Origin of the sequence: Aquimarina pacifica, from assembly GCF_000520955.1 — a bacterium.
Classification (GTDB): Bacteria; Bacteroidota; Bacteroidia; order Flavobacteriales; family Flavobacteriaceae; genus Aquimarina; species Aquimarina pacifica.
Window position 1 is genome coordinate 1 of record NZ_JACC01000022.1, and the last position, 57,671, is coordinate 57,671.

General features: G+C 33.1%; 54 protein-coding genes and 2 tRNA genes (1 of these 56 running past the window's edge). 14 read left to right on the forward strand and 42 right to left on the reverse strand.

The window, feature by feature from the left end; all coding sequences use genetic code 11:
• Positions 1-212, forward strand: a 212-nt coding sequence (locus tag DZ60_RS0112170) for a DUF2452 domain-containing protein (RefSeq protein WP_025742346.1), incomplete at its 5' end; no start/stop codon positions are given.
• A 254-nt stretch (positions 213-466) separates the two neighbouring features.
• Here the strand turns inward: DZ60_RS0112170 and DZ60_RS0112175 are convergent.
• From DZ60_RS0112175 to DZ60_RS0112200, 6 genes are all read right to left on the reverse strand, one after another.
• Positions 467-540: transfer RNA gene (locus tag DZ60_RS0112175), tRNA-Asp, on the reverse strand.
• An 86-nt stretch (positions 541-626) separates the two neighbouring features.
• Complete coding sequence (locus DZ60_RS0112180; RefSeq protein ID WP_025742347.1) at positions 627-1,556, reverse strand: DUF58 domain-containing protein; 930 nt, start codon at positions 1,554-1,556, stop codon at positions 627-629.
• A 312-nt stretch (positions 1,557-1,868) separates the two neighbouring features.
• A complete protein-coding gene (gene trxA, locus DZ60_RS0112185) occupies positions 1,869-2,186 on the reverse strand; it encodes a thioredoxin (protein ID WP_025742348.1) in 318 nt (105 codons plus the stop codon).
• A gap of 329 nt (positions 2,187-2,515) precedes the next feature.
• On the reverse strand, positions 2,516-3,427 hold the full coding sequence (locus tag DZ60_RS0112190; RefSeq protein ID WP_025742349.1) for a geranylgeranylglycerol-phosphate geranylgeranyltransferase: 912 nt from the start codon (positions 3,425-3,427) through the stop codon (positions 2,516-2,518).
• Between the two features lie 12 nt (positions 3,428-3,439).
• A complete protein-coding gene (locus tag DZ60_RS0112195) occupies positions 3,440-4,375 on the reverse strand; it encodes a mevalonate kinase family protein (protein WP_025742350.1) in 936 nt (311 codons plus the stop codon).
• Between the two features lie 50 nt (positions 4,376-4,425).
• Complete coding sequence (locus DZ60_RS0112200; RefSeq protein WP_025742351.1) at positions 4,426-5,511, reverse strand: diphosphomevalonate/mevalonate 3,5-bisphosphate decarboxylase family protein; 1,086 nt, start codon at positions 5,509-5,511, stop codon at positions 4,426-4,428.
• Positions 5,512-5,612: 101 nt separating this feature from the next.
• Between DZ60_RS0112200 and DZ60_RS0112205 the strand changes: the two genes are divergently transcribed.
• The 3 genes from DZ60_RS0112205 (at position 5,613) to tyrS (ending at position 8,092) form a co-directional block, all read left to right on the forward strand.
• Positions 5,613-6,086, forward strand: coding sequence for a TspO/MBR family protein (locus tag DZ60_RS0112205; RefSeq protein WP_025742352.1), 474 nt, complete (start codon positions 5,613-5,615; stop codon positions 6,084-6,086).
• A gap of 49 nt (positions 6,087-6,135) precedes the next feature.
• Positions 6,136-6,684 (forward strand): TetR/AcrR family transcriptional regulator, encoded by a 549-nt coding sequence (locus tag DZ60_RS0112210; RefSeq protein ID WP_241448741.1) that lies wholly within the window; start codon positions 6,136-6,138, stop codon positions 6,682-6,684.
• Positions 6,685-6,796: 112 nt separating this feature from the next.
• Entirely contained in the window at positions 6,797-8,092 is a 1,296-nt protein-coding gene (gene tyrS, locus DZ60_RS0112215) for a tyrosine--tRNA ligase (RefSeq protein ID WP_025742354.1), read from the forward strand.
• A gap of 186 nt (positions 8,093-8,278) precedes the next feature.
• On the opposite strand, the gene DZ60_RS0112220 is transcribed toward tyrS, so the two are convergent.
• The 6 genes from DZ60_RS0112220 to DZ60_RS0112245 form a co-directional block, all read right to left on the reverse strand.
• Positions 8,279-8,722: a YHS domain-containing (seleno)protein gene (locus tag DZ60_RS0112220; protein ID WP_025742355.1), complete on the reverse strand. Its 444-nt coding sequence runs from the start codon at positions 8,720-8,722 to the stop codon at positions 8,279-8,281.
• Positions 8,723-9,060: 338 nt separating this feature from the next.
• The gene (locus tag DZ60_RS0112225) at positions 9,061-10,389 is read right to left on the reverse strand and encodes a DUF6973 domain-containing protein (protein WP_025742356.1); all 1,329 of its coding nucleotides are present in this window, start codon (positions 10,387-10,389) and stop codon (positions 9,061-9,063) included.
• Positions 10,390-10,815: 426 nt separating this feature from the next.
• Positions 10,816-11,334: a DUF350 domain-containing protein gene (locus DZ60_RS0112230; RefSeq protein WP_025742357.1), complete on the reverse strand. Its 519-nt coding sequence runs from the start codon at positions 11,332-11,334 to the stop codon at positions 10,816-10,818.
• Between the two features lie 4 nt (positions 11,335-11,338).
• Complete coding sequence (locus DZ60_RS0112235) at positions 11,339-12,358, reverse strand: hypothetical protein (protein WP_025742358.1); 1,020 nt, start codon at positions 12,356-12,358, stop codon at positions 11,339-11,341.
• Between the two features lie 2 nt (positions 12,359-12,360).
• Positions 12,361-13,341, reverse strand: coding sequence for a LuxE/PaaK family acyltransferase (locus DZ60_RS0112240; protein ID WP_025742359.1), 981 nt, complete (start codon positions 13,339-13,341; stop codon positions 12,361-12,363).
• A gap of 97 nt (positions 13,342-13,438) precedes the next feature.
• Positions 13,439-13,798 (reverse strand): T9SS type A sorting domain-containing protein, encoded by a 360-nt coding sequence (locus DZ60_RS0112245; protein ID WP_025742360.1) that lies wholly within the window; start codon positions 13,796-13,798, stop codon positions 13,439-13,441.
• A gap of 294 nt (positions 13,799-14,092) precedes the next feature.
• Between DZ60_RS0112245 and DZ60_RS0112250 the strand changes: the two genes are divergently transcribed.
• From DZ60_RS0112250 to DZ60_RS0112260, 3 genes are all read left to right on the forward strand, one after another.
• Positions 14,093-15,499, forward strand: a complete 1,407-nt coding sequence (locus DZ60_RS0112250; RefSeq protein ID WP_025742361.1) for an MATE family efflux transporter — start codon at positions 14,093-14,095, stop codon at positions 15,497-15,499.
• A 152-nt stretch (positions 15,500-15,651) separates the two neighbouring features.
• Positions 15,652-16,725 carry a helix-turn-helix domain-containing protein gene (locus DZ60_RS0112255; protein ID WP_161634398.1) on the forward strand — a complete coding sequence of 358 codons (1,074 nt, stop codon included), beginning with the start codon at positions 15,652-15,654 and terminating at the stop codon, positions 16,723-16,725.
• A gap of 398 nt (positions 16,726-17,123) precedes the next feature.
• The gene (locus DZ60_RS0112260) at positions 17,124-17,573 is read left to right on the forward strand and encodes a GlcG/HbpS family heme-binding protein (RefSeq protein WP_025742363.1); all 450 of its coding nucleotides are present in this window, start codon (positions 17,124-17,126) and stop codon (positions 17,571-17,573) included.
• Positions 17,574-17,785: 212 nt separating this feature from the next.
• On the opposite strand, the gene DZ60_RS0112265 is transcribed toward DZ60_RS0112260, so the two are convergent.
• The 4 genes from DZ60_RS0112265 to DZ60_RS0112280 form a co-directional block, all read right to left on the reverse strand.
• The gene (locus DZ60_RS0112265) at positions 17,786-19,744 is read right to left on the reverse strand and encodes a hypothetical protein (RefSeq protein WP_025742364.1); all 1,959 of its coding nucleotides are present in this window, start codon (positions 19,742-19,744) and stop codon (positions 17,786-17,788) included.
• Positions 19,745-19,761: 17 nt separating this feature from the next.
• A complete protein-coding gene (locus tag DZ60_RS0112270; RefSeq protein WP_025742365.1) occupies positions 19,762-22,536 on the reverse strand; it encodes a TonB-dependent receptor in 2,775 nt (924 codons plus the stop codon).
• A 607-nt stretch (positions 22,537-23,143) separates the two neighbouring features.
• Positions 23,144-24,487 carry a hypothetical protein gene (locus DZ60_RS0112275; RefSeq protein ID WP_025742366.1) on the reverse strand — a complete coding sequence of 448 codons (1,344 nt, stop codon included), beginning with the start codon at positions 24,485-24,487 and terminating at the stop codon, positions 23,144-23,146.
• Between the two features lie 31 nt (positions 24,488-24,518).
• Positions 24,519-27,320 (reverse strand): TonB-dependent receptor, encoded by a 2,802-nt coding sequence (locus DZ60_RS0112280; RefSeq protein WP_025742367.1) that lies wholly within the window; start codon positions 27,318-27,320, stop codon positions 24,519-24,521.
• A gap of 464 nt (positions 27,321-27,784) precedes the next feature.
• On the opposite strand from DZ60_RS0112280, the gene DZ60_RS0112285 reads away from it, so the two are divergent.
• Entirely contained in the window at positions 27,785-28,354 is a 570-nt protein-coding gene (locus tag DZ60_RS0112285) for a heavy metal-binding domain-containing protein (RefSeq protein ID WP_161634399.1), read from the forward strand.
• A gap of 37 nt (positions 28,355-28,391) precedes the next feature.
• Here the strand turns inward: DZ60_RS0112285 and DZ60_RS0112290 are convergent, their stop codons facing one another.
• The 12 genes from DZ60_RS0112290 to DZ60_RS0112345 all read right to left on the reverse strand — a co-directional run bounded on the left by DZ60_RS0112290 (position 28,392) and on the right by DZ60_RS0112345 (position 38,425).
• Positions 28,392-30,161, reverse strand: a complete 1,770-nt coding sequence (locus DZ60_RS0112290) for a MutS-related protein (RefSeq protein ID WP_025742369.1) — start codon at positions 30,159-30,161, stop codon at positions 28,392-28,394.
• 68 nt (positions 30,162-30,229) lie between these two features.
• Complete coding sequence (locus DZ60_RS0112295) at positions 30,230-30,586, reverse strand: MmcQ/YjbR family DNA-binding protein (RefSeq protein ID WP_025742370.1); 357 nt, start codon at positions 30,584-30,586, stop codon at positions 30,230-30,232.
• Entirely contained in the window at positions 30,583-30,996 is a 414-nt protein-coding gene (locus DZ60_RS0112300; protein ID WP_034229570.1) for a GNAT family N-acetyltransferase, read from the reverse strand. Before DZ60_RS0112300 ends, DZ60_RS0112295 begins: the two co-directional genes overlap by 4 nt.
• A 222-nt stretch (positions 30,997-31,218) precedes the next feature.
• Complete coding sequence (locus DZ60_RS0112305) at positions 31,219-31,836, reverse strand: DUF4230 domain-containing protein (RefSeq protein WP_025742372.1); 618 nt, start codon at positions 31,834-31,836, stop codon at positions 31,219-31,221.
• A 162-nt stretch (positions 31,837-31,998) separates the two neighbouring features.
• Complete coding sequence (locus tag DZ60_RS0112310; RefSeq protein ID WP_025742373.1) at positions 31,999-32,754, reverse strand: cyclase family protein; 756 nt, start codon at positions 32,752-32,754, stop codon at positions 31,999-32,001.
• Positions 32,751-33,551 (reverse strand): class I SAM-dependent methyltransferase, encoded by an 801-nt coding sequence (locus DZ60_RS0112315; protein WP_025742374.1) that lies wholly within the window; start codon positions 33,549-33,551, stop codon positions 32,751-32,753. The genes DZ60_RS0112310 and DZ60_RS0112315 overlap by 4 nt, the downstream gene beginning before the upstream one ends.
• An 18-nt stretch (positions 33,552-33,569) precedes the next feature.
• Positions 33,570-34,706 carry a radical SAM family heme chaperone HemW gene (gene hemW, locus DZ60_RS0112320; protein ID WP_025742375.1) on the reverse strand — a complete coding sequence of 379 codons (1,137 nt, stop codon included), beginning with the start codon at positions 34,704-34,706 and terminating at the stop codon, positions 33,570-33,572.
• Positions 34,707-34,933: 227 nt separating this feature from the next.
• Positions 34,934-35,491 carry a crossover junction endodeoxyribonuclease RuvC gene (gene ruvC, locus DZ60_RS0112325; RefSeq protein WP_025742376.1) on the reverse strand — a complete coding sequence of 186 codons (558 nt, stop codon included), beginning with the start codon at positions 35,489-35,491 and terminating at the stop codon, positions 34,934-34,936.
• Positions 35,492-35,571: 80 nt separating this feature from the next.
• Complete coding sequence (locus tag DZ60_RS0112330) at positions 35,572-36,051, reverse strand: hypothetical protein (RefSeq protein WP_025742377.1); 480 nt, start codon at positions 36,049-36,051, stop codon at positions 35,572-35,574.
• A gap of 150 nt (positions 36,052-36,201) precedes the next feature.
• Positions 36,202-37,551, reverse strand: coding sequence for a M56 family metallopeptidase (locus tag DZ60_RS24270; RefSeq protein ID WP_025742378.1), 1,350 nt, complete (start codon positions 37,549-37,551; stop codon positions 36,202-36,204).
• Between the two features lie 2 nt (positions 37,552-37,553).
• Entirely contained in the window at positions 37,554-37,913 is a 360-nt protein-coding gene (locus DZ60_RS0112340) for a BlaI/MecI/CopY family transcriptional regulator (RefSeq protein WP_025742379.1), read from the reverse strand.
• Between the two features lie 143 nt (positions 37,914-38,056).
• Positions 38,057-38,425 (reverse strand): energy transducer TonB, encoded by a 369-nt coding sequence (locus DZ60_RS0112345; RefSeq protein WP_025742380.1) that lies wholly within the window; start codon positions 38,423-38,425, stop codon positions 38,057-38,059.
• A 264-nt stretch (positions 38,426-38,689) separates the two neighbouring features.
• Here DZ60_RS0112345 and DZ60_RS0112355 point away from each other — a divergent pair, with 264 nt between their 5' ends.
• From DZ60_RS0112355 to DZ60_RS0112370, 4 genes are all read left to right on the forward strand, one after another.
• A complete protein-coding gene (locus DZ60_RS0112355) occupies positions 38,690-39,190 on the forward strand; it encodes a DUF456 domain-containing protein (protein ID WP_025742381.1) in 501 nt (166 codons plus the stop codon).
• A 105-nt stretch (positions 39,191-39,295) separates the two neighbouring features.
• The gene (locus tag DZ60_RS0112360) at positions 39,296-39,766 is read left to right on the forward strand and encodes an RNA methyltransferase (protein ID WP_025742382.1); all 471 of its coding nucleotides are present in this window, start codon (positions 39,296-39,298) and stop codon (positions 39,764-39,766) included.
• Positions 39,767-39,950: 184 nt separating this feature from the next.
• A complete protein-coding gene (locus DZ60_RS0112365) occupies positions 39,951-40,382 on the forward strand; it encodes a hypothetical protein (protein WP_025742383.1) in 432 nt (143 codons plus the stop codon).
• Between the two features lie 55 nt (positions 40,383-40,437).
• Positions 40,438-40,890, forward strand: a complete 453-nt coding sequence (locus DZ60_RS0112370) for a hypothetical protein (protein WP_025742384.1) — start codon at positions 40,438-40,440, stop codon at positions 40,888-40,890.
• A 643-nt stretch (positions 40,891-41,533) separates the two neighbouring features.
• Here DZ60_RS0112370 and DZ60_RS0112375 read toward each other — a convergent pair.
• The 11 genes from DZ60_RS0112375 to DZ60_RS25165 all read right to left on the reverse strand — a co-directional run bounded on the left by DZ60_RS0112375 (position 41,534) and on the right by DZ60_RS25165 (position 49,390).
• On the reverse strand, positions 41,534-42,157 hold the full coding sequence (locus DZ60_RS0112375) for a hypothetical protein (RefSeq protein WP_034229572.1): 624 nt from the start codon (positions 42,155-42,157) through the stop codon (positions 41,534-41,536).
• A 324-nt stretch (positions 42,158-42,481) separates the two neighbouring features.
• The gene (locus DZ60_RS23015) at positions 42,482-42,859 is read right to left on the reverse strand and encodes a hypothetical protein (RefSeq protein ID WP_025742387.1); all 378 of its coding nucleotides are present in this window, start codon (positions 42,857-42,859) and stop codon (positions 42,482-42,484) included.
• A gap of 11 nt (positions 42,860-42,870) precedes the next feature.
• Positions 42,871-43,929: a type I restriction endonuclease gene (locus DZ60_RS0112390; protein WP_025742388.1), complete on the reverse strand. Its 1,059-nt coding sequence runs from the start codon at positions 43,927-43,929 to the stop codon at positions 42,871-42,873.
• Positions 43,930-43,938: 9 nt separating this feature from the next.
• Positions 43,939-44,469, reverse strand: a complete 531-nt coding sequence (locus tag DZ60_RS0112395) for a hypothetical protein (RefSeq protein ID WP_025742389.1) — start codon at positions 44,467-44,469, stop codon at positions 43,939-43,941.
• Positions 44,470-44,484: 15 nt separating this feature from the next.
• On the reverse strand, positions 44,485-44,874 hold the full coding sequence (locus DZ60_RS0112400) for a hypothetical protein (protein ID WP_161634400.1): 390 nt from the start codon (positions 44,872-44,874) through the stop codon (positions 44,485-44,487).
• Positions 44,875-44,884: 10 nt separating this feature from the next.
• Positions 44,885-45,550 carry a hypothetical protein gene (locus DZ60_RS0112405; RefSeq protein ID WP_025742391.1) on the reverse strand — a complete coding sequence of 222 codons (666 nt, stop codon included), beginning with the start codon at positions 45,548-45,550 and terminating at the stop codon, positions 44,885-44,887.
• Positions 45,551-45,562: 12 nt separating this feature from the next.
• Entirely contained in the window at positions 45,563-45,940 is a 378-nt protein-coding gene (locus DZ60_RS0112410; RefSeq protein WP_025742392.1) for a hypothetical protein, read from the reverse strand.
• A gap of 192 nt (positions 45,941-46,132) precedes the next feature.
• A complete protein-coding gene (locus DZ60_RS0112415) occupies positions 46,133-46,435 on the reverse strand; it encodes an HNH endonuclease signature motif containing protein (RefSeq protein WP_025742393.1) in 303 nt (100 codons plus the stop codon).
• A 100-nt stretch (positions 46,436-46,535) separates the two neighbouring features.
• Positions 46,536-47,204 carry a DNA-binding response regulator gene (locus DZ60_RS0112420; protein ID WP_025742394.1) on the reverse strand — a complete coding sequence of 223 codons (669 nt, stop codon included), beginning with the start codon at positions 47,202-47,204 and terminating at the stop codon, positions 46,536-46,538.
• A gap of 12 nt (positions 47,205-47,216) precedes the next feature.
• On the reverse strand, positions 47,217-49,163 hold the full coding sequence (locus DZ60_RS0112425; RefSeq protein WP_025742395.1) for a tetratricopeptide repeat-containing sensor histidine kinase: 1,947 nt from the start codon (positions 49,161-49,163) through the stop codon (positions 47,217-47,219).
• Between the two features lie 74 nt (positions 49,164-49,237).
• Complete coding sequence (locus DZ60_RS25165; RefSeq protein WP_161634401.1) at positions 49,238-49,390, reverse strand: hypothetical protein; 153 nt, start codon at positions 49,388-49,390, stop codon at positions 49,238-49,240.
• Between the two features lie 436 nt (positions 49,391-49,826).
• On the opposite strand from DZ60_RS25165, the gene DZ60_RS0112435 reads away from it, so the two are divergent.
• Entirely contained in the window at positions 49,827-50,612 is a 786-nt protein-coding gene (locus DZ60_RS0112435; RefSeq protein WP_025742396.1) for a hypothetical protein, read from the forward strand.
• Between the two features lie 67 nt (positions 50,613-50,679).
• Here DZ60_RS0112435 and DZ60_RS0112440 read toward each other — a convergent pair.
• Positions 50,680-50,761 (reverse strand) — tRNA-Leu (locus DZ60_RS0112440).
• 164 nt (positions 50,762-50,925) lie between these two features.
• Between DZ60_RS0112440 and DZ60_RS0112445 the strand changes: the two genes are divergently transcribed.
• Positions 50,926-52,317: a dipeptidase gene (locus DZ60_RS0112445; RefSeq protein ID WP_025742397.1), complete on the forward strand. Its 1,392-nt coding sequence runs from the start codon at positions 50,926-50,928 to the stop codon at positions 52,315-52,317.
• Positions 52,318-52,600: 283 nt separating this feature from the next.
• Here the strand turns inward: DZ60_RS0112445 and DZ60_RS0112455 are convergent, their stop codons facing one another.
• Positions 52,601-55,867 (reverse strand): CHAT domain-containing protein, encoded by a 3,267-nt coding sequence (locus DZ60_RS0112455; RefSeq protein WP_025742399.1) that lies wholly within the window; start codon positions 55,865-55,867, stop codon positions 52,601-52,603.
• Between the two features lie 590 nt (positions 55,868-56,457).
• Positions 56,458-57,671: the final stretch of a CHAT domain-containing protein gene (locus DZ60_RS0112460; RefSeq protein ID WP_025742400.1), read on the reverse strand. 2,053 nt of this gene lie beyond the right edge of the window; the window shows 1,214 of its 3,267 coding nt (coding positions 2,054-3,267); its start codon lies beyond the right edge, outside the window — the gene reads right to left on this strand; it ends in the stop codon at positions 56,458-56,460.

Genomic DNA, 57,671 nt, shown 5'->3' on the forward strand with positions numbered 1-57,671 from the left:
AAACACAACAATTGGCCTTGATCCATAATAACTTAATTTATAATGCCAAATTTACCTTTGAGCCTATAGTGGGAGAGACGTACTATTTGTACCGAAAAAAAGATGAAACTGTTTTTTTATCAATCTTGGCGCCCGAAGAATGTAGTTTTAATTATATCGGAACTTTTAGGCTTACTGCCAATAAAATTTGGGATTGTTTGCACAAGGTTTAAAAAAGAGATTTAGAAAGATTGCAGTAAGCATATTTGGGTAAACACAACAATTGGCCTTGATCCCCCTGATCCTTTATGATCCTACTTCTAAGGTGTGAGAAAAAATGATGTAAACTAAAAAAAGCCTCTCCAAGTATATGGAAAAGCTTCTCATCGGTTTACTACTAAACCAGTTCTCACGACAAGCGTGAGACAACACAACTTTGTTAATTGCTAAAAAAGCTTCAACCGCAGTTGAAGCTTTTGCAATCTTGCGGTCTGGACGGGACTCGAACCCGCGACCCCCTGCGTGACAGGCAGGTATTCTAACCAGCTGAACTACCAGACCAAGGCCGTATTGCGGATGCAAATATACACCTCATTTTGATACTCACAAATGTTTTTTTTACTTTTTTTTGGTTTAATATTGATTTATTAATTAAACTTCTGTCTTTCAATAAAATAAGTTGTGAGTATTTTATCAAAATCTTTTGTAGTATCTGCTTCTACGTACTTTATTCCATATTGAGCACATTTCATTTTAAGATCATAAAAATAGGAAGACACTGCTTTTTGATAGTTCTCTTTGATTGTGTCTGCATATAAATTAATAAATTCACCTGTTTCTACATCCACAAATCGAGTTGGTTGATTACCAAAATCAAAATTTAGCTCTTTTTTACTATCAAAGGTGTGAAAAAGAATAACTTCATGTTTATTGTATTTTAAATGGCGTAATGCTTCGAATAGTTTTTCTGGATCAGATGTAGCTTGCAACATATCAGTAAACAAGAAGATCATTGATCTTCGATGAATCTTCTCAGCTATAAGGTGTAAAAATTTAAAAGTATCTGTTTGCTTATTTTTCTCTTTTGGGAGTATGGTATTACTAAGGGTGTTTAGTAACATTTGATGATGTCGTTCACTACCTTTTTCGGGGGCATAATAGTCATATTGATCACTATAGATACTTAGTCCTATAGCATCTCGTTGTTTTTTTAGGATATTCATTAAACAAGCGGTAGCAAGTACAGAAAAGCTAATTTTATTTAAAGAATTAATAGCGTGCTTTTTTACAAAAGGATAATGCATTGATGATGAATTATCGATAATAATATGACATCTCAGGTTTGTCTCTTCTTCATATCGTTTTGTGAAAAGTTTGTCTGTCTTGGCAAAAAGTTTCCAGTCAATGTGTTTTGTGCTCTCGCCATTGTTATACACTTTGTGCTCAGCGAATTCAGCAGAAAAACCATGAAAAGGACTTTTATGCATTCCTGAGATAAAGCCTTCTACAACCTGTTTTGCCAGTAACTCAAGATTTGTAAATCCCCCAGTTTTATTAATTTCATTTTGAATATTCATATTCTTGATTTAGTAGAAGTATTGTTTTTATGATTCACCAAATAGCATTTAACACTTTGAATTTAAAAGAATAAAAAAACCACAGTTACACATGTTTTTTTTCATTTTCAGGAAAAAAACGAGTATTTCTTTCTGTTGAATTTCTAATAAATTACAGTATGAAACGTACAACAATATTAATTATTTCTAGCACATTCTAGTAAAAATGGTATTGTGTTGTGCAAACAATATACGCATAACAAATCTATTTTGTTGTGTGTACAAAAAAGGCCTGACAATTGTCAGGCCTTTTATCAAAGTATGTTTATTCTTTTAGATCAAGGAATCTAATGCCTCTGCGTATGCAGTTTTTGGGGAAACACCTACTTGGCGACCTACTACTTCTCCGTTTTTGAAAACTAAGACTGTAGGGATATTTCGTACCCCATACTTTGCGGCAAACTCCTGATTTGCGTCTACATCAACTTTTCCTACAACGGCTTTGCCATTATACTCTTCACTAATTTGTTCTATAATAGGACCTACCATTCTACAAGGACCGCACCATGCTGCCCAAAAGTCAACAAGAACTGGTTTGTCACTCTGAAGTACTACTTCATCAAAAGTAGCATCTGTTATTTCTAATGCCATAGTTATTTATTATTTAAAATTGTTTTTTATTTTAATTACACAAAATTAGTCAATAATTCTGCCAAAGCTTACAATCACAATATTTCTTTTGGCTATAGAGATATCGAGTTTTCTGATACCCTTATACATGTTATTGTTTTCTGGGTATAAATTCTTACTATTTTGATTTCCTAAATATGAAGTAATACATATTGTTAAAAAAGAGAATAGAAAAAATGATTCTAATATATAAACCGGGTTTAATATAAGAAAAAATCAACAGTTCTTTGTGCTTTTTATTTTTTGCCCAAGGAGTAACTTTGTTTAAGAAGGTGTAAGACTTCTTTAATTTAGTGCCATAAAATTCTATCTAAAATCAAATTAACATCAATTAAAACGATGCTAAAAGCGCCTACAACAATAATAAACTTGAGAATATTATGTAGCCAGACATAGTGTGTTCTTTCTTTGGATGCCCATATCCCTATAAAGAAGAAAAGCAGGAGTAGAATAGATGCGTAAAAGTATAGGTACATATACCCAATATCGTATGAGGTAAGCAATAAGTATATGGGGATAGATGCGGCCACTATCAAAGTACTAATGATCTGTTTTGATGTGCGCTCTCCGTACTTAATAGGTATCGTATTATAGTTTTGAGCAAGATCTCCTCTCAGATTTCCTAGGTCCTTGATCATTTCTCTCATCACTAATATCAAAAACAAAAAAGTAGCATGCACAAAAATGACTTCATCAAAATTTTTGTAATAGATGAATACTGCAAAAAAAGGAGTAATGGCTAAAGAAGAAGCCACAATATTACCAATAATCGGAAATTTTTTAAGTTTATGAGAATAGAACCAAATAGAAAAAATATATACTGAAAAGAAAACTACTGCTCTAAAAGAAACATAACTTGCGCATACTACTGATAGAAAATTGAGGACAAAATACCCAGTTAGTTTTGTTCGTTGACTTACTAAACGATCTAGCATCGTTTTTTGAGGACGATTAATTAAATCTTTCTCTCTGTCATAAAAGTTATTAATAATATATCCAGCAGCAATTACTCCAGAAGAGGCTAGCACGATGACGAATAAGTTTGGATCCAATACGATCTGTTGTAATTGTATATGGGGAGCCAAAATAAAAATAGAAGAGAGGTATTGCGCAACTACAATAATTAGAATATTGTATCCGCGAACAACAGAAAACAAACTCAATAATTTTAGAATAACAAGCTTATTTTTTCTGTTAAGCATGACTAATGCTTCTTAAAAATTGTAAACTACTTCTAGCTTATAATCCTTGAGTGATGCTTGAGCTTTATCAAAATCCTGAGTGAACCCCAAAATATATCCGCCGCCGCCAGAACCACAAAGTTTAAGGTAATAATCATTAGTTTCAATTCCTTTTTTCCATAACGAATGAAACTGTTTTGGGATCATTGGCTTGAAGTTATCAAAAACAACATGAGACAGTTGTTTTATGTTCGAAAAAAGTGACTTGACATCTCCTTTAAGAAAATCATCTACACAAGCATCTGTATATTTTACAAATTGGTTTTTGAGCATGTTGCGAAACCCTTCTTGTTTCATACTCTCCATAAAAATATGAACCATGGGTGCCGTCTCACCTACAATACCGCTGTCTAACAAAAAAACAGCACCTTTCTTATGAACAGTGCTTTGAGATGGAATTCCCGCTGGCTCGATATTATCTTTTGAATGTATAAGAATAGGTAAGCTGAGGTAGCTATTAAGTGGGTCAAGACCAGAACTATTACCATGAAAAAAAGACTCCATCAATCCAAAAATACTTTTTAGTTTTAAGAGCTTATCACGGGTCAGGTTTTCTAATACAGTAATTTTATCGGCAGCATATTTGTCATAAATTGCTGCAACTAGAGCACCACTGCTTCCTACACCATATCCTTGAGGGATGCTACTGTCAAAATACATTCCTGAATCGATGTCTGCTTGTAATTTTTCTAAGTCAAAAGTGACGATACCTTTATTCTGAATTTCTTCTAGGTAAGAAGCAAACTTTTTGAGGTGTTCATTTGATTGTAATGACTCCTTATTGGGTTTGTCTGATACTTTTAGTGCACCTTTATAAAAATTATAAGGAATCGAAAGACCTTTAGAATCTTTTATAATTCCATATTCTCCAAACAAAAGTATTTTAGAATAAAATAACGGTCCTTTCATAATATTTTAAATGTTACTTCTTACTACTTGTCGTCAACTTAAGGTTAAAGTTACACTATTTTAGCTCCCAAACCTATTTTGTCGCAAATATACTGCTGATTCTGACAATACGCAACTAACTCGCTAGTAATGAAATCCAAAGCACTTTCTTTTTCAATATTAGGATACAAAACATGTACATTGGCACCAGCATCTAGGGTAAAACACATTTTTGATCCCGTTGTTTTACGATATTCCCATATTTTGTGGATTACAGATAATGTATTTGGTTTCATTAAAATAAAATAGGGTAATGAGGTCATCATCATTGCATGAAGTGTTAGTGCTTCACTCTCGACTATTTTTATAAAAGCATCAATATCACCAGAGATAAGCACTTCTTTAAGTTTGGTAATATTTTCGTTCGCCTGTTCAAACCTTTTTTCTGCAAATGGGTGGCCATGCATTAGGTCGTGTCCTAAGGTGCTACTTACTTCTTTTTCTCCTTTGTCAATTAACAGTATAGTGTCTTGATATGCTTCAAAATTTGTGTGTACTTTATCAGGAAAAGGAATTGCATATGCATTGCTACTACCATTGATATTTTCGTGTTTTCCCCAAACGGTAACAGGGCCTTCGATACTTCGACAAGCACTACCAGAGCCTAAACGAGCCAGAAATGAAGCTTTTTGTACTAAATATGCACTTGGGTTCTCAGGAAATATCTTTTTTTCTAATTGCATAAGACAAAATGCCAAAGCACTCATGCCGCTGGCAGAAGACGCAATACCACTGCTATGAGGAAATGTATTACTTGTTTCTATTGTAAAGGAATACTCTTTTAAAAAAGGAACATATGGTGCTATCCTTTCAAAAAACTTTTGGATTTTGGGTTTGAACTCAGGTTTTGGTTTTCCTTCAAAAATCAGTTCGAAATCGAAGTTCGATTCTAAAACATTTCGTTTTTTGTATGTTAATTTAGTATTAGTTTTACAAGAGTCTAACGTAAAGCTAATAGAAGCATTCTGAGGTATTTGAATAGGTTTTTTGCCCCAATATTTTATTAAAGCAATATTGCTGGGTGAAGTACATTCAATAGTTCCTGTCTCGGGTAACTCTTTACTTTTAGATAAGATAAACTCAGGATAGGCTGTCATAGATTGCTAGAATTTTTTGACAAAGATAAGAGGTATCCTATATTGATAAGGCATTCGTAGTAAAAATAAATTCCTATTTTAGTAGTGCACTAACTTATTTTATGAAAAAAAAAATCTCTCGTATTGTTATATCTGTAATACTATGTGTATTCATTGGATTTTTAAGTAGTATTGCTACCCAAAGCTCTATTACCACATGGTATCCAACACTTGTTAAGCCTTCTTTTACACCACCGAATTGGATTTTTGGACCTGTATGGGGAGTATTATATGTTCTTATGGGGGTTGCCGCAGGAATTGTTTGGAGTAAAGGCTTGTATCATAAATGGGTGAAAACTGCGTTATATCATTTTGGGTTTCAATTGTTGCTTAATGCAGCATGGTCTATTCTTTTCTTTGGATTGCAAAATCCTTTCGTAGCATTAATAGATATAATTGCCCTATTTGTTTTACTTTTGTTCACAATTAAATGGTTTACTGTAGTAAATTCCACCGCCGCCTATCTACTAATACCCTACATAATATGGGTTGCTTTTGCAACTGCCTTGAATTTTGGCATTTGGCAACTTAATTAGAACTAAGAAAAAGGATTTTCAATTTTATATGAGTAAAAAAGCAATAGTCTTGCAGACTACTTTAGAATTAATTACAAAACAAGGTATTAATGCAACCTCTCTTTCTCAAATTATTAAAGAGTCTGGAGTTGCCAACGGAACGGTATACCATCATTTTAAGAATAAAGAAGAAATTATTACTGAACTCTATTTAATGCTTGCTCAAGATTTTGGAACAGTAGTAATGCGTAATACACCAGAGAACGATGTAAAAAAACAGTTTTCTGTTATGTGGCTCAATCTGTTCTATTATTTTGTAAATAATCCATTGGCATTTATATTTTCTGAACAAATCGTGCGATCACCAGAAATTCCGCAATCGCTAAAAGATAAGGCCAGGCAACATTACAATAAGATAGAAACTTATTTTAAAAAAGGAATAAAACAAAAAGTATTCAAAGCCTATAATACATTAATTATGGAAGAATTATTTTTTGGAAATGTAGTGTCTCTGGTAAAAATTCATGAAAACGAACAGGTAAAACTTCAGGAAAAGCATATTAATCAAGCAATAGAAATTTCATGGAGAGGCTTTTTAAAGGATCAAACTATTATCTAGATTAAATCACTTCTTAGGATATAAAAATAGAATTTTTGATTTCTATCATATTCATGGCTCCGTATTGTCCATATTTTTATCTTTGTCGCTCTTAAAAGAATTATATTTTACAATGGCCAAGAATTTTATAGAAGAATTACGTTGGAGAGGGATGTTACATGATGCAATGCCCGGAACCGAAGAATATTTAATGGAGCAAATGCGAGCTGCCTATGTAGGGTTTGATCCCACAGCAGATTCATTGCATATTGGTAACCTCGTTCCTATCATGTTATTGGCTCATTACCAAAGGGCAGGTCATAAGCCTTTTGCTCTTGTAGGTGGTGCTACCGGTATGATTGGGGACCCTTCAGGGAAATCGGCAGAACGTAATTTACTAGACGAAAAAACATTGCGTCACAATCAAGAAGCTATAAAATCTCAATTGAGCCGATTTCTTGATTTTGAAAGCAATGTAGAGAATGCTGCTGTACTGGTTAATAATTATGATTGGATGAAGGATTTCTCGTTTCTTGAATTTATTAGAGACGTAGGAAAACATATTACGGTTAATTATATGATGGCCAAGGATTCTGTAAAGAATAGAATCTCATCAGAATCATCAGAAGGAATGTCGTTTACAGAATTCACCTATCAATTGGTGCAGGGATATGACTTTTTACATTTGTACAGAGCTCATGAATGTACATTGCAGATGGGAGGAAGTGATCAATGGGGTAATATCACTACAGGAACAGAATTAATCAGAAGAATCGCAGGAGGGAAAGGATATGCCTTAACATGTCCTTTGATAACAAAGTCTGACGGATCTAAATTTGGTAAGTCAGAAGGTGGTAATGTTTGGTTAGACGCGAAACGAACATCACCTTATAAATTCTATCAATACTGGTTAAATACCAGTGATGAGGATGCAGAAAAATATATCAAAATCTTTACTTTTTTGACCGAAGAAGAAATCAAATCTTTGGTCGAAACCCATAAAGAAGCGCCACATCAACGTGCATTACAAAAAAAGCTTGCAGACGAAGTTACCGTTATTGTTCATTCTCAAGAGGATCTTGATAATGCAATAAAAGCATCTGCAATTCTTTTTGGAAAATCTACATCAGCAGATCTTAAAGAATTAGATGAAGCTACTTTTCTTGATGTTTTTGACGGAGTGCCGCAAGCAGAAATTTCGAGAAACTTACTTAGTGATGGCGTAGATATTATTGGGGCTTTGGCAGAGCATACAGGTTTTCTAAAATCAAACGGAGAAGCGAGAAGAGCACTCAAAGAAAATTCTATATCTGTAAATAAAGAGAAAGTAAAAGAAGGATATGCGATCTCTGACTCTGATTTGATAAACGAACAGTTTGTATTGTTGCAACGTGGTAAGAAAAACTATTTTGTAATACGAGCGGTATAGTTTTCATATTCAATATTAGGATATCAAATATCAATCTTATGGTGGTTGATAAGTATTCCTACTTTACATAAAAAAACAAAGCCTACTATAACATCTTATCTAGTAGGCTTTGTCAATTAACCAAATCAATTATTGAAAAACTTAGCAATCCATACAGCTCAATACAACTGTATATTGTAACTATTTTTATTTCTTTATTTTTACCCAATTTACATCAGCTTGCGAAAGTAGTTTTTCGGGATCTTCTTCTAGCCACTTCTCTAATGTATTTATTCCCCATGAATTATAAAAAAGATATAATTTACCATCTCTAATTTCGAAAGTCTTAGGGTTGATATCTACTTTTTCACTATTGACACCGATAGCATATGCGCAAAATCCGCCATATTGCGGGATGTATTTTTCGGGGTTACTTTTAAATTTTTCTAAGTTTTCTTGAGTTGCAAACTTATATTTTACACCATCATGAGTAGCAATAAAATTGCTAGCACCTCTTATCGCCTTGTTTGCAAAATACTCAGTGACATCATATCCTTTAGCAACAAAATCTTTACTAGTATTGTAATTCACTTTTTGCGCACTCAAAGGTGCTGCAAAGGCAAAAAATAACAGAAATATATAGTGCTTCATATGTTTTTTTTGGAACTCTCGTGTGTTTAGTCGTGCAAAAAATCTAAACCTTACATTGGATATTCTTTTTTAACTACTTTTTGTTTTTTTATGTGGATGTGATCAATTAGGGAAACTTGTCAGGTATCGAAAAGCAAAAAAGAATAACGGTACATATTGATCAAAATGATTTTGGTAAGGATCTAATTCTGTGAAGTGGCTTTTTTTACTGAGGGTGTTTTTAGAAACAGGAAAGGTTTGTGTTGAGTAGTATAAATGGTGTCAGAATATGTGTAAAAAAATATTGCAGAGCATACTATAAGCACACTCTGCAATAAACTCGAAAATCGTTTTTTGTATTAGTATATACAAGAATCGGTTCCGTTCCAGATATAGCTTCCTAGAAAATATGTGGCTCTGTCAAAAGGAACATATAATTTAATTTTAAATAAAACAGCTTCCTCGCTTAAATTGTAATCCCTTTTGTTAAAAGGCCAATTACTACCATAAAATTTTGGAACAAAGCAACCTCTCACTACTTTATTAAAAGATAAAACTTTTAGGTTAGAAACAGAAACTTCGTTTAAGCCGATTGTAGCACCAAATATTTTTTTATAGGATGTATTATCATCCCAAAGGTCTCTCCCTACTTGATTATTATGATAATCCATTTGTTCGGCATCTACCGGGTTGACATCTCTACAACTTTCATTAGCATTTCCTATTGCTCTTGCAAAGTTCATAGGGCTAACCTTTGAGCTTACAGAAGGATAATGGTATGCCAATAAACCGCTCCAGAATATATGGCGAAATGCATCTCTGTACGTTGATTCTGCATTCGCATAATAAAAATATGCTTCTGTAGCTGCTACAGCTGCAAGACTTGCTTGAGCTAGAGCATAAACTCCAGCAGCAGTATTATAACCTGATGAAGATAAGACACACTGCTCGTGGTCATAGGCTCCAGAAACATCGTCATAATCAATTTTGAAGCTTATTCCATTTTCTTGTTGTTTTTTAGAAACTGAGCTCTTTATGTTTTCCTCATTGGTTGCTAATTCTTTTAAGGCCTCATATTCGAAATTCAAAAGATAATATTCGTTAATTGTTTCTAAGTGTTCAGAGATTTCTTCTTCAGATAAATCTGAAAAATCATTTTTGATCATGTCTAATTTAGCCACTTGATCTTGCTCCGTATTTGATTGAGCTTTTTCAAGCTCTTTTTCAATTAATAGGTTAATCCTTTGAATGCTCTCGTTATCGGTATTGGGAGCATTCAGTAGTTCAATTTTTTCTTTTAACAACTCATCTAAATACACATTGTTCTCTTCAGCGCTATTAAAAGGAAATTCACTACTCACATTTAAAGCAGCTTCGGCGAGTAAGTTATTTTCTGGCAAGTCGGTTTCTATAAATGTAGCAGAAGAATTATTTTTTTTACTTAGCTCGTATTTCTGCTTATTATAAAATTCTTTTAATGAAACCTTTGTTAACTCTTTAGTCAAATCTTCTGGTGTAGCAGAAAACCTATGGTTTACAGGTATTCCTTTAAACGTAATTACTGGATTTGTGTTTTCTAAAGCTTCAATTTCATTAATTTCGTTGTTCTCAATTTCTTTTTCACAGGAAATTAAGATTGAAAATGAAAGTACGTAAAAAAAGATTCTAAGTGTTTCTTTGGTATTCATTTGATTGTAATTGTTTGGTTTTAATTAATTTTTTAACTTTTTGTATATGGCCATATAATTGTATGATGCACTTTTTTATTTTTATAACAGATTGTTAGCTAGGTATTTTTGTTAATATTGAGGCAGCAAACAATAAAATATTGTTGAAATATTTACTAGGTATATCTGTTATGATACTTCCTCTTTTTTCAGAATTTCTAGGAATAGTATTGGGTGATCACCATGGGGATTAGAAAACAAATCTCCGGCAAGTTGGATGGGATTTGTCTATTAGAATGACAGAATAGCCCGTAGTATATCAGCTATGTTTTTTAGAAGTTATACCATACCGATTATAAAATGCGAGATCAACAATTTAAATTATTTGTTGTGTATTATGATTGATATGGTATTCGTGTTTTAAGTACTAAAGGTGTGTCGGATTTTTTACAATAAAAAGTTATTGGTCTCAGGGTACGGAATTAATGCACTTATCAATAAGCTGATGCTGTCTTTTGCAATCAATGTAATCGACAATAATGTTGCTGTCACCACGATTGCAGTTGCCAAATTATTTTGTTGAATATCTTTGAATTCATTAATCCCTTTGGTTAATGCCGAAAAAAGGAAAAAAACAGCTGTATTTATAAGGATGGCAAAGGCAAAGCCTATTCCTAAATATAATCCCGAATACTGAACAATTTTACCAAAGGTAATCTGATTTTCTCCAGACATAGATAATCGAACAATATTGGTAATTGATGGGATAATTTCGGAAAGCATGATTCCTATAGATAGAATGATCCCTGCTGCAAAAACAGAAAATGCCATATTATTATCTTGAATAGAAGTGTTTTTGAAGAATATTTTTTGTAGTAGCTTAAAAGAAATATAAATGATGAGTACCGAAAGAATAATCGATAAGAGTATTTCTATAAAGGCAAGCGTTAATAATTTAGTTTGCATGCTGTTAGTTGTTTGTTAGTACAATGTACCAATGATTAATATTGTCGAAATTACTAGGCAAAGTACCTATGGTAAAAAATTTATTTGTTGTTTCCCACACATAATACCGTTTTCCTTTTTGGGCAATGAATTTTCCTTTCGAAGGAATGTTGAGTCCTAAAACTGAGTGCTTGTAATAATCACTATTTAGGATAGCAACATCATAGTTAAAATAACTAAGAATAGCATAAATAATAACTGTTCTAGTGTCACAATCACCTTTTAGATTCCCCATAAATCCTACTGGATTTTGTATTCCGAAAGGAACTTGACCAATACAGCAGCTAGGGCATTTTTCTAAAGCGATTTTAATGGTTTTTTCGTAGTTTTCTGGAGATTTACATGCCTCACTAAAAACAAAGGCATATGGGATATCTTGTATAAAGGTAACGACCATTTCTGCAAATTCGAATTGATTAAGAGAATTGGTGTCTTTTATTTTTTTAAGTTCATCAAGTATTAAGTCCAAACGAGGTGTATCTGTTGTTGCTAGATATTGATATAACTCTCCCCAAGAATGGTTTTGATGAAAACTTACTGCGCTCGCATATTCTTTTTTTGATGAGAAATACTCTTTTTCTCGAATTAAAAATCGACCACTAAATGAATTTCCATAATTATCTTTCCATTGTCTGTCTTGACGAAGTACCACTATCGAATCTCCATTCTCAAAAAAGTTTTCACGAGAAATATTCTCAGTTATATCTGGTGTTATAGATTGGTCCAAAGAGAAATCAGAAAGCATATAGCGCACTCCTACTAGTGCAATAAGAAGAAAGGTGCTGTATATTACGAATCGCCAAGAAAATCTGGAGGTATTCTCCTTGCTTGATCTACCAAAAACAATAGATAATCCGTACAATAGGACTATAAAAGCAAAAAAAGTAGAGATAGGTAAAAACCCTGTTAGAAAACCACTGCCTACAGTTGCGATCAAAACAATTGCGGGAAACGAAAAACAACCTGCTTTTTTTTGTACTGCCATTGCTAAAGCGCCATTAGGTTACATCCTCTGATATCACTATGATCAAATCTACCTAAAATCTCAAAGCTACCATCACTTCGTATTTTTCCTAAATCCTGAGTAGCAATAAAGGAGCATGAGTTAATATTAGCAAGATCAATTATATTGATGCCTCCGGTACGATTAACTCCTAACCGAGTTAGTGGAGCCTCTGGATTTCGAATTGAGACCTTCATCCATGGTGGGCAATGAAATATACCATCGCCTTTAGAGTATGCCTGTGATAACAACTCAGTCATTCCATATTCACTATGAATTTTAGAAATACCGAACCCTTTTTTGATAATTTCGTGTAATTCGGTACGAATCATCTCTTTTCTTCGACCTTTCATACCTCCCGTTTCCATAACAATGGTATTTGGACTTAATTTTATGTTGTAATTCTCAATAAGGTCAAGTAAAGCAAAAGATACACCTAGAAGCAATATTTTTTTTTCTTCTGCTATTAATTTTTTCAGGTTGTGAATTAGATTCTCAGTATTGTTTAAATAAAATCCGCTTTTTGGATGGGCACTATCTTGAATTAATTTTTCTGCCATATAAACCAACGAAGATCCTTCTCTCTCTAAGTAGGATGGCAATAACGCTAAGACCACATAGTCAGTTATAGAGCCGTAAAAATGTTGAAATCCTTTTCGAAAACTTTTTTCATAAACGCTAAGATCACTTACGTAATGCTTACTGGTAACGCTTCCTGTGGTGCCACTACTAGTAAATATCGTAGCTATAGGTCTAGAAGTACTTATGATTTTCTCCTGTTTAAAAAACTGAATGGGTAAATAAGGGATATCTTCAATTTTTTTTATGGCAGATTTTGTAACCCCAAGAAGATTACAAAATCTTTGGTAGAATAGGTTGTTGGTATATTGATGATGAAATACACGCACTGCGGATTTCTCAAAATCTAAATCGTTTTGAATAGAAAAAATAGTGTCCGCCTGCATATAATTTGTTCAACAAATGAATAGAAACAAAGGTATAAAAACAGGAAATTTTTAAAACAGAATTTTATCCTAAGATTTTAAGAAAAGAATATGTAAGCTATTTGGTAATGCTTAATTTTCTGGTAGCACTGTTTTTACCTTCTTTGATATTCATAATATAGATACCTGGTCCAAGATGACTAATATCTAATTCTTTACCAATTAATACCTTAAAATGCTTTTTTTCACCCAATACAGTAAAAATTGTTACCGTTTTGGTAAGTGCACGATCTGATGTAATATAGATAGAACTTCCGGCAGTAGCAGGATTAGGAAAAATGCTTAATCCTTTAATTTTAGCATTTTTGGGATCTTGGTTTTCGATACCGTTAATAGTATTCGATTGTGCTTGTATCCCTGAGTTTATGGGGAAAGCAGATAGGCCAATAAGTAAGAGTAGTAAGTAGATTTTTTTCATAAAGCGATATTTTGGGACCATAAAGATACAATATAAAATTGAAAAAGAACAAAAACTTGGCCACAGTTGTATGTTAAACATTGATTAATGGGAAATTTTATATAAAAAATCGCTTTTTTATTATTTTCAAATCAAAATATTCAGAAATAATTCTGATATTTGTGAGTATCATGAAGTTATAAAGAATTTTGCACACAGTTGTGCGTACAAAACCTCTCAATCTAGAAGCTAAGATGTAGTCTTATTGCCTTCTTACACTTTTGTTTTCTTAATAATTCACAATTCTTTAACGTCATGTCCAAAAATAAATATTCAATTTTTAGTCTATTCCTATATTTTAAAACATCAATTACGGGTACTGAACAAGAATTTACTAATGGTAGTATTCGTCGGGCAATTTTTATGCTTTCTGTTCCGATGGTACTCGAAATGATGATGGAGTCTATATTTTTTCTCGTAGATGCGTATTTTGTTTCTAGTCTCGGAGCTAATGCTATCGCTACGGTGGGATTGACTGAGTCAGTACTTACACTTGTATATGCAATTGCAATAGGATTGAGTATGGGGGTTACGGCGATTGTTGCGCGCAGAATAGGAGAAAAAGACATTCGTGGCGCTTCTCAAGTAGCTGTACAATCCATATTTTTGGGGATTGCTATTGCCTTAATAATAAGTGTGGTTGGGATTTTTTTTCCTAAAGAAATCTTGCACCTTATGGGAGCAGAACCTGACCTTATTGCCGAAGGGTATAGGTATACTCAGATACTTTTGGGGGGTAATATAACGATTATGTTATTGTTCTTGGTAAATGCAGTATTTCGGGGTGCCGGTGATGCATCTGTTGCAATGAGGGTACTTATATTTTCTAATCTACTCAATATTATTTTGGATCCCATGTTTATATTTGGATTTGGCCCAATACCAGCATTCGGAGTTCAGGGTGCGGCTATAGCAACAACTATTGGTCGTGGAAGCGCTGTAATATTTCAGTTACTCATTCTTTTTTATGGTTGGAGCAAAATTAAGGTGGCTTTTAAGGACTTTGTTTTTAGAGCAGCAATCATGCTTAATTTAATCAAAATATCACTTGGGGGCATTGGGCAGTTTATTATCGGTACTTCTAGTTGGGTATTTTTAATGCGAATAATGTCTGAGTTTGGCAGTGAGGTATTGGCAGGGTATACAATTGCAATTCGTGTATTAATGTTTACCCTAATGCCTTCATGGGGGATGAGTAATGCGGCAGCGACTTTGGTTGGGCAAAATCTAGGTGCGTCAAAACCAGAAAGAGCAGAGAAATCAGTCTGGAAAACAGGAAAGTACAATGCTGTTTTTATGGGAATAGTATCACTGTTTTATCTGGTATTTGCAGAGGCAATCATAAGAATATTTAGTAATGAAGCCTTAGTAGTAGAATATGGAGCTTTAAGCTTACGAGTGATTGCTGCTGGCTATGTTTTTTATGCATATGGGATGGTGATTATACAATCATTTAATGGAGCAGGAGATACTAGGACCCCTACGATTATTAATTTCTTTTGTTTCTGGGTGTTTCAATTGCCATTTGCTTATCTAGGGGCAATCCTATTAGATTGGGGAGCAATGGGTGTATTTGTCGCGATTACCAGTGCAGAAATATTAATTGCCATTATCGGCATTTTGTGGTTTAGAAAAGGGAATTGGAAAATGGTAAAAGTTTAAACTGCCTCTTTTTTAAAAAATAAGAAGCGATACAAAATTTGGATGCGAAGCATCCATTTGCTTACTTTGATATAATAAATGGTGTTATATTCTTTTAATTAATTTAATTAATGGTCACGTTTAAACTCTGTTTGATTTTTACCCTTGCCCTTATGTGTTTGTTACTTGGGATTAAGGTTTTAATGAATAGTACAGAAAAAAAAGGAAATCTGTTTTTGGGATTGACTTTTATAGGACTTTCTATAGTTAATACTATTGAGGTTGTATTTTATTTTCCTGAAGTAAAAAATACATTGGCAACAAACTTTGGTGGTTTTTTTTACTTTAAAGAAACTATAGAACTCTCTATACTGCCTTTAATCATACTCTATATTTGCGATGGATTGAAGGTTCGTATAAAAAAATGGGTGCATTTTATACTCCCATTGATGTCTTTATTTTTTACAGGTATATATCTATCCGTTCTTGGAACGAATCAGATTGGTTCGGTAATATGTCATTGGTATATTTGGACAGATGCTATTAATTATAGTTTTATCACCATACAAGGAATACAATTATTTTATTATTTATTTTTTGTTACTAAAACTTTGAAGACATCTAAGATAGAAAGTAGCAATATTCTAAAAGAATTCGAAATCGCACTATGTAAGTTTATTTTCTTTTGCAAATTTTTATATCTGACGGATTTTATTTTGGCAGTAAAATTTAAAGCTCATTTGGGGGTTCAGGTTCCGATATACTTTACATATAAGATCCTCTTTTTAGTTTCAATATTCATCTTATTCTTATTAGAAGTAAAGTATTCATTACTTGCAAAAACCATTGAGAATAACTTTCAAAAATATGCCAAAAGTGGCTTGACAGATCAATATAAAGAGCAAATTTTTTCTAAAATAAATGAATATATGGATGGCTCACAACCGTATTTGAATCAATCATTTTCGTTGGAGGTTATGGCTAAAGATATAGGCGTTTTACGTACTCATATTTCGAGAGTGATTAATGAAGAATATAAAATAAATTTTAGAGAATTTGTAAATTCTTATAGAATAAAAGAAAGTATTCGACTGATGAAGGAAGAAGAAAGTAATACAATCAGTCAAATTTATTTTGAAGCAGGTTTTAATTCAAAATCTGTTTTTAACACTGTGTTTAAAAAGAAAACAGGAAAAACCCCAACAGAATATCGAAAAAGCATATATGAGGATTCAGAGTTAAATTAACGTTAAAACTAATGTCTTAAAGGTTCTGAATTATGTTTTAAAACCTTTTTATGTTTTGCTACCCCTACTATTGCAGTCTAGATACTTGAATTTACTGCAATGCAATGATTTTTTTTTCTACTTTTTATATCTTCAATTACCACACAGCGGGGAGGGGGAGAAACTATTAAAAACAGAAGTCATTCTATCACTTTTGATGGTCTGATGATGATTAATTGCTATATAATGCAAAAGAGGACAATGATTTTTTGTGGTTGTAATCAATATAAATAATACAAACGTATAGAGAGAAGTGCCAATATTGCCATTGTTGTAAAGTTGGTTAAGTATCATAAAATGCAGACATACTATTACATTTTAATACCTTCTTATTATAGTGTAAACATAATCTTTGAAAAATGAAACAAAAAAAAATAATTTTCTTACTTATGGTTGTCGTTAGCTTGGCAATTAAAGCTCAGAGTTTAAAACCGACACTGAATTTTTCTACTACTCAAAAAATTATAGAAGGATGTATCGAATATGCAAAAACAAATCAATTGCAAATGGCTATTGCTGTATATGATCGGTACGGTCAACTTATAAATTTCGTAAAAATGGATGGGGTATCGATAGGTACATCTGAAGTTGCGCGATGGAAAGGTAAGTCGGCGTCAATATATCAATACACTACAGAAGAAACCGAGAAATGGAATGCGCCCATGGCTCCAGAAATTGCAACAATTCCCGGGGGTGTTCTTATTAAATTAAAAGATGGGTATGTTATTGGAAGTATTGGTGTTTCTGGCGCTGCGCCTGCAATTGATGTGCAATGTGCAGTATTTGGATTAAAAAAAGTAGAGTTGTGATATTTATTGATTTGGTTATTAACGACACATCTAGTGCGAATTTATTTTAGCAAAGTTGAGTTTTATTCCAGTCTTTATAACAGATACTAATTTTATAGTAGAAATAGTATTGCCTTTTTAGTTAGGGGTTTGTTATTTAGACAGATGTGTCAGAAAAAAAAGACTGCCTTTTTCGGGCAGTCTTTTTGTGTAATCTATATATCGTTGTAATCTTATAAAGTAGCATCTTTCCAAGTCCATCCGCTAACATCTACAGGAGTACCTGCATCGTAGTCAGCCGCATCAGAATCGTTATCATCAACTTGTACATTAGCAGGGTCACCATCGTTAGCAAATTCTATATCTGTAGTGTATCCTTCTAGGTAGATGTTTGTGATTGTAGCACCTGATTCTTTTTTGAACTGTAATGCAGTACCATCAACAGAAGAAACGGCAGTAAAGTTTACTAATGAAGGGTTTTCGTTTACTCCATCTGCTTCTACAGCCGTAGAGAAACCAGCTACTGTATGAGATACGTATGTATCGGTAACTGTACCATTCCATCCTTCAGTCCAATCTACAGCGTCATCTTCGTTGTTTTCTAGGTATAGGTTAGTAGCATTTACAGATCCACCAAAGAACTCAACACCATCATCAGCACCGTTGATAACTGCAATGTTATTTACAGTAGTACCAGATCCAACAGCATAAAAAGAAATACCGTTGTATTGAGACTCAGAGTTAATTTGAGCTCCTGTACCAATGATTACTAAGTTTTCAATTATTCCAGAATTATCATCATCGGCAGTACCACCGTAGATAAATCCACCAACTTCTGCGGTAGCGTCTACCCCTTCAGTTGTAGTAGCCTCTCCACATATAGTAAGACCTCCCCAACCTCCTGGAGACTGAGAAAGAGATGATATCACTACGGGAGCATCAGTTGTTCCGTTAATTTCGATTTGACCTCCTTGTAATACTGCAATGTATACTGACGTTCCTCCTTCACTAACCGTGATTTTGGTTCCGGCAGGAATTACTAATTTCCCACCATCTTGCACTACATATGCACCATCTAAAAGGTAATCAACACTAGCATCTAAAGTAACAGTGTCGGTGATGTTACCTTCTAAAATTGTGTAGTCATCAGTTGATGTGTTACTAGTTGCCCAAGCAAAATCTGTAATTTCTACAGTTGGAGCGGCAAAATAACTTAATGCAGGGTTTGCATCAGTTTCTTCGATTTGTACATTCGCTACAGCACCATCATCGGCAAAATCTAAAGAAGTATCATATCCAGAAAGAGAAAGTCCTGTAATAGTTGCACCAGATTCTTTTTTGAATTGTAAAGCAACTCCTCCTACAGTAGAGGCAGCAGTAAAGTTTTCTATTGTTGGGTTACCATTAACACCATCTGCTTCTAAAGCAGTAGAGAATCCCTCGAGAGTATGTAATACATATGTGTTAGATAATGTACCGTTCCAACCTTCAGTCCAATCGATAGCATCATCTTCAAGGTTTTCTAAGTATATATTGCTTGCAGATACAGTACCACCGAAGAATTCGATACCATCATCAGCACCATTGATGATCGCAATATGTGATATCGTAGTACCAGATCCAACAGCATATAATGTTAATCCGTTAAATTGAGACTCAGAGTTGATCTGTGCTCCTGTACCTTCCATTATTAGATAGCTAATACTTCCTGAACTATCAGCATCATCAGTACCACCATAGATAAGACCACCTACTTCTGCAATAGCATCTACTCCTTCTGTTGTAGTAGCTTCTCCCAGAAGTACTAATCCACCCCAGTCACCTGCTTCTCCGTTAGAAGATTTCATAACCACTGGTTCAGCTGAAGTACCATTAACATTAATAGTAGAACCTTGTTCTCCTACTATGTATAAGTCAGTAGCTCCGGCTCCGGCATCAGTATCTACAGTAATTTCTGTTCCTGCAGGAATAGTAAGTGTTACACCGCTTTTTACAGTATATGTTCCTGTTAGTTGGTATGCGATATCTGGATCCAACATTAAATCTTCTTCTAGATTACCGCTAAGCTCAGTTACTTCTATTGTATCATCATCAGATGAACCACCACCATTATCATCATTACCACAGCTGGCAACAAAAAATAAACTGGAAACAGCTAATATTGCTGTTAATTTTCTTACTTGTTTGATCATCGCTTTAAATATTTAAATTAAAAATTGTAATTAAGGTTTATACTTATTTGTCTTCCGTTTGTATATGATCGTACAACTTCTTCTGTTTGTATTCCTGTTGTACTGGGTTTAACGAGTTGGGTTCTTTCAACCTCTGGATTAATTAGGTTTTTACCTGATACACCTAGCTTAAAGTGTTTATTTAATCGTTTGCTTAAGATTAGGTCTAGGGTAACAAATCCTTTTTCAATAATTGCATCGTTATATAGTGTATCTGCTTGCGCCTGACTTTCTGGAGAACCTAATGCAAATACTTTGTCAGAAGCGTAGTTCGCAGATAGTGTGGCTTCAAAAGGAGTGTCATTATTGGTGCTAAAATTTAGAGAAGTATTAATAATCCAATCTGATGCTCCTTGTAAATCTACTTCGGTAATATTATTATATCTAAAAGTTCTTAGCAGGTTTCCGTCTTCATCTCTAATCTCTTTTAGGTCTTGCTTATGCCACATTCTCGAGATGTTAAAATTGAGCTTAAGTGAAGGTATAGAATCACCTTTTATAATATTTACACGACCTTCTGCTTCGATACCATATATTGTTGCTTCCTCTCCAGCATTAAAATAGGAGAATACACCAGCAGAACCTCTATCTTGTACTTTATTGATAGGATCTTCTATTTTTTTATGAAATCCTGTGATTGAGAATAGCTGGTCATTGGTCGGAAAATATTCAAACTTTACATCGTAGTTATAATCGATGGATGCTTCGAGATCAGGGTTACCACGTGTAACTTGCCCTACTTGAGAAACATACTCAAAAGGAGCAATTTCCTTAAATTCTGGTAATGTTGTCGTGATGCTATTTGCAAAACGCACACTAATTTTTTCATTAATGGCGTATTTAAGATTTACAGATGGATACAGTCTTTTGTATTCTTTATTAGCACTCCCGATTCTTCCTGCAAAATTATTTACATCAAAATCAACATCAATATTGTCTTTTTGATAACGCAAGCCGGCTTCTAGAGAAAACTTATTAAGTCTCCCCACCACATTCATATATCCAGCCAAGGATTGTAGTTTTCCCTCGTAGGAGTCTTCTAATAAAGTATTGATGTCAAGAAAATTATTAAGGTCTCCATCAATGATAAAAGCTTCTGTAATCAAGTCGATAGATTCTGGATTTACGGCATTCAAGAAGTCTTCTTCGAGTCCAAAAAATTGAGAACTAAAATCTCTTACTTTGTTTCTATAATTAGCTCCTAAGGAAATATCAAAAGCTTTGTTTTCTTCATCAAGAATTTTGTGAGTGTCGTTGATTTTTCCGTTAAATTCATTATCTGTGATTTGTTGTGTAGATTTACGTTGCTGAAACCCTCCTGTACGACCTAATTGAACTAGATCATCGGTAAAATTCAATTCATTTCGGATACGATTAGGCTCATCTGCTATTACATTATTGTATCCTAAACTCCAGTCTAATTGATTTTTTTCCGAAATACGATGATCACCATGAAGTTGCGCAATATTGATTTGTGTCTTTTTAGTGTTTTGATCTCTTATAAACTGTGCAAATTCATCACCAGTGTCTGTTTCTTCAAAAATAAAGGCTGTACCTGCTCTACCTCCTTCGAGTACTTGATCTTCAATTTTATTGATAAACAATCCTGTAAATTTTAGGTCATCATTATCGGTAATTTCAAAATCAACATCTAATAGTGCAGAAGTGGTTACTTTTTTAGACCATTGTACGGCATCAGGTATAGTATCCTGAAGGAAATTAGATCGATATTGTCTAAATACTCCTTCTCTATATGTGTGCGTAGTAGATTGACCCGCTGTAAAAAGTGCTCTTATTTTATCATTGATTCTTTTACCCGCTGTAAAAGAAAAGCTTGAATTAATAGGTGTTACTACTGTTTCTGGAGACCATGATTGATTAGATAATTTATTTTCAGATGCTGGACTGCCAGAGTAAAACCCTAAGCTTACATCATCATAATTTGGTGACACTTTAAAATTATCAAAAACACCTCCTTCGGCAACATTTGTATTGACTCCTGCACCAATACTAGCAGAAAGGACAAGAGGTCCATTTAATTGTTTGGTTGCAATGTCGATATTACCTGAGGCAGCATCGGCAGAGGTAAATGAAGAAAAAGTTTTACTAATTGATACATTTTGTATTAATCTTGTAGGAAATAGACTTAAATCAATATTTTTCTTTTCAATATCATCAGAAGGTACTGGTAATCCGTTGAGTGTGGTTGAAAGAAATCTATCTCCCAAACCACGAACATATACATCTCCTGATCCTTCTGTCTTTGACACCCCAGATATCTTGGCAGTTGCGCCAGATGCATCAGAAACTCCTAATTTGGTAAGTTGTTGAGCTCCTATACTTTCTTTTACGGTTACTGCTTTTTTCTGCTCAATCAAAAGTGCTTCTTCACGCTCTCTATTAGTGACTACTTTAATCAAAACTTCATCTAACGAAGCAGCAGTGGCTCCCATCGTAGCGTCAACAACAGCAACTTTGTCGGCTTCGACTACTACATTTGGTATTTCTACGGTTTGGTATCCTGTAAAGCTAAATTCGATAGTATAGGTTCCTGCAGGAACTCCCGCAATTTCAAATAAACCATCAAAATCTGTTGATGCTCCTTTATCAGTTCCCTGTATTATAACATTGGCAAAAGGAAGAGGTTGATTATTAGATTCTTTATCTAATAATTTACCGGCGATAGTACCAGTTTCTTGTGCAGAAATAGCCGCTGCAAAAAACAAGGCTACCAAACTAAAAATTCTTTTCATTTCTTATTTTCAAAATCTGGTACAAATAAATACGGTTTTACAGTAATTGAGTTTACGTATCCGTTATGGTTATTTTAAGGGATTGTCACGGATGAAAAGAAAAAAAATTAGATTTTGTAAGATTTTTCAGAGAGTTTTAGGGTGCAAATTTTAGGGATTCCTTTTTTTTGTAAAGTATTTATTTATAAGTAATTAACTTGTTTTTTTGGGACTTTAGTTTTATTGTAAATTTTGCAAAAAGGAGACTTTTGTTGGATTGCCACTGTTTTTTATAAATTATTACAGAATTGTTATGTAATGGTTAAAAAAGGTAAGAATCCATGAACTTGGATAACAATTAGGTAAAGCGAGATTTCACAGGGGGATACTTTTAAGATTAGTTTTGAACTTAATTTGTTCCTTTTATTATATTGAAGTAAGAGTCCAACGTAATTTTATGTTGATTCAATATAGATGTTTGATAATCAGTATTTTTTAATGGTTTGTTTTATTAATGATTAATATTAGATAATGTAGTAGAGAGAAATTACATGCTTTCATTTTAGTTAATAATAAAAAAAGCCTGACTTTTTAGAGTCAGGCTTAGTATATATAAATTCTTTTTTGTTTAGAGACGCGTCCAGTCTGATGTCCAGTTGTCATCTTCTCCTAATGCACCAACATAGTTAGCAGCATCAAAGAAAGAACCAAGAGTAGAAGGATCAAAGTTGTCAAAACCGTCTATAGCTGATGTGTATTGGTATGTTCCGGTAAAACCGCTAATAACAAATTCTTCTGTATCTGGGTCAACATCAGGGATTGTAGTTGCAGCGGTATTAAAAGGATCTCCTGAGCCATCCACTGTATAGTTATAGAATGCAGAGAAATCGGCTAAATCTACTGTGGCACCACCATGGTCTAAATCAAATGAATTTTCATTGTCAATTATAGAGTTCATAACAATGATTTCATTATTGTTTAGGTTTGTTAAGGTTTGATCATCGTCTACCTCGATACCTTTTCCTGGAAAAGCTTTAATAATCGCATTGTACAATTGTACTTTTGTACCAGCTCTAAACTCTATACCTTTATTTTCACCATCGCCATCTTCAGCACCAATTAGGGTGATGTTTGATAAAGTTGGGTTAGAGAAAGGTGTTGCCCCCGGGTTATCAGAAAAATTATCTGCTTCAATTCCTTTGTCTCCTGCTACTGATGTTTGTTGTGCGATCCAAAACTGACCATTACCAACCCATCCGTCAGTCCAATCAAAAGAATCGTCACCAGAACCAGTAACAATAGCGTATTTAAGATTAGCGGTTCCTCCAAAAAACTCAATACCATCGTCATTACCGTTAAAGGCTTGGATATATTCTAAGGTTGTACCATTACCAATTCCATACAAAGAAAGCCCATTGTACTCTGCATCTTCATTAATTTTTCCTCCAGTATATTCTAGACGTACATATTTTAATATCCCAGAATTATCAGAAGCATCTGTTCCTCCATAGGTAAGATTAGCAACTTCTGTAGTCGCTGTAGTTCCTCTATTGATTGGTGCTTTACCTGCCAGTAATAATCCTCCCCAATCTCCTGGATTAGGTGTAGACTGATTTGAGGTAAAAACGATAGGTTGGCTAGCAGTTCCTTCTGCCATTATTTTTGCACCCTGTTCGATAGCTAAATACGCAAATACTCCTCCGGTATTTCCTGCAACAATTCGAGTACCCGCTTCTATAGTTAGTGTTGCACCATCTTTAACAGATACACCTCCTACAAGTTCATAGACATTATCAGAATTAAGAGTAAGGTCCTCACTGATTTCTCCTTCTAGTGTTATCGTTCCTTCAGAAGAGGTTCCTGAACCTTCAATAATGGTAACGTCACCTATATTATCTTCTTGTATTGTACATGCATTAAAGAGAATTGAAGTCCCTATTAATAGTCCAATTAAAATAGCATTCGTTTTCATTCTTTTACTTTTTATAGTTGTGTTCAATTTTTTATAATTTGTATTTCAGTCCAAGAGAAATATTGATACCACGATCAAATTGATAGGTAGTTAACTCTTGATTTAAGTTTTCTTGGTTTTGATATCTTGTTTCTGCAGGGTTTAGTAAGTTTTTTGCCTTCAAGCTAATCTCAATATTTTTACCAATTTGATCTTTAATATTTAGGTTTAGTGTACCAAAACCTTTTTCGAATATATCACCACGACCATTACTTCCTGCAGCATAAATACGATCTCCAAAGATGTTAAAATCTATTACTGAAGTAATTTTATGAGTTCCCACTTCTTTAGAATATGTAAGGTCTGTATTGATAAGGAATGGAGAAGCCCCTTGTAATTGTCTCTTATTATTTGTTAGTGCAACATTTACATTATTAATTATTAAATCTTCATCAATAGTAACCTCAGAATACATTAGGGTGGTGTTTATACCAAAAAGAAGGTCGTTCCAAATAGATTCTTCTTTTTGAAAAAGATTTCCAAGATTTTTCTTAAGCTCTAATTCGATTCCCGCGACAACTGCATTTTCTGTATTACCAAAAGATAAAAAGTTAGAGGCAGATGCGATTCCGATTTTTTCGATCGGACTATCGAGGTATTTTCCAAAAAGGGTAGTACTTATTACTTCCCCTGATTCTTCTGGGAAGAATTCCCACTTGATATCTGCATTATAGTTATCAGAATAGGATAAATCTGGATTACCAAAAGTAGATTCCGTAACATCTTCATCAAGGAAAGGAGCCACTTCTGTAAATTTGGGAAGTGTTACCGTTTTACTAACTGCAAGTCTTAGGTTCGATTTTTCATTGATTTCATATTTAAAATCAAGACTTGGTAAGAAAAAGGTTTCTTGTATTGTTGTCTTTTCAAAATCGCTGGTTTCTGAAACTCCGAAGGGTCTGTAGTTTAGATTTTGTTCAAATATTTCTATTCGTACACCACCATTGACCAATAATTTTTCTGATAACTCAAGTTGCAGATTTGTAAACCCTCCTAGATTAGAAAAGTCTGCATTATAAATTCTTGTTGGATTCAGGTTTTCTAGTACAACATAGTTCCCTGCCAAGAAATTACTTTCATTTAGAATGGCATCAGGATTGTCAAAATCTACATTGATATTATTAACGAGATTAAGGTTGTAGTTTAATTGGTTGGCTTCAAAGTCTCTTTCTTTTTTTCTTCCGAAAGTACCAAAAGTCAATTTGTTTGTAAACTCGTCATCCTCATTCTTAGCAAAATTAATATCAAAACTAACTTTTCCAGAAAATTCATTTTCATTAAGTTCCTGATAAAAACGTTGATTGTTGGCAAAGTCGGGACTTGTTGCATCCCCTAATAATAATCCATTCTCTGTTTCTGTAAAAACCAATTGTCTACGATCAGGGATTAATCCTTGAGCTCTATTATATGCTAGTGCCCAATCTAGTTCGTATTTGTCTTCGCTGAAATCGTGTTCTCCCAAAAGTTGTTGGGTGAATATGTTGTTTTGTTCATAGGTACCACGTCTGATTCGTATAAACACATCTGTATCTTCGCTACTTAAACCTCTAAATTCTCTGAGCTGATCTTTGGTGTCATTTACAAATAGTGTAGTTGATAATAGTTTATGATCACTATTAATTCTGTAGCCAACACTCCCTAGAGCAGTCGTATTAGTTTTGTAAATATATCTATCTACATCTTCAAAGAAACCTAGTCCTACGGTAGATTCTCCATCGGTATTATATGCCGCTTCTATACCATCTATAGCAGTTTCATGGCCTTGGCTAAACGATGCCGTAAATAAAACATCTAGTTTCTGAACGTCACCTAAACTAAAGGATTTCCCTCCAGAAATACCAAATCCACCGTCAGGGCCGTTAAACCTTTTTTTAGGGTTAAACGAAGTGTCAAAAGGATAATAAGCAATATCTGTACTTTCGTAACTATAATTAGGAATATCTAAAAAGATAGGTACTCTTCTTGATCCATCATCTAATCCCCATTGGTCATATTGTCCGCCATTTAGTAAAAAGAAATCATTGCTAATGGCATTAGTATTCACACCAGAACTGAATGAAAACTCAAGAAATCCTTTTCCTGGTCTGTCTTTGGTGTCAATATTAACACTGGCACCAGCAAAATCTCCATAAATATTAGGAGCATATGTTTTATAGATACCTAGGTTTTCTACAATATCAGTTGGGAATATTCCTAGGTCAATTAATTTAAGTTTTGGGTTCAATGAAGGAATAGGCAAGCCATTGAGATATGCATTATTATATCGATCTCCTAATCCCCGAACATATAGTTTATCACTTTGTTTAGAGATACCTGTTGCCTTGGTTAGTCCTGTAGCAACATCACTCACTCCTTTTTTGGATAATTCTTGAGCACCAATTTTTTGTTGGATCGTAACTGCATTCTTTTGTTCTAATAAAATAGCAGTTTCTGATTCTTTGGTGGTGGTAGTTTTTATGATTACTTCATCTAGCGCTGCTGCACTCGCGCCCAAAACAGCATTGATTGTTGTCGTTTGATTTGCTTGTACAATAACCCCTGTTTTGTCTAAAGTCTCGTATCCAACAAAACTAAATTCTAGTGTATATGTACCAGGCTCAAGATTATCGATGGTAAACAATCCGTCAAAATCTGTAGTGGTCCCTTTGGTTGTTCCTTTGATCAAAACATTAGCAAAAGGAAGCGGTTGGTTACCCGATTCTTTGTCTAGTAATGTTCCTGAAATAGAACCTGTCTCTTGTGCTAGAAGTATTCCTGTAAATAATAACGCAATAAGCGTTGTAACTTTTTTCATTTAACGTGTCGTAAAATTCGGTGCAAATAACGTTACGGATTGTTAAGTTGAGGTTACTCAAAAATTAAGCCTTTATGATTTTAATGTTAGGTAATTGTTACGGTGTTATGTTTAGAGAATGTTTTGTTCACATTAAGGGTGTGTTAGGAGGTATATTAATGTATTGAAAACAAGTGAATAGTCGCTCTATTGTTGAGGTTTCTCAATTTTTAGTAAATGTTAAGAAGAAGTTGGAGTTACTAAGTAATGTAAAAATATAATTAAAGCAATTTTTGTGTTAAATTCTAGTGTTGAGCATACTACCCGAAGTTTTTTGAGGTTTTTTTGGGTAACATATATTAGTCTATATAAGTAAACTTAATAGACTAATATATGTTTTTATTGCACATGCTTAAAGGTCTAATTAGGAATGAAAATCATGTATAATAGATATAATTCGTACTTTTAACAAAAAATTAAGGATGATGAATGTAAGATATATTTGTACCCAAACCGTACTGGTTATATTCTGTGTGTGTGCACTTTTTTCTTGTAAAACAGATACAAAAGTTGATGCTAAAAGTACTGAAGAAGTAGGGACGATAAGGTATCAATGTCCGATGAATTGCGAACAAGGAAAGACCTATGTAGAAAAAGTAAATTGCCCCGTTTGTAAGATGGACTTGGCGGTTATTGATTCAAAAAAAGGAAATACATGTCGAATGCACAAAGATGGAAAATGCAGTTGTAAAGGACCGGCTTGCAAATGTCCTGATTGCAAAGAGCATACTAATAAGATAACATGTACATTACATGAAGACGGAAAATGTGTTTGTAATCCGAAATCTTGTTCTTGTAAGAATTGTGCTGATCATAGAAAATCAACCACCTGTAATGCTCATAAAGGAGGTAAATGTAGCTGCGATGGTGCTGTTTGCAAATGTCTTGATTGTAAAGAGCATACTAAAGTAATGACATGCGCAGTTCATACTGATGGTAATTGTACTTGTGAAGGAGATTCTTGTAAATGTGCTAATTGCCCAACACATTCTTAAGATCTCTTAAGTTTTTTTAATTTATAAGGTAGTTTTGTCAAACTATCCCCATTTTTTTTAGGAGAAATGAGGCGTTCATATTCTGACAAATACCATCTTTGAATTTGTAGTCAAAATAGAGTTCGTCGTTTACAATCTGAGCGTCAAAAAAACGATTTTCTACCTGTGCTAGCTCTTCGGTAATTTCGCATAGACTGAGGTCGTGTGTTGCAATAATTCCTGTGGCTTTTGCAGCGACCAAGCGTTCTACAAACTTACGAGATCCTGCAGCTTTGTCCTTACTATTGGTACCTTTTAGAATTTCATCAAGAATAATAAAGTATTCATCATTCTTGAGTGCAGTTACAATTTTTTTAAGCTGGGTTAGCTCAGAGAAAAAGTAGGAGGCATCATCACTTAGAGAATCCGAGGTTCTCATGCTACTAATTAGTTTGATAGGTCGATATTGACACGAAGTAGCGCAAATAGGTAGTCCAATATTAGACATTACTATTTGTAACGCGATGGTACGCAAAAATGTGCTTTTTCCCGCCATATTTGCGCCCGTAATAATAAAAAAGTGCTCCTTGTCAATGCAAATATCATTGTCCACTCTTTTTTTACTATCGAGCATAGGGTGACCAAGGTTTTGAGCATTTATTATGGTAGCATTCTGAGTTATTTGGGGATAGGTATAAGTAGGGTTGTTAAATGCAAAATTCCCTAACGAATTATAGGCATCGAAAAAAGCAATAACCTCGAACCACTGATCAATTTTGTGATGATTTTTACCAATCCATTGTTCTATGAGATAACTTTGTCTAATATCCCATAATAGTAATCCATTGGCAAGAACTCCAAATAGCATATTGTTTCGTTGATCGAATGCATTGAGAATACTGGCAAACCGTTTTAAAAGGTGCGAGGCCTTTTCTTGTTCGCTTATGACCAATTGTTGTTTTTCTTTTAATAGTGCTGTGCTAAAGTTTAGATTCTCAATTTTATCTATGAGTTTGTAGTATTGGTCAAATGTGTCTTTTACTTTGTTCGCATCAGCATACAATGCATTCACTTTTTTTAGCTGTGTTCCTGTAATCATTAGTCCGACGAAAAACCATAATAAAAACATGGTGAAAGTAATTACATCTAAAAATAGGAGTACTGTTGCAACAAGAGATATAGAAGAAATAATTGCAGGAAGGATTCGCATTATCTTAGGAACAAAGGGAGTGTAGTTTTGCAACCATTTCTGAATTTTAGAAATGGGTACGGTTACCTCGACCATGGATGCAATTGCACTAAAATCTTGTCTCCATTCTGGCAAATCAGCCATTTCTTTTATAGCATTTTGCTTTTTTTCTATATCCTGAATCGAATTCGCGGAGAGAATTTCTGCAAGTTTGTCTTTTCCTGCTTGTGTGGTGGTCCTGTTCGTATATTGAAAAAAGGAATGCTCGCCAAATAGGTCAATATCATGGCTATAATGATGCGAGGGGTTGATGTATTCTGATCCGGTTATTAGTTCGTCTGTATCTCCTTTAAAAACATCTAATTCAAGTTGATTAATACGTATAGTTCTTTGTAATTTTTTTTTGGAGTATGTGAGTTTAGAATGGCGATTTACTAAAAATATAAAAGTGATAACTCCTATAAGCAAGCTACTCAAAATAATTTGAGTATTTGGGTATCCAAAATAGATGCATACTACAGTAGTAGCAAAAATCAAAAGTCGTATTAAACTAGAAATTAATAGTTCTTTTTTTACTTTTTTTGAAGCTTTAGTGTGCTTAGAAATCTGGTCTTTATAAAATTGTTGCGGGGTGTTCATAGTATTGTAAAAGAATAAAAGAAGAAGTGTCAAGGATAATCTCTTCCTTTAATTTCTGTTTATTGGTATTAAAGATTTTCTAATTCTTGTTTTAATTTTTTGGTTAATCCACTCACAACAAGCTCATACGAGTGATCTATTAATTCGAATAACATATTAGTAGACAAATTGTCTGAAAAGTTAACAGTATTCCAATGTTTTTTACTCATATGATATCCAGGTGTAATTTCTGGATGATATTCTCGAAGCTCTAAGGCGCGGTCTGGGTCACATTTTAGATTAACACTAAAAGGTATTCTGTCTAAACCAGTAAGTGCAAACATTTTTCCCATAACCTTAAAAACAAGCGTACTTTCATCAAAAGGAAATGCTTCTGTCACTCCTTTTTTAGCAAGACAATAATCTCTGAATGTTTCTATATTCATTTTTTCTTCTTGATTAATTTTCCCATAAGCATAGAGGGATCAGGAATTGGTTCAAACCCGACTTGCTTGTAGAGTTCATGTGCATCTTTGGTTGCGAGCATCCATCTTTGTATTTTTTGCAAATCAGGGTGTTCTAATATTGATTCTAGCAACTGCCGAGCATATCCTTTTCCTCTGTATTCTTGGATTATAAATACATCCATAATATATCCAAAAACACAATAGTCTGTGAGGACTCTTGCAAATCCTATTTGCTTATTATTTATAAAAACACCAAAAGAAAGTGAGTTATTAATACTTTTTACTACTTCTTCTCTAGTTCTTCCTTTGGCCCAATAAGAATTTGTCAAAAATAAATATATGAGATCAAGATCTAATTTTTTGATGTCTGTAGAAATAACTATACTCATTGTTTTATACTAACTGTTTTAAAATGGGATTGTTGCTCTGTCAATATTTTATTCTATTAAAAAAAGTTTGATTATCAAGTGGTTAATTGTTTAGTGATAGGGTTTTTTAGGAGTAACTCCTCTTAAGATCATCTCTGGGTTATCGATTATGAGTAGTGTTTCCTATAATTTGTTTGACGTAATTTTTTGAAACCTATAAAGATTCATTATTTGAAATAGAATTTATGCAATTAGTTTTTTTTCTGTTGTAGAATTATGCAAAGTGAGTGCTGAGTAATCCAATGTCCATCCGATTGCTTCTGCCAGCGTTTCCATAAGGGAAATTGCAATTAAAGCTTCCTTTTTTGCGGATTCCATCAAGCCACTTTGTGGTATTTTATTCACTATAAATTCTTTAGCTTCTTTATTGAGTTCGGTAAGGTCAGATGAGGTAAAAGGGTTAAGCCATCCGTCTTTTTTATCATAATATTTATAATCAGTTTCTATAGACAATAATTTTGGTTCTGGAAAGTGAGTAAGGATAATACGCTTATTTTTAATGTCACTTTCTATAGAAACTTTTGATAGATCAAATCCTATATATGCTTTTGCTTCGATGATAATCAAGGCTTTTTTTGTTCCGGATAAGAGCTTAAAAAATTTCTCTTTTACACTTTCATAGTGGTATATTTCGGCAAAATCTCCTTCTACCGTAACAAGTTTACAAACACTTTTTATTTTTTCCTTCAGAACGGTGGACTGCGTTTGTATTGAAGATTTATTTCTCATTGCATTAAACCGTGCAAAAATAAAATAAGCCAGTATGGCGCCTCCCAAAAGTCCTATAAACAATAACTCCATGACGTAAAGATACACATATTGATAAATCGGATTAAGAGTCTTTGATGAAAAATTGTCAGCTTTTGTTTTATAGGATACTCAAAAAAAATAAAACGATTAATTGTTATCTGTTGAAAATCAGAATTTCTAATTAAATGGGGTTTTCAGTTTAGAAGCAATTTTTTATAAATGCTCAGGCATTATTTTATATAAAATAGGTTTGCTGGGGGATGCATCATTCTCAAAAGATGCTATTTGAAGGTTTAGGAAGTAGATTCCATCTTCAATTTGGGAGTCGACAAAGATCATTTCGGTAATTGTGGCTTCATGCCTTGTTGCTTCTGGGTAATGCCAAAAAGCTTTGTGAGCAAGTAATTTGCCATCATCTTTTTCTTTATCAACTGATGGGAGATCAATTAATAGGTGTTTTACTCCTGACGTTCTAATATATATTGCTGCTGCTTCTGTTAAATAAGGCCAATTAGTATGCGAATATTGTGCATTTCGTTTGTTCTCAGAATTGGGTAGTGTCCGTATAATCAATGCTTCTGGACTAGATTGCATGGCTAGCTTAATCTGATCTTTTGTGATTACGGTATCGTCTCCTTGTTTTTTTGGTTGAATAGTAATGACTTCTGCTCTAAAAAAATACTGCTGTAACAAAGTATTGATACTATAGAATTCGGGAGTAATATGCCCCACACATTCGGTATGGGTGCCGTGCCCGTGAGGATTAAAGTAAATGTTATTAAAGTTGGTAGAGGCACCTTCTGTTACTTTCCCTATCCAATTATCGGTAGTTACGGGCTCAATTCTTGGTGAATCTATATACCACGCATTTACATTTTCTTTAGAGCCACGTAAAGGAATCGATATGTCTAATGGTTTTGATAAGTCAATTGTGTACAATTGATTGTTTTGTGTAATAGTAGTAATCATGATACGGGTGTCTCATTTTTTTTGACCACTATAAAAATATAATCCCCTTTATCATTTATATAGTTGGTCATAATTTTATGGATTTCTCCTGATTTGATATCGTTATTCAAAGCTTCTAGTCCGGTTCTAACTTCTTCTGCGTTTGCCAATGAAGAGAACGAGGATATTCCTTCTCGTATGTTTGGGTCAAGATACAGGTTTGGGTTATGTTTTCCAGAATATAGAAACAAATCTTGCAAATCTGGTCGTATGTTATATTTTTCCTTCTTCACAATGATGAGTCCATTTGCTTGTAAGTTTGCATCTATATGTTCATATGATGGCATTTGTGCTATAGAATCTATTAGCGTTTTTGGGAAATAGTGATGTAGCCAATATCCTTTCATTTGATTAGGCGTTGCCGTAAAGATAACCATAGTTCCTTCAGGTTTTAGCACTCTATTAAGTTCAGAAAACCCTTGGTTAAGATCTTGCCAATGGTGTAATGTTAAACTGGCGATAATACCATCGATACTAGCCGTAGCTAATTCGAGATGCTCAGCTTTACCTAGTATATAGGTGCTTTTTTGATTTTGTCTTCTGGCTTTTTTTAACATTTCTTCAGAAGGGTCAATACCTATGAATTGATATCCTTTGTTCGCAAATTGAGAGGTGTAATTGCCGGTGCCACAACCGATATCCAAATAGGTGTTATTGATAGAAGGATTAAGAAGTGCATATAATCTACCAAATAGGTAAGGGTCTGATTTTCTTGTCCTGTTATAATTCGTCCCGATACGATCATATTTTTCTTCCATTATGCGATACTAACCAAATTACTTTAAATTTAGTAAGAAAAGATCACTTGCAATCCCGTCACTTAAAAATTTTCCTTTTTTGGTAATACGTAATGTATTATCTTTTTTTTCTATAAGGTGTTCATCTATGTGTTTTTGCACTTGTTTTAGAAGATATTCTTCATGTTTTTCTCCGAATTCTTGCTTTATTTTTGTTAGAGATATTCCCCAGATAGTGCGTAGACCAGTCATAACATACTCATTATATCTATCCGTAATGCTCAGGTTTTCAATCTCATTGGGCAAGGTGTTTTCTTTTAGTGCTTTTATATATTGGGGGTTGCTAGCGATATTCCAACTACGTTGTTTTTTGTTGTATGAATGGGCAGAAGGACCAATGCCGAGATATTTTTTTTCCTGCCAATATGCTGTATTGTTTTTACTAAAAAAATCAGGTTTCCCAAAATTAGAAAGTTCGTAATGTATAAAACCTTCTGAATGCAATGTATGTACAAGGATTTCAAAATGTTGTTGAGCAAGTGCATCGTCTACAGCAGGGATTTTTCCTTTTTGTATTAATTTTTCTAATGCCGTTTTTGGTTCGACAGTTAATGCATAGCATGAAATATGAGGAATATCATGTTCTAATGCTATAGCAATATTTTGTTTCCATCGGTCCAAGGACATATCAGGAATGCCGTATATCAAATCAATCGAAATATTACTAAAATATTGCCGAGCAATAGATAAACATTTTACTGCTTCTTCAGCCGAATGGGCACGATTCATTAGTTTAAGATCTTCTTCAAAAAAAGACTGAACTCCGATACTTAATCGGTTTATTTTGTTATTGAATAATGCAATTATTTTTTCTTCGGTTAGATCATCAGGATTTGCTTCTACGGTAATTTCTACGGTATCAGAAACCAGATAGTTTTCATAAATGGTATCGATAATAAATCGCAAGGCATCTGTATGTAATACGGTAGGAGTGCCTCCGCCAAAATAGATGGTTTGTATCACTTCTTGATCGTCAATTTCTTCTCTGCGTAACTTGATTTCATTGCACAGAGCAAACACCATTTGATCTTTTTTCTTTAGTGAAGTCGAAAAGTGAAAATCACAATAGTGACAGGCTTGCTTGCAAAACGGAATATGGATATAGATACCAGACAAATTATCGGTTGTTTTTATTCGAAAAATTAGAACTAAATTTTCTTTTTATTACTTGTTTTCTTTTGTAAACCAGAAATATAGAATATCCGATAAAGGTAAATATCAGGACTATTAGAAACCATATAATTTTACTTTTTTTTGATTTGAATTCTATGTAATAGATTTCTTTAATGAAAAAGTAGGAAAAGTAAGTCTTAGTATTCAAATAAGTTGTTGGATATCAAAACTCATTTTTTTACTCTTTTTTCATTTTGTTTTACAAAAGCTGCCCAGCCTGTATAACTTTTGCCTACGATTTCTGCACGCCCCATATTATAGAAATGACAAACTGCTGCAGCAAGACCATCAGTAGAATCTAGATTTTTGGGAAGAGTTTTTAGTTTTAATAAATTTTGAAGCATTTTAGCTACTTGTTCTTTGGTAGCATTTCCATTACCGGTGATTGCCATTTTTATTTTTTTGGGAGAATATTCTGTAATGGGGACTTCGCGACTTAGACCTGCAGCCATCGCTACCCCTTGTGCGCGCCCTAGCTTGAGCATAGATTGCACATTTTTACCAAAAAAAGGAGCTTCAATAGCGATTTCGTCAGGGTGATAGGTGTCGATAAGTTCAATGGTTCTCTCAAAAATCAATTTTAATTTAAGGTAGTGGTCATCATATTTACTCAGTTGTAATTCGTTGAGTTGAAGGAATGACATTTTTTTATTTTGTACTTTAATAAGTCCAAATCCCATAATTGTGGTTCCAGGGTCAATACCTAATATGATTTTTTCGTTACTCAATATGATGTTTTTTAGTATATAACAAAGCTACACATTTAAGAACACAATAGGATACGTTTATTTGTAAATGCAAGTAAGAGTTAATCTATATGTATTACCAGAGGTAGTTTGTATTGGGTTGTTACTGGTGTTCCGCGGGTATGAGCAGGTTTAACTTTGGGTAGGGCCTGGATACTTTCTTCTAACTTATTTTTTAATTCGGGAATTTGGGTTTTGATGATATCAGGTAGCTCAAACTCTTCTAATTGTATGGTGCCTTCTTTGGTAATGCGTAAAGGAATCCATAGGGTATCATGAATACTTTCTGTTAAGGTAAATGTGTTTTTGGCAAGTGTGTTTTGTATATGATTCGTAATTGTACTCTGAAAACAAGCGACTAATTCTGCTTCTTGTTTTCTGCGACAGGCTCTAAATAGGGGAGGCTGTTCTACTTCATTGCGATTTAATTTGTCTAGTTCTTCTTTTACAATTTTGTCTTTGTTTTCTTTTTTGAGTACAAAGGAGTCACAGGAGAACAGGCTAAAGATGAAGAGACCAATATACCAATTTCTAGTGTTCATTATTTACCAATGATTTAAGATTGGCAAACTACATAATTTTTTTAAGAGAAGGAAAGGATATAATTACAAAAACCGAAGGACTCCCTTCGGTTTTTGTAATTGAATAGGTTCTTTTAGTTTAAGAACAGAAGTAATTGATATTGATAAAGACTATGAATTATCGCGAACATCTTCGTCTCTTAAATCTAATAACAAATTATAAGAAGGAACATTAAAGCCTTTTTCTGTCTTTACAGAATAAAAATCTAGGATATCATTTCCTTCTTCAGTGAATTTTTCATTTTCGAAAAATGCCTTACATGTACCATTTACCATTTTTTCATTGTATTCCTCACCATAAGCAACCTGCACTTTGTATTTTCCACTAGGAATATTACGAACATAATATGTTTGGTTACGATCTAAGTGAATAGCACGTACACTTTTTAAATTTTCTATAGATACAATATCCAGAATAACTTCGGCATTCTTTCCCGAAGTGACCTTGAGAAAATTATCAAGATTTTTATCATAAGAAGCATTTTGATTCGGACATTTTGGTTCTTGTTTGTTCTGTCTCTTAGAAGATAGTTTGGGTACTATATCTGTCTGGGTTTCGTTTTTATTTTCTATTTCTGTTTTCTGTTTTTTTACTTCTGATTCATTGCAAGAAGTATAGACTAACATTCCTGCAAGGACAGGAATAATAGTTAGGTACTTCAGTTTAGCACTAGTTTTAGATTTGGTTTTTTGTAACATAAGAATTCGTTTTTTGATTAATGATTGATTGAAAAATTGATTGACGAATGTAATTTCCTGTGTTTGGAAAGTAGCATTCAATAGTTGTTGTATATATATGTTTTTACTTGTGGTATTGATCACTTTATCATCAGCGATATATTCATGTAATACAGTAATTCTCGATTGAAAAGCATAAATCATGGGATTCCACCAAAAGATTATTTTAAGAATCTCAAACCACAATTGGTCTAATGAATGTTTTTGATCTACATGAATGATTTCATGAGTGAGGATATTTTCTTTCTCTTCTTTGTTGAGTGCATCACCAAGATAAATGGTATTCCAAAAAGAAAATGCTTGTTTACTATTAGGAAGTAATACTATTTTTCTAGTATTTAGACTTGTTTTTAGTGAAAAATTTTGAAGGATTTTTAACTTATACAATTTTAGAATAAATAAGAATGCACATATTGCTAAACCGATAAGGTAGAATATGAACCACCAATTTGTTTCTGACTGTTCTTGATTAGTAACACTTATATTGATAAGATTTTCAGAAGATGAGGTTACAATTCTTTCTAATTTAGACACATATATTTGGGACGTTTCTGTTTTGAGAGGAGCTATTTTGATAAATGGCATTATGAGCGATACAAAAGGTGCCAAAATTACATATACTCTATTCCAATTAAAGAAAGTATCTTTTTTATGAAATAGATCATATACGATTAGGAAAAATACTTGAAATACTACAACTTGAAATAGATAATGGGGTGTCATATTTATTTTTCTTTATTTAATTCCTTTAAAATTTGCTCAAGATCCTTTATGCTCATGTCGTTCTTTTTTACAAAGGAAGAAACCATATTTTTGAAAGAACCATTAAAATAGTTATTCATGAGTTTATTCAATGATTGATTGCTATATTCATCCTTTTTGACCTTAGGAAAATAGATGTATCCTTTACCTTCTTTTCTGTGGGATACAAATGCTTTGTTTTCGAGAATCCTGATGATGGTAGACACTGTATTATATGCAGGCTTGGGACTAGGCATTTTATCAATAATAGATGCAACATTGGCTTCGTTAAGCTGCCATAACCATTGCATGATCTCTTCCTCTGCTTTTGTAAGTTGTTTCATAAAAGATGTTGTATTTCGTTTTAAACTAAAAACATAGTTTGAAGCACGAATATAACTAAAAAATTAGTTTAAACTAATTTTTTAGTTATATAAATTTCAAAAAAAAGAGTATCCATACAGATAAGATCATTTTTTCTTTCAGTTTAATTTCCTGTAATCCTTTTATTTTCTGCAGAAAGTATGAGTTGTGTTTTTTGAACGGTAAACACAATAGGAAGTGTATAGGTTTCGTCTGTTATTGAAATTTCAGTGTCTTTATTTTTAGACTTTTTTACAGGAACAAGAGCATCAAAAGATCGTAGCACTTCGATAGCTGCTAATTCTAATTCGAATGCCGTACTCTTTGCCTGAATATCTGTTATTTTTCCTGCGGCATCAATTTTAAATCGGACATACACTCTGTTTGGACCGGGCTTTGCATAGGGTATTATCGATTTTATGTCATAATTAGCATCTACATATGCCTGAATTTCTTTAATGATACATGCTTTCCTTGTACGATCATTGGTCATGTTTTGGCATTTCTGGGTAGTAAAAATATTTTGTGAAAATGATACAAAGGATATATCATTAACCCAACAAATAAAGGGAGAAAAGGTTTCATGTTTTAGGGGTATGATTATATCAAAAACAAAGCTTATGTTGTATTTTGCTAACAAAAAAAGGGAATAAAATAGAATTAAGAAAATTGTATGAGGAGGAATGTTACTCTGAGATAATAAGTTCATATTTACGTAACAAAAAAGAAATATTTTCGTCATATTAAGTAAAAAAGTATGGATATAACTTTGGTCATTATTGGTTTATTATTGTGTTTTGTGGGGATAATAGGAAGCTTTCTTCCTGTATTGCCAGGGCCTTTTACATCATGGCTTGGTTTATTATTATTGCATTTTACAGAAACTATTCAAAAAGACTGGTCTTTTTTAGGCATTACATTGGGAATAGCAATACTAGTATGGATTCTTGATTATGTAGTTCCTGCCTTAGGGACCAAGCGTTTTGGGGGGACTAAGTATGGCATTATTGGGAGTTCTCTTGGGCTTCTGGTAGGGATTGTTTTTATGGGGCCTCTGGGAATTATAATCGGCCCTTTTGCAGGTGCTTTTGTGGGAGAACTTATAAACGATAATACGGATTCTTCTAAAGCATTAAAAGCTGCATTTGGTTCTTTTATTGGGTTTTTGGCCGGTACTTTTCTTAAGTTTATTGTATCCATAGCATTCTTGTTTTTATTTGTTAAAGAAGTGTATAACCATTGGGGCGTTTTCTTTTAACTTGATTAATAACTCTAGACTGGACTTGTCTTACGTATAGTAGATGTGTGTTATTTCTAAATAATTGTACTAGCAGAAAAAGACAATCTTTTCTATTTTTGCGGTATGATTGACAACTTCGATAATGAATTTTTTGGTATTGGGATTCAGAATGGTAAGACACCTCAAAACCTAGGTGTCTTATGGCGTACAGCCCAAAATATGGGAGCTAGTTTTATTTTTACTATTGGGAACCGATATGCCAAACAAGCTTGTGATACGCACAATGCGGTAAAAGCCATGCCATATTTTCATTACGACACATTTAATGATTTTTTTAAACATTTACCCAAAGGTGCTATGTTGGTTGGGGTCGAAAAAGCATCAGAGGCAGAGGCTCTCGAAACTTTTAAACACCCAAAACGATGTGTATATTTATTAGGGGCAGAAGATCATGGACTTTCTAAAAAAGCGATCGAAAAATCACATTTCTTAGTACAATTTACTTCAGAACTAAGTATTAATGTGGCGGTAGCAGGTAGTATTATTATGTATGATCGAGGGATAGATAAACCCAGATTTATTAAGGCTGAATAGAAAATAAGAGTAGCATTTTATTTAGAATGTTCACTGAATTCAGGGTGAAAATAATAAAGAGCATAGGTTAGTTTTGCTAACTATAAAATGTGTTATGCTCATTGTGCATTAAAATGTACCAATCAGACTAGTTGGCTTTAGTACATTATTGTCTTGCTGGACTGGCAATTAAAACTTCTAAAAAATGAAAGTATTATTATTAATACTGCTCAACATCCCGCTATTAATTTTTTCTCAGCAACAGGCTCTTAAACTTGATTTTTCTCAATGTAAAATAATGGTAGCCGAAGAAGTTTATATAGAAATCCAAAATAATGGAGATGTATATTATAAAGGAGTTTTAGTCTCCAAAATTAGTAAAGAAGAAGGGACTATATCTGATATTGATAAAAAACTAGATGTTATAAGCGTCAATAACAATCAGGTGGTAGATGCAGCAGGAACACATCTGGGAACCATCGATGAGAATGGGGGCGGAAAAGATAAATACTATACATATACGTGGTCCGAAGAGGGAGAATTTTTGGCAAATGGCGAAAAAACAAGTATTCGCATAGAGCCTGTGGATCAAAATACCTTTCAGGTAGCCTCTATTTGTTTGGTTTTGTATATGTAATGCTCAGTCCTCACTTGAGGCCAGAGGAAGCTAAAATCATGATGTCTCTTTATATATGAAAAACACAGTTACTTTCTTCCCAAAACAATTATCAGTATGCTTACTATTATGTATTCCGGCATTCATTTTTTGTCAAACTGAGCAGGTGAAATTAGATTTTTCTGAGTGTCAGGTAACATTGAATAATGAGATCCTTATCCGCATATCACCGACTGGGGATATTTATGACAAAGAAGGGCAAGTAGTTGCAAAAATTGACAAGGAAGAGGGAATGGTCCATAAATCAAACCGAAGAGGCTTCTTTAAAATAGAGAATAATGAGGTCACTGATACGTATGGATATCATGTAGCAACGGTAGATAGTCTAGGGCAAGGAAGTACTGATTTGCTAAGTTTTAGGTGGTCAGAAAAAGGAGAACTTATTACGAATGGTAAAAAAACACCGATAACCATATCACCCATTGATACTAAATCATACCAGGTAGTTTCTATTTTTTTACATCTTTAACCCAGATTATGCATTAGAAAATCTATAACAGCCTTCAACAGCTGCAAATATGGACGTTTCACTTCATTTTATACATTCACCCTAGCAGCGGTGGCAGTACTGCGCAGAAAGTAAGAAAATGCCAGCCTTTATTACTTACTGATAAGTACAAAAAATGTCTAAAGGGATTAAGTTGTTCGTATCTCTTGGCATTATGTCTTGAGTGTGCTCTTAACCCAAAAATAACATCAGACTTTCAGATATAAAAAAAGCTTCTCGATTAAGAGAAGCTTTTTTTTTGGTGCGGGCGGAGAGACAGTTATCGAACTTTTGATGGAAGATTGTGAGTTAATTATCAGTAAATCAAAGTTTTTGTAAAAATTCTATTTTACATAACTTAGAGTGTCAATCTGGGGTTTTGTGCAACAGATAAATTTATAGTATTTTGATGTGAACTGTCGGGTCTAAGATCCCATCCTTATATCCTGAAGCAGATTATCAAATTTCTGATGTGTTAGAAAAGAAAGCTACTTGTAAACAAAGAAAGCTAGGTTGGGATATCACTAATTATTTGTTATGCTGGATTTGGGTCGGGGAGTAAACAGATAAGGGATTTGCAAGTTTACTAAAATGCTCTTTTAATTCATATACCGTCATACCGTCATTATATTGTAGAAATGTGGCTTATTTCATTAATTGAGCTAAAAATATTTTTTGATTGCTCTTCCATTAGCTTTACAAAACCTTTGTCTAAATTGAATTCTTTGTTTTCACATAAATCATATTTTGCTGAATTTAATTCCTTGATAGTAATTTTTTTCAATTCTTTTGCTTTTATACATTTAAAACCTTTATTGCTTAAAATAATAATATGGGTGTTGTTATACTTATAACTTTTTCCCAGATCTTCATATTTAAATACTCCATCCCATCTGTATTTTATTTCTGTGAAAAATAACTTTTTTTGTTCTTTATTCAATATCAATAAGTCAGGTCTGCTATTCAATATGCTTAACTCTGATTTTGAAAAGTCTGAGTTATCTAGAAATTCATTTACATACGTTAGATTATTTTCAACGCCATACCTAAAGACAATAAAACCTAAACTTGTAAAAAGATTCTGAATAATAGATTCGGCAACATGTCCCTTTATATATCTTAAGGGGGTTTTCTCAAACGAATAATTCTTAAATCCTCTTACATACCTGCTCCCAGAAGACACATAGCATTCATAGCAAATAGGATTGTTACTACGGGTATAGACACCACAACGTTTACATTTGTTCATAATCAAAATTGTTCCTCGGTCCTTGCTTCATATCCACAACGAACACGTCCAAAATTTATGGCTTTTTTAAGCGACACTTTTCTAATGGTGTCTTTACATTTTAAAAGACCTTGACAGTGTTTTTTATAATGGTAAGATTTGCTAGTTAAGCTATTACATATATAAACTTTTTTTTCGTTTATGTTTTTTACTGTTTTTGCTTCTTGTCCATATATTGAACAGGAGAGTGGCACTAGTGAAATTAATATTAGCATTTTCATATTGGTGTAGTTTTATAATCATTCGTTTGGTTTTCAGTGAATTAAATTTAACACTTATGATTGATTAATTACACATACTTCTGGCTACATAGGTTTTGTTACCATTAGAATTGATGTAATAACAACCACCTCTTGGTCCTCGGTAATAAGTTTTTGTAGTTTTTGTTTTATATTGTTTTTTACGTTCTACAGATCTTGAATAACTACCATCTTTATACTTTGCGGTTTTTGTAAAAAACTGAACTGTATTGGTTGATTGCGTTTCATTACCTAACTTTTTGTCTAAGGCATCAATTTTTGATTGTATTTCTTGTGCTTGTTTAAGCAAATTATCTCTGTGGTGTACTAGCTCTTCTCTCAGATAAAGACTTGTCTCTCTACTCTGGGAGTTGGATTGGTAGAATATAGAAAGTAATAAGAATAGAAATATTACTCTTTTCATTGGATATAGGTTTATTGTTCGTGCTCGTAATAATCTATAGTTTGAAGTAATTGTTCTTCGAAGCTATAAATATCATTTATCGACTGAATTTGTTCTCGCTGCACATTTTTGTTTTGATCAAAAAGAGAGATGTATTTTTTATTACCATCTAGATGAAGTCTGCAAATAGGTTTTCTATTATTATCATCGAGAAGGATACCAAAATAAGATTGAGTATCTCTATGAACAATTCTATTTATTACTATTTTCCTTCGTAAAATGGCTACTACAATACGAAAAGCCTCTAATTCTTCTTCTGTAGTGATAACTTTACTAATCTCTTCTTCCTCTTCAAGTTCTTCTTCTTGCTGTTTTTCGGTTTCCTTATTAAGGGCTGAGTTTAGACGGTCGTTAACCCGTTCACTAATGGTTTGATTAAATGCTTTTTTTACTAGCTCGCTGAATTCTTCCATTATACGTTCCGTTAATCGGCCAGAATATACTTGACCAGCAAATAATCGTACAAAGTTGTAAGTAGGTTCCTGTAATTCACCATTGATTATTTTTTTAATCTCTTTGGTAAATTTTAATGAGCTGGCATTATTCACTATTTTATCAATATCAAAATTCGATTTATGGAACTTTGATATTTCGTGAATCGTATTCTCTTTTAGGTTAGTAACATTGAATTCGAGAAAGGGTTTTTGATCCATAATATTGGTTTCGTCAAGATCTGTATAGAATCTATATTCAACACCATTGGTAAGTAGAGCAAACCTGGTATGAGTAACATGAAAATATCTTGCTAATTGAGAGTTATGAATATTTAGGTCTTCTTTCCAGTTTTTACATTCAATAATCATTACCGGATTACCATCATTAAAGATAGCATAGTCTACTTTTTCACCTTTCTTTAATCCAAGATCAGCAGTGAATTCTGGGACCACTTCAGTTGGGTTAAAACTATCATAACCTAAAAGGTTTATAAAAGGTAACACAAACGCATGTTTGGTTGACTCTTCAGTTTCAATTTGATTTTTCAGTTGCTCGATCTTATCAGCTAAAGCTTTAAGTTGGTTGTTTAGTTCCATTGATTTTTATTATAACTGTGTAATTACTTTGGTTAAAAGCTCAGATATTTCTAACATCTCTTCTCTATTAAGTTTTATATTAGTTTTGAAATCGCGTTTATCAAGTTGCATATACAAACTCCATTTTTTATTATACCAAAAACATCCAGCTTTTAAATCACTACGACTTTTATATGTGACCTCAGTATAGTTTTTGGGGATTATATTCAGTACTTCTTCATTTATAATTTTTATTGATTTTATTAGCCCATCAATTTCATCTGAATCTAAAATGGCTTTCATTCCTGCATAGTATTGATTTTTTGATGTATTTTCAATTAATAAAGCACTTATTGAATCACCGGAAATCATATCGGTATATTTTATTATTTGGAGATTAATTTTATTTGACTTTCCAATGTCAATGAATTGTTTTTCAATTAATGTTCCAGATTTAGCCGAAAATATTTCTGCATTACTTTGATTAGATTCTATTTTTTGACTTTGTGATACTATGGTGTTTGATACTAATAGCAATGTAATTAGAAGAAGTTTTTTCATTTTTTAGCTTTTAGATTAATAACAATCACATTTATAATCCATGATATATTTGTGAAATCGTTCTCCATAGGAATCAGAATCGTAATATCCACCATATTGGAAATTACTCCAGTTGGAAGGAGGGATTCCACAGAAAATATATGTGCTTGTTATATAATTGTATTCATTTCTCTTAATTTCAGCTATTACAAATGTTTTATACTCGTAAGTGTATACAGTAACTTTATATAACCATGAAGAGTCTAAAGTATAGTTGCTCAAACTACTATAATAATATCCTTTTATTTCAATAAAATCTATTAGGTGGTCACAATCTACCTGTTGTGCTAAACATTTAATATTAACTAACAGGAGTATTATCAAGGAAACCATGAAGAATTTTATTTTTCGACTCAAGCTTTTCATTACTTTAATTTTATTCAATAGTAGATCCATCAGAGAAAATAATTTTTTCTGGTTTCCAGATTACCTTAATATCCTTTAAGTCTTTATTTTTTAGGGCTTGATCTCCATCATTGAACTGGTTGTAGTCAGTTGATGCATTCCATGTAGCTTCACTATTAGCTTGGATGGCTTGATCATAGACAAAACTTAGAGACTTTATCTTATCACCAAAAAGGTTTGTAAATTCAATTTGACCCTTAACAGCTCGGATTTCCTTATCAGATTTATTTTGAATTGCAAACTTATAGGTTATATAATCCTCATAGTTATATTTACTAAAGCCTTTTTTATAGCATGTGACAATAACACTTTCGGAAAGTATTCGAATCCTTTCTTCTTCTTCATTTTTGACTTTTTTTGCTAATTTTTTCTGTTCTTTTTCTATTTTATCTTGTTCAGTTTTCCATTTTTTACCGTCATCAAGTATTTCTTGATAGGTCATACCTTCTAGTTCCTTGTCTTGAAGTTTTAGTCTTATCATTGTACCTGCTAAAAGCATTAATTCAGTTGAATCCAATTTTTCTTTAATCTCGAGCATATCTTTTTCAGCTTTTTCTTCGCTGAATTTTTTATTTAAAGGTGATGAACAAGAAATAATTAGATATACGAATGCAGGAAAGAGTATTGTTTTTTTCATTTGTATTATTATTTATCCTATTGATGAACCATCAGAGAAGATTATTTTTTCTGGTTTCCAAATGACTTTTAAATCCTTCAAATCTTTATTCTTCAAATCACGATCTCTATCTACATATTGGTTGTAATCAGTAGTGGCATTATAATTATTCTTTCTCCCGGACTTTATTGATTCATCATATACAAAACCTAATGAATTAATTTCATCTCCAAAAAGGTTTGTAAATGAGATTAAACCTTTAACTGCTCTTATATCTTTTTCAGATTTATTATGTATTATGAAATTATATGTTATAAATTGTTCATAATCATACTCTTTGTACCCCTTTCTGATGCATTGTACATCAATAATGTTTGAAAGATCATGTGGATCATTTGATTGGACTTCCATAAAGTTTCTTTTTAAGATTAATACATTCCAAACTTACCAACCATAAAAACCAATCCCTTGTGGTTTTCCACAGAGCATCAAAATGTTATAAATAAAATGACCTCACAGGTTTCGAAAACCTGTGAGGTCTATTCAAAAACTTGTTGTCTTATACAAGCTTAGATTTGAAAAACGTTTCTTTAGTATAAAACTTTAATTAGGGCAACTCCAATTGGTTTTGTCAGCTTTATCAACATTATTCTTCCAGTGTAAAGGTTGAAGATTATTGTCATCATCATTTCCTCCATTCGCTACGGGATTAATATGATCAATCTCCCATCCATAATCTGATTTTCTGTTTCCATGCTCAGAATATTTCATTTTTTTACCACATTTATCTTTTCTCCAGGTGTCCACCGGTTCGCCACTAATTACTTGCCCTTTTTTCCAAACATCTTTCTTTTGTTGATTGGTCCAAGCTCCACCATTTTGGTTTGTGTTTTCATTTCTTGCCATTTTTAATAGTTTTAAAATTAATAATGACTAAACTTACCTCGATCAAAAAAGAATCCCTTGTGGTTTATCACAAGGGATAGCGATATGAGCTAAAATATGATTAATCGATTAACCCTAATTGATTAACGATATATGTTAATTGTACATTGTTTTTGGCATTAAAATCGTCTCGAAGCTTTCGTATTCGATCTTCTACAGATCTTTTACTATTAGGTTCGATATCATTTTCTACTAAGTATTGACTTATTTCTTCATGTTTATATCCTTGAACTAGTAATTTTAGAATTTTTATTTCGTATTGATCCAATTGTAACACATTTTTTTGATGTAATGCATCCTTTGATATCGGGCATGTATATATGTTATCTTGATCAACTGCTGTGATCGCTTGCACAAGTTGAGTTAAACCATACAGACCTTTACATACGTATCCATCTATTTTATGGTTTGTGAAAAAGGATTTGATGATAGCAGGTTTCTTTTCACCCGTAAAAACAATAATCTTAATATCTGGTTGTATTGTTTTTACCTTTTCGATAAGTTCTTTTCCTGTAGTTATCTTATTTTTTTTATAATCTAAAGCAAACGAAAGATCACTAATTAATAGATCATAAGGAGTATTCTTTTGTAGTGCTTCTCTTATTTTGAGTAGGGTTTTATCACAGAATTGCGCAGTATCTACGGTTGCTTTGGTATAATCGCTAACCGCAGATACAATACCTAAGTTGTCACTATCTTCATCTTCGGCAATCAAAATTTTTGCAAACATATTGTATTCAAATTATGGTGTTAGAACAATAGAAGCTTTAAAACCTTCTTCTGGTTTTGAATCAAAAGTAATTTTTCCTCCTATGTCATCTATGCGGTTTTCCACATTGAGTAGTCCATTTTTAGAAATTGATTTATCAAGATCAATTCCTAGACCATTATCAGTATAATTTACAGTAATCTTTTTCTTTTCTTTAGCAAAAATTATTGCCACAATACTTGCTTTACTATGTCTTTTCATATTAGTAAGTAACTCTTTGAGTACCCAGTAGAGTTCTTCCTTTTTACGAGGAGATACTTCTGTCCAGAAATCGTTTTCTAATTCACTGGTAATTATCTTTGTTTCTTCATCACCATAAGAATTTAGAAGTGATATTAATTCATCGCCGTACTCTTCTCCGGTTTCAATATTATGATCTCTAGAAAAGTCTCTGATTTTATGATATACTGTATCAAATCCTTTAAGAATCTTAAGATTTTCCTGATGGCTTGTAAAACCTGAAACCTTTTGCAATTGAAGTACTAGGTAGTAAAGATCATTTCCTACTTCATCATGTAGTTTTTTGGAGAGCCTGTTTCTCTCTTTAGTTTCTGCCATTTTGGTTTGGTGTTTACGGTATCGGTCAATAGAAATTCCGATAATCGATACTACAATGATTATAATCAATAGCAATAGTTTTTGGTTGGCACTACGAACTATCCTTAAATCTTTTTCTGCCGTTTCGGCTTTTAACTCAAGTACTTTTTTACGATTTTTTTCGGTATCGTATTTTATTTTGGCGAATTGATTTTTGGCTTGTTGTCTGGCGATATAGATACTATCCGTTAGTCTTTGATATTCAATAGCAACTTCTTTTGGATTCTCTTCTAATTGAATGAGGTAGGAGAGAGCTTCTATTTTTGATGTGGCACTCTTTAATTGCTCTGCTATTTGATAAGCTTTCTTAGCATTGCCAATGGCAATTTTATCTTGCCTAAGGTTTTTATAATATTCAATTAAATGGATATAACTTGAAAATTGTCCAGAAAAATCATTTTCGTCTAAGCGTATTTTAAGAGTACGTTTTAGTTCATCTTCTGCCAGATAACTTTTATTAGCCGACCATTTAGCATATGCTAAATTATTGAGGATTCGCGCTTTTTCTTTTTTATTAAGTTTAAGTGTGTCAACAGATAATTTAGAAAGTATATCGATGGCTTTTTTAGAGTTATTATTTGTTAAATGAACTAAGGCTAAGTTATTTTTATAGATAAGCTTATCTGTCTGATTCTTGGTTTGTATAATTGCTTTATTATACCAATAGATAGATTCATTATAATTGTTTTGTCTTTTAGAGCTAATTGCCAAAGTATTATACACAGAGGCTATATGTTTTTTGTCTACTTTTGGATCTAAATATTCTAAAGCCTCGATTGAAGTTACTTCACTACCAATAAAATCTCCCTTATTATTCTGTATAGTTGCCATTGTCAATAACCTTTTAGCAGCATTAGAATATTCTTCTATGGAGAGATGATAATTTTTCGAGCGGTTTAAGTAGAAGAAAGCACTATCCAATTTTGATGCTTTATAGAAATAGTTCCCAATTTTAAAATTAGCTCTTGAAAGCATTATGATGTCATTTGTAATTAATGCCTTTGTCATTAGTGTTTTACCATAAAAAAGAACACTATCATACTGCTTAGCTTTGTTATGTAATGTAATTTTATAAGAAAGGATTTTTTTCTCTAAAGAGTCTAGACCAGTATTTATAGCTAATTTGTAAGAAGAGTTAATTGAGGTAATACGTTCGGGTAATGACTTTTGTTTGTCCCTTGCATTTTGATAAAATAGGGATATACTATCTATTTTTGAGCTTTTTACTTTGATAATTGCATTGTTGCTGTCTGAACAAGAGATAAATAAAAATGAATAAAACAGTAAGATAAGTGTACTATGTTTAAAGTAGTTTACTTTCATGTATTGAAAGTACTAAAAATATTAAAACCGCACCATATTAGTGCGGTTTTGATTTTTATTAATTAGGTATTTGCCTATTCATCATCATCGTCCGGAACTACAACTCCTTCTTCTCCTTCTGTAGCTAATTCTTCTATGCCGATTTCTTCGGATAAACCTGCGGTTGAACAAGAAAATAAAGACATATTAAACATTACTATTGCTATAATTAAAAATGATCTTCTCATCTTTTTTTGTTTTTGAAATTGAACAATAGTGTTGCTGTCCGGGTCTTGAATCCAGATGATTACCTGCCTTTCAGCAACACGTTAAATGAGAAGAAGCGCTTCTTCGAGTTTGGGAAGTAGTTTGGAAACAAGCAGACAAGAAGAGGTCATTTTACTTCCCAGATCAATTCGCTGATCCTGTCTTGTATTTCCTTTATGAATTGTTTTGTATAGTATAAAAGTGTTTTGTTTTTAGACTTTTATTTAAATAACAATCACGACTCATAAATTGTTAACACTGCAAATATGTTTTTAAAACCAAAATTTTGAATGGAAATCGAATAGAAGTCTTATAGAATTTTAATAGAACCCTTTAATGATGAGGGATATGATGTGGTTTTCCACAATGAGATTTCCATGAAAATTCCTACTTTTGACTATATATACTATCAAATTCATGGAGGTATTTAAGAAAATCGTGGCCCTATCGTTCATAGAAGCATATCAAAAAAATCCACACATAACATCAAAAACAGGATTGGCAAGAAAGATTTCAGAAAGTATAACTGAAAAAGAAGGAAAAGCTCCTGATGACAAACATTATAAGTCTTTACTAAATTATTTTGATTTCTATTTTAATGATGGTAAAAAAAAAGAGCCGACTGAAACTTTAATTAATAAGTTACTGGGTTACTTAAAATTTGATTCAATGGGTCAATTTTTAAAAAATCAGCCAAGTGATTTGAGTTATTTAGAAAGAGTACCTTTTGTAGATTATAAACCTAAACCTTCAGTAGAAAATAAAGATGATATTTCAGATTTTAAGAATGATATAGATGATGACGAAGTAGTGAAACCTATTAAGGATTCTGAAAATGGGAGATTAAAAAAAATAACTATCGTTATAACCTTTATAGTATTTGCTTCAATACTGTATTTTAAACTTAATAATCAGCAAAAAAACTGCATGATCTGGGTAAAAGACCACTATGAAAAAATAGCTTGTGAAAAAGCTGATGGTCTTGAAGTATCAGTAAATGAAGAGTTATTAGAAAATTTTAGAAAAGTAACGTTAGACACCACAATGACATTTTTTAAAAATGGAGAGGCTTTGTTCTGGTATGATAAGACAAAAGGAGTGGTAGAGTTCTTTAATAGTCCGGGAATACACCCAAAACATAGAACAAAATTATCGCCAATTACCGAAACGATTATAAGAAAGTATGTTTACAAAGAAGAATAAAAAAACAGGCTTTGTTTAAACCAAAATAAAAAAACCCAGATCAACTGATCTGGGTTTTCTTTTGCTGTGCGGGCGGAGAGACTCGAACTCTCACACCTCGCGGCACTAGATCCTAAGTCTAGCGTGTCTACCAATTCCACCACGCCCGCATTATAACTTTACAGAAACTTAGGACTATCTGCAAAAGCGAGTGCAAATATAAACAATACTTTTAAAATAAAAAGAACCTTGACAAAAAATATAAACTTTTACCCAATACTTTTAAATAAAACTAGGTATTAGTACTTTTAGACAGAAAAACTAACACTAACTCATGCAAAATATAAAAGCTTACGTTCAGGAACATCAAGATCGGTTTATCAATGAACTTCTTGAACTTCTCAAAATACCTTCTATCAGTGCCGATTCGGCTTATGAAAAAGACGTCATCAAAACCGCTGACGAAATCAAGAAAAGCCTCGAAAAAGCAGGGTGCGATATGGTCGAGATCTGCTTGACACCGGGATATCCGATCGTATACGGAGAGAAAATTATAGATCCCAATTTACCTACCGTTTTGGTATATGGGCATTATGATGTACAACCACCAGACCCTATAGACCTTTGGGACAGCCCGCCATTTGAGCCAGTGATCAAAAATACCGATCTACATCCCGAAGGAGCCATTTTTGCACGAGGTGCTTGTGATGACAAGGGGCAGATGTATATGCATGTCAAAGCCTTAGAAATCATGACCCAAACAGAACAATTGCCTTGCAATGTTAAGTTTATGATCGAAGGAGAAGAAGAAGTGGGCAGTAAAAGCTTGAGCTGGTTCGTATCCAATAATCAAGAGAAATTGGCTAATGACGTAATTTTGATCAGTGATACTGGGATGATTGCCAAAGATGTGCCCTCTATCACAACAGGGTTGCGCGGATTAAGCTATGTAGAGGTTGAGGTAACAGGACCCAATCGAGATCTGCATAGTGGTTTGTATGGTGGAGCTGTAGCAAATCCGATCAATATACTGACCAAAATGATCGCCTCGTTGCATGACGAAAATAACCACATTACCATCCCCGGATTTTATGACAAGGTAGAAGACTTGAGTACCGAAGAACGGGCAGCAATGGCAAAAGCCCCATTCTCTCTAGATGACTATAAAAAATCATTAGACATCAATGCCGTATATGGCGAAGAAGGATATACCACCAATGAGCGCAACTCGATACGCCCAACATTAGATGTTAATGGCATTTGGGGAGGATACACAGGAGAAGGAGCCAAAACTGTGATTGCCAGTAAGGCCTATGCCAAAATATCGATGCGATTAGTACCGAATCAAGATTGGGAAGAGATTACTGAATTATTCAAGAATCATTTCGAGCACATTGCTCCCGAAGCAGTCACCGTAAAGGTAACACCACATCATGGCGGGCAAGGCTATGTTACCCCAACCGATAATATAGGATATCAAGCCGCTAGCAAAGCATACGCAGATACTTTTGATAAAACTCCGATTCCTCAACGCAGTGGTGGCAGTATCCCTATTGTTTCATTGTTTGAGAAAGAACTAAAAAGCAAGACCATCCTTATGGGCTTTGGCCTGGATAGTGATGCCATACACTCTCCCAACGAACATTTCGGAATCTGGAATTATCTAAAAGGGATCGAAACGATTCCGTTATTTTATAAATATTTTACAGAATTAAGTAAAAAATAATGTGGGCATTCCCCCGATTGGAGATCGGGGTCGGGCGCTACGCTATATCTTTTTTGATCTATTTCCTTCGCACACTCAGGAAACAGATCAAAAAAGGATGCCGCTACGATCCCTAATGCAACTATCCGATCGGCAATAATTATATAGTTACACATCCCAGACGTGACAGGTTTTCGGAAACCTGTCACGTCTTTTTATATAGGACTAAATCAGCGCAGGTCTTTGATTATAGGGAACACTTTTTTGACTCTGAAGAGCTATGGCATTTGGGCCTTAATAGGGATTAGTTTCTATTTCTTCTGTATAAAAATAAGCCCAAAAGCAGACACCCTAAGACCGCCAAACCAATACACCAGTACCATAAAATGGTATTCTCAAAAGCAATAGGAGTAGCATCCCCAACCAAATAAAATCCACCCCAATAAAAAGGATCTGTACGGTTAATATTTGCAGTTTTTAGATATTGTAATTTGGCCTGTTGTAGTGCTTTTGCCTTATTCATTCCATTTTTTAGGTTGGAGTAGAAATTTCGCATTAATATCGGAGTAGTTTGATCTGATATTTTCCAACTACTTAACAATAAACTTTTGGTGCCCGCATATTGAAAAGCGTTACCTAGACTCATAATTCCTTCGCCTTTAGCAATTTTACCGCTTCCAGTATTACATGCACTTAGTACTGCAAGTTCTGCAGGGATATCTAATGAGAATAACTCGTGTGCATATAATAAATTATCTTCTATAGTATCTTTACTTTTCGTGAAAAATAATTTAGAATTTTGTGGGCGTTTATTATCTACTTCGCCGTGTAATGCTAGATGTATAATACTATAATTACTTATATTTTTTTTAAAGTTGGATTCAACGGCTTCTGATCCATAATAATATTGTCCGTCAATAATATCGGCAATAGCCTTGATTTCTTTGCGTGTTCCTGGTAGATCATCTCCTGCATCTCTAAGACTTGCGAAGCTCATAGACGTCGAAGTATTAGTATTGGCATTGTCAGAAAAAGAGAATGCTAGACATTCTGAACGTTTTTCAGAATTGAGTTCCCTTTTAAATGGATCAAAAAGTAGGGTGGCAGAATTTGCATAAGTCACCGCGTAATCATTTAATAGATATGATAAATTCTTAGGATTATTAGAGGAATCGTCTTGAGTAAGCAACAATTCGAAATTAAGATACCATAGTGGACCATCGGGTATAATGATCAATTCATCTCCTACGATTTGATCTTTGATAGGGCCAATAATTTGCTGGTATAATTGGTAAGATATTGTTTTGAATACCCGTGTATCTTTAGAAGTGATAGAAGTTCTTAAGTTTTCTATTTGTTCAGTTAGTTTTAGTGTTGCTATTTCCTTTACAGCAATATTATTTTTAGATATAGTAAATGCATAGGTGGTACTATCCGAGGTGAAAAACTCTAATACTGTTGTGCTCTTTTTTAATTTTTTTTGGATCTCTTTTACAGAAATAATATCGTTTTGATGTTTCAGTTGGTAATATTTAGGATATTCTTTCTCAAAAACGAGGAGTAAAGAATCCTGTGTTTGATCAATAGCAAAAAGTTTATTTTCATACTTTTTTATTTTTATTGAATCTATGGGACTATTGGATTGTTCACCAAGAATTTGAGATTGATAAAAAGCACTATTTGTTTTAAGATTTTGTTCTGTTTCTAACAAAGTTTTTGATAACCCAGCAACTCCTTTCGCATTAGTCTCTGCCAATAGTTCTTTTAAGGTGTTGGCTTTACTTTTTTCTGCATAGTAAAAGGCTTTTTCTAATGAATGTTGTTCTTTGGTTTCCTTGTAGGCTAATAAGCATGCCTCAATCCCATCTGTATAAGCTTCTTTTGCTAGTTTAGAAAAGGTTACCTTGTCTTGATAATTCTGATAGGATTGTCGGATGGTATTAATGAGAATATCAATGTTTTTGTAAAGAACAATACTTTGGTCCAAATCTTTTTTTAGCCCTTTTTGAAGGTAACGATATTGTAATGTTTTAGCTTTTCCTTGTAATGCTTCTAAAAGAGTTATATTGTCATAATAATGATTCGGATCAAAGGTGCTAGAAACTATTTTTGTATTATTATTTTTAAGATTGGATAATATAGCCTTGTCGTAGTATTCAATGGCTTTCGTATATTCTTTTTGTTTTTTATAAAGAGCACAAATTTCAAGATAAATTATTATTGTAGAAACATGTTTTTCACTATAGATACTGTGCATCATACTTAGTCCTTTATTATAGTATTCAAATGCTATCTCATATTTTCCTTTTTCAAAATAAACTTTTCCGATTTGTGAATAAGTATCTGCTGTCTCGTGATGGTTTATTCCGTAAACAACATTGTTTATCGATATTGATTTTTTGTAATATTTTAAAGCATTGGTGTAATCTTTTTTTGTCAGATAAAGGTTTCCAAGATTACGTAACACAAAGGCAACATTATTATGGTTATTCACATAAGCAGCTTCATAAATGTTTAATGCTTTGTTATAATAGTTCAGTGCTGCTATTGTATTTCCATTATGTAGCGAAAGAGTACCTAAATTATTGTAAATAATTGCATTACGTAAATGTTTTTTCCCAAAGATTTCAATCCTTAGATCTAAACTTTTTTTAGAAAACTTTAACGCTTTATTATATTCTCCTTTTTTTTCCAAAACAACACCCATATTTAGATATAGCAAGCTTAAGGGATACTTGTTTTTCTTTTCCTGAAGTATAAGAGGTAAAGCCTTTTGATAATATGTCAACGCAGCATCAAGTTGATTCTGTTTCTCATAATATTGACCAATATTAAAATAACTTTGGGCAGCAAATATATGTTCCTTACCATAATTTTTTATGATAATCTCTAAATCTTTTTTATAGCACATTATGGCATTTGTAAAATCCCCAAGTTGAATATAGACACCTCCCATATTATTATAGGTATTTCCAGTTTCTGGATGATTTGGTCCGACAGTTTGTATATAGATAGCTTCGGCTTTCTTATAATACTGTAAAGACTCATTATAGTTCGCCTTAAAATAGTTTAGTAGCCCTAGATTTGCATATGATTTTGCAATACTAATATATATTTCGGGGAATAGTTTTTGTCGAATGGCTAATGCTCTGTGATGATATTCTAAAGCTTTATCATAATTAGTTTTTTTTTGATAATAATTGCCCATATTATCATATGCATTAGCCTCTTCATTAGTGTTTTTTTCTAAGTGCGTGTTGCAAATTTCTATTACTTTTTTTATGTTTTCTAAAGACTCATCAAGCTTATTCATTCTCCATTGATTTTCGGAGATTTTATTGTAGCAATTGGCAACTCTTTTCCATGTTTTTTCTTTTTTATATAGAGGTAATGCTTTCTTGAAATAAACGATAGAACTATCTGGTTTTCTATCTGCTAAAAAAGAATCTGCTTTTTTGTAATATTGAGAAGCGAGGATGGTGTCAATTTTTACCTGTCCTTGGATGTTATTACTTATCACAAGAATTAGAAGTAGATAAGACAAAACGGAAAAAGGTATAGTTGGTTTCATAAGTATAGAAAATGATTATAACTATTAATAGCAAAAAACGTAAGAATGTTACTTTAGCCATTAATATATTATTTTTTAATTTGTAATCAATTCATTAAATACGTTTTAATATTGAAAAAATTCTAAAGCTCACTCTACATTTATAGAATTTCAGACTGTTTGAGCGTAGCGAGTTTCTGAAATTCAGGAGTTGAGCAAAAAATTTAAACAAAGTTTTGTAAGCCTAGACTTTTTTGTTTAGCTCATGCGGTATTATTTATGGGTAAGGAATTCGTGAATCTCCATTGTCGATTTCTTTTTTTGGCAATGAAAAAAAGAAAGGAGGAATGTTTTAGAATTTTTCATTGGCCCCACGCATATATTTTTTCTGGGATCATGTATATTTCAGCGGTAGGTTGTATCGTATCATATTTGATAGAAGTTTTCGAGTCTCAAAAAAGGAGTGAGAAATAAGTGCATCTAGCTCGTTACAGCATATTCAGACCTCACAGGTTTTAGAAACCTATGAGGTCTTTTCGAATACCAATTTAATTTTGAAAATATGATATCGAATTTTGATTTTGAAGAAATAGTGCAGAATGTACATGGTATTACGAACTCTTTCTTTTATATAAAAACAAGCACCCTGCAAGAATAGCAATACTTGCAAAACCAAGAAACCAGTATAGAAAGGTAGAACTTCCCAAATCTATAGCTGCAGAATTACCTACAAGATAAAATCCACCCCAATAAAAAGGATCTGTTTGTATGGCATTGGCCGTATTGAGAAACTCTAATTTTGCTTGCTGCAAGGCCTTGCCTTTGGTCATACCCTCTTTTAAATTTTTATAAAATTTCTCCATCAAAATAGGAGTGGTTTGGTCTGATACCTCCCAGCTGGTTAAAAGTAAACTTTGAGTACCTGCATACTGAAAAGCATTGCCTAGACTCATGATGCCTTCTCCTGCGGCTATTTTACCACTTCCTGTATTGCAGGCACTGAGTACCGTAAGCTCTGCGGGGATATCAAGTGCAAATAGCTCATGTGCATATAATACGTTGTCTTCTAGCGTGTCCTTGATTTTAGTAAAGTAGAGTTTTGAGTTTTGAGGATGCTCATTATCTATTGCTCCATGCAATGCTAAATGAAGCATCTTGTACTTGCCTGCATTTTTTTTGAAATTAGCTTCTACGGCTTCTGAGCCATAAAAATATTGACCATCGATAATGGTTGCAATATTTTGAATCTCTTCGCGAGTTCCCGGTAGGTCGTCAATAGAATTTCTTAGTGTTGCCATGCTTGTGTTTCCGGTTTTTGCCAAGGCAGTACTATCCGAAAAAGAGAATGCCAGACATTCTGGTTGTTTTTTTCCTGGGGACTTACTTTGAAAAGGAGTAAACAATAACGTAGCCGAATTGGCATGTGTAATAGCATAGTCACGAAGTAAATAGGATAGTTTTCTAGGGTTGTCAGAAGTATCTTGTTTTGTCAATAATAGATCAAAATTAAGATGCCATAAGGGGCCATCGGGTATAATAATTAATTCATCACCTTTGATGTGATCTTTTAGAGGGGCTATTAATTGAGTATAAAGTATGTTTGAGGTGGTTTTGAAAGCGTGAATATCCATCGCAATAATGGCATTTCTAAGCGTCTCGATATTTTCTGTTAATCGCGGTGTTGCAATTTCTTTTAGAACAATATCATTTTTGGTAACCGTAAAAGCATAGGCTGAGCTGTCTAACGTAAAGAATGAAATTAGGGTAGTTTTTTTATCCAAATTTTTCTGAATACCCTTTAACTTAATGACAGCATTCTTATGTT

What these genes read in the sequence shown, in the direction of transcription:
- DZ60_RS0112180 (WP_025742347.1), bottom strand. Translation starts at nt 1,556, where the DNA reads ATGAATATTCAAAATGAAATTAATAAAACTGGGGGATTTACAAATCTT.
- trxA (WP_025742348.1), bottom strand. Translation starts at nt 2,186, where the DNA reads ATGGCATTAGAAATAACAGATGCTACTTTTGATGAAGTAGTACTTCAG.
- DZ60_RS0112190 (WP_025742349.1), bottom strand. Translation starts at nt 3,427, where the DNA reads ATGCTTAACAGAAAAAATAAGCTTGTTATTCTAAAATTATTGAGTTTG.
- DZ60_RS0112195 (WP_025742350.1), bottom strand. Translation starts at nt 4,375, where the DNA reads ATGAAAGGACCGTTATTTTATTCTAAAATACTTTTGTTTGGAGAATAT.
- DZ60_RS0112200 (WP_025742351.1), bottom strand. Translation starts at nt 5,511, where the DNA reads ATGACAGCCTATCCTGAGTTTATCTTATCTAAAAGTAAAGAGTTACCC.
- DZ60_RS0112205 (WP_025742352.1), top strand. Translation starts at nt 5,613, where the DNA reads ATGAAAAAAAAAATCTCTCGTATTGTTATATCTGTAATACTATGTGTA.
- tyrS (WP_025742354.1), top strand. Translation starts at nt 6,797, where the DNA reads ATGGCCAAGAATTTTATAGAAGAATTACGTTGGAGAGGGATGTTACAT.
- DZ60_RS0112220 (WP_025742355.1), bottom strand. Translation starts at nt 8,722, where the DNA reads ATGAAGCACTATATATTTCTGTTATTTTTTGCCTTTGCAGCACCTTTG.
- DZ60_RS0112225 (WP_025742356.1), bottom strand. Translation starts at nt 10,389, where the DNA reads ATGAATACCAAAGAAACACTTAGAATCTTTTTTTACGTACTTTCATTT.
- DZ60_RS0112230 (WP_025742357.1), bottom strand. Translation starts at nt 11,334, where the DNA reads ATGCAAACTAAATTATTAACGCTTGCCTTTATAGAAATACTCTTATCG.
- DZ60_RS0112235 (WP_025742358.1), bottom strand. Translation starts at nt 12,358, where the DNA reads ATGGCAGTACAAAAAAAAGCAGGTTGTTTTTCGTTTCCCGCAATTGTT.
- DZ60_RS0112240 (WP_025742359.1), bottom strand. Translation starts at nt 13,341, where the DNA reads ATGCAGGCGGACACTATTTTTTCTATTCAAAACGATTTAGATTTTGAG.
- DZ60_RS0112245 (WP_025742360.1), bottom strand. Translation starts at nt 13,798, where the DNA reads ATGAAAAAAATCTACTTACTACTCTTACTTATTGGCCTATCTGCTTTC.
- DZ60_RS0112250 (WP_025742361.1), top strand. Translation starts at nt 14,093, where the DNA reads ATGTCCAAAAATAAATATTCAATTTTTAGTCTATTCCTATATTTTAAA.
- DZ60_RS0112255 (WP_161634398.1), top strand. Translation starts at nt 15,652, where the DNA reads ATGTGTTTGTTACTTGGGATTAAGGTTTTAATGAATAGTACAGAAAAA.
- DZ60_RS0112260 (WP_025742363.1), top strand. Translation starts at nt 17,124, where the DNA reads ATGAAACAAAAAAAAATAATTTTCTTACTTATGGTTGTCGTTAGCTTG.
- DZ60_RS0112265 (WP_025742364.1), bottom strand. Translation starts at nt 19,744, where the DNA reads ATGATCAAACAAGTAAGAAAATTAACAGCAATATTAGCTGTTTCCAGT.
- DZ60_RS0112270 (WP_025742365.1), bottom strand. Translation starts at nt 22,536, where the DNA reads ATGAAAAGAATTTTTAGTTTGGTAGCCTTGTTTTTTGCAGCGGCTATT.
- DZ60_RS0112275 (WP_025742366.1), bottom strand. Translation starts at nt 24,487, where the DNA reads ATGAAAACGAATGCTATTTTAATTGGACTATTAATAGGGACTTCAATT.
- DZ60_RS0112280 (WP_025742367.1), bottom strand. Translation starts at nt 27,320, where the DNA reads ATGAAAAAAGTTACAACGCTTATTGCGTTATTATTTACAGGAATACTT.
- DZ60_RS0112285 (WP_161634399.1), top strand. Translation starts at nt 27,785, where the DNA reads ATGAATGTAAGATATATTTGTACCCAAACCGTACTGGTTATATTCTGT.
- DZ60_RS0112290 (WP_025742369.1), bottom strand. Translation starts at nt 30,161, where the DNA reads ATGAACACCCCGCAACAATTTTATAAAGACCAGATTTCTAAGCACACT.
- DZ60_RS0112295 (WP_025742370.1), bottom strand. Translation starts at nt 30,586, where the DNA reads ATGAATATAGAAACATTCAGAGATTATTGTCTTGCTAAAAAAGGAGTG.
- DZ60_RS0112300 (WP_034229570.1), bottom strand. Translation starts at nt 30,996, where the DNA reads ATGAGTATAGTTATTTCTACAGACATCAAAAAATTAGATCTTGATCTC.
- DZ60_RS0112305 (WP_025742372.1), bottom strand. Translation starts at nt 31,836, where the DNA reads ATGGAGTTATTGTTTATAGGACTTTTGGGAGGCGCCATACTGGCTTAT.
- DZ60_RS0112310 (WP_025742373.1), bottom strand. Translation starts at nt 32,754, where the DNA reads ATGATTACTACTATTACACAAAACAATCAATTGTACACAATTGACTTA.
- DZ60_RS0112315 (WP_025742374.1), bottom strand. Translation starts at nt 33,551, where the DNA reads ATGGAAGAAAAATATGATCGTATCGGGACGAATTATAACAGGACAAGA.
- DZ60_RS0112330 (WP_025742377.1), bottom strand. Translation starts at nt 36,051, where the DNA reads ATGAACACTAGAAATTGGTATATTGGTCTCTTCATCTTTAGCCTGTTC.
- DZ60_RS24270 (WP_025742378.1), bottom strand. Translation starts at nt 37,551, where the DNA reads ATGACACCCCATTATCTATTTCAAGTTGTAGTATTTCAAGTATTTTTC.
- DZ60_RS0112340 (WP_025742379.1), bottom strand. Translation starts at nt 37,913, where the DNA reads ATGAAACAACTTACAAAAGCAGAGGAAGAGATCATGCAATGGTTATGG.
- DZ60_RS0112345 (WP_025742380.1), bottom strand. Translation starts at nt 38,425, where the DNA reads ATGACCAATGATCGTACAAGGAAAGCATGTATCATTAAAGAAATTCAG.
- DZ60_RS0112355 (WP_025742381.1), top strand. Translation starts at nt 38,690, where the DNA reads ATGGATATAACTTTGGTCATTATTGGTTTATTATTGTGTTTTGTGGGG.
- DZ60_RS0112360 (WP_025742382.1), top strand. Translation starts at nt 39,296, where the DNA reads ATGATTGACAACTTCGATAATGAATTTTTTGGTATTGGGATTCAGAAT.
- DZ60_RS0112365 (WP_025742383.1), top strand. Translation starts at nt 39,951, where the DNA reads ATGAAAGTATTATTATTAATACTGCTCAACATCCCGCTATTAATTTTT.
- DZ60_RS0112370 (WP_025742384.1), top strand. Translation starts at nt 40,438, where the DNA reads ATGAAAAACACAGTTACTTTCTTCCCAAAACAATTATCAGTATGCTTA.
- DZ60_RS0112375 (WP_034229572.1), bottom strand. Translation starts at nt 42,157, where the DNA reads ATGAACAAATGTAAACGTTGTGGTGTCTATACCCGTAGTAACAATCCT.
- DZ60_RS23015 (WP_025742387.1), bottom strand. Translation starts at nt 42,859, where the DNA reads ATGAAAAGAGTAATATTTCTATTCTTATTACTTTCTATATTCTACCAA.
- DZ60_RS0112390 (WP_025742388.1), bottom strand. Translation starts at nt 43,929, where the DNA reads ATGGAACTAAACAACCAACTTAAAGCTTTAGCTGATAAGATCGAGCAA.
- DZ60_RS0112395 (WP_025742389.1), bottom strand. Translation starts at nt 44,469, where the DNA reads ATGAAAAAACTTCTTCTAATTACATTGCTATTAGTATCAAACACCATA.
- DZ60_RS0112400 (WP_161634400.1), bottom strand. Translation starts at nt 44,874, where the DNA reads ATGAAAAGCTTGAGTCGAAAAATAAAATTCTTCATGGTTTCCTTGATA.
- DZ60_RS0112405 (WP_025742391.1), bottom strand. Translation starts at nt 45,550, where the DNA reads ATGAAAAAAACAATACTCTTTCCTGCATTCGTATATCTAATTATTTCT.
- DZ60_RS0112410 (WP_025742392.1), bottom strand. Translation starts at nt 45,940, where the DNA reads ATGGAAGTCCAATCAAATGATCCACATGATCTTTCAAACATTATTGAT.
- DZ60_RS0112415 (WP_025742393.1), bottom strand. Translation starts at nt 46,435, where the DNA reads ATGGCAAGAAATGAAAACACAAACCAAAATGGTGGAGCTTGGACCAAT.
- DZ60_RS0112420 (WP_025742394.1), bottom strand. Translation starts at nt 47,204, where the DNA reads ATGTTTGCAAAAATTTTGATTGCCGAAGATGAAGATAGTGACAACTTA.
- DZ60_RS0112425 (WP_025742395.1), bottom strand. Translation starts at nt 49,163, where the DNA reads ATGAAAGTAAACTACTTTAAACATAGTACACTTATCTTACTGTTTTAT.
- DZ60_RS25165 (WP_161634401.1), bottom strand. Translation starts at nt 49,390, where the DNA reads ATGAGAAGATCATTTTTAATTATAGCAATAGTAATGTTTAATATGTCT.
- DZ60_RS0112435 (WP_025742396.1), top strand. Translation starts at nt 49,827, where the DNA reads ATGGAGGTATTTAAGAAAATCGTGGCCCTATCGTTCATAGAAGCATAT.
- DZ60_RS0112445 (WP_025742397.1), top strand. Translation starts at nt 50,926, where the DNA reads ATGCAAAATATAAAAGCTTACGTTCAGGAACATCAAGATCGGTTTATC.
- DZ60_RS0112455 (WP_025742399.1), bottom strand. Translation starts at nt 55,867, where the DNA reads ATGAAACCAACTATACCTTTTTCCGTTTTGTCTTATCTACTTCTAATT.